At 56.0% G+C, this 55,580-nt stretch carries 57 protein-coding genes, 1 tRNA gene and 2 pseudogenes (2 of these 60 running past the window's edge); 29 read left to right on the top strand and 31 right to left on the bottom strand.

All coding sequences use genetic code 11. The features are described from left to right. The 6 genes in view from AC2FLB_RS05975 to AC2FLB_RS05950 are tightly spaced (at most 1 nt apart) and all read right to left on the bottom strand, a layout consistent with a single transcriptional unit that may run on beyond the window. On the bottom strand, window positions 1-545 hold the 5' portion of the coding sequence (locus tag AC2FLB_RS05975) for a hypothetical protein (protein ID WP_496706418.1). The gene continues 148 nt to the left of window position 1, outside the view; only the first 545 of its 693 coding nucleotides appear in the window; the start codon lies at window positions 543-545; its stop codon lies beyond the left edge, outside the window. 1 nt (window position 546) lies between these two features. After that, window positions 547-1,224 (bottom strand): hypothetical protein, encoded by a 678-nt coding sequence (locus AC2FLB_RS05970; RefSeq protein WP_142634693.1) that lies wholly within the window; start codon window positions 1,222-1,224, stop codon window positions 547-549. Then, entirely contained in the window at window positions 1,224-1,667 is a 444-nt protein-coding gene (locus tag AC2FLB_RS05965) for an ATP synthase subunit C (RefSeq protein ID WP_281972343.1), read from the bottom strand. The genes AC2FLB_RS05970 and AC2FLB_RS05965 overlap by 1 nt, the downstream gene beginning before the upstream one ends. Then, window positions 1,664-3,460, bottom strand: coding sequence for a V-type ATP synthase subunit I (locus AC2FLB_RS05960; RefSeq protein ID WP_496708833.1), 1,797 nt, complete (start codon window positions 3,458-3,460; stop codon window positions 1,664-1,666). The genes AC2FLB_RS05965 and AC2FLB_RS05960 overlap by 4 nt, the downstream gene beginning before the upstream one ends. Beyond that, window positions 3,457-4,062, bottom strand: a complete 606-nt coding sequence (locus AC2FLB_RS05955; RefSeq protein WP_496708832.1) for a V-type ATP synthase subunit D — start codon at window positions 4,060-4,062, stop codon at window positions 3,457-3,459. Before AC2FLB_RS05955 ends, AC2FLB_RS05960 begins: the two co-directional genes overlap by 4 nt. Then, the gene (locus tag AC2FLB_RS05950) at window positions 4,040-5,401 is read right to left on the bottom strand and encodes a V-type ATP synthase subunit B (protein ID WP_496708831.1); all 1,362 of its coding nucleotides are present in this window, start codon (window positions 5,399-5,401) and stop codon (window positions 4,040-4,042) included. Before AC2FLB_RS05950 ends, AC2FLB_RS05955 begins: the two co-directional genes overlap by 23 nt. A 319-nt stretch (window positions 5,402-5,720) precedes the next feature. On the opposite strand from AC2FLB_RS05950, the gene AC2FLB_RS05945 reads away from it, so the two are divergent. The 8 genes from AC2FLB_RS05945 (at window position 5,721) to AC2FLB_RS05910 (ending at window position 13,262) form a co-directional block, all read left to right on the top strand. Next, complete coding sequence (locus tag AC2FLB_RS05945) at window positions 5,721-7,460, top strand: ABC transporter substrate-binding protein (RefSeq protein ID WP_271946219.1); 1,740 nt, start codon at window positions 5,721-5,723, stop codon at window positions 7,458-7,460. A 62-nt stretch (window positions 7,461-7,522) separates the two neighbouring features. After that, the gene (locus AC2FLB_RS05940) at window positions 7,523-8,572 is read left to right on the top strand and encodes an ABC transporter ATP-binding protein (protein ID WP_496690812.1); all 1,050 of its coding nucleotides are present in this window, start codon (window positions 7,523-7,525) and stop codon (window positions 8,570-8,572) included. Between the two features lies 1 nt (window position 8,573). Then, window positions 8,574-9,650 carry an ABC transporter ATP-binding protein gene (locus AC2FLB_RS05935; protein ID WP_496702196.1) on the top strand — a complete coding sequence of 359 codons (1,077 nt, stop codon included), beginning with the start codon at window positions 8,574-8,576 and terminating at the stop codon, window positions 9,648-9,650. After that, a complete protein-coding gene (locus AC2FLB_RS05930; RefSeq protein ID WP_142634709.1) occupies window positions 9,647-10,510 on the top strand; it encodes a carbohydrate ABC transporter permease in 864 nt (287 codons plus the stop codon). The genes AC2FLB_RS05935 and AC2FLB_RS05930 overlap by 4 nt, the downstream gene beginning before the upstream one ends. Further along, window positions 10,507-11,304, top strand: a complete 798-nt coding sequence (locus tag AC2FLB_RS05925) for a carbohydrate ABC transporter permease (protein WP_142634711.1) — start codon at window positions 10,507-10,509, stop codon at window positions 11,302-11,304. The genes AC2FLB_RS05930 and AC2FLB_RS05925 overlap by 4 nt, the downstream gene beginning before the upstream one ends. 8 nt (window positions 11,305-11,312) lie before the next feature. Then, window positions 11,313-11,717: a DUF2160 domain-containing protein gene (locus AC2FLB_RS05920; protein ID WP_142634713.1), complete on the top strand. Its 405-nt coding sequence runs from the start codon at window positions 11,313-11,315 to the stop codon at window positions 11,715-11,717. A gap of 65 nt (window positions 11,718-11,782) precedes the next feature. Further along, window positions 11,783-12,178 carry a BlaI/MecI/CopY family transcriptional regulator gene (locus AC2FLB_RS05915; protein WP_142634715.1) on the top strand — a complete coding sequence of 132 codons (396 nt, stop codon included), beginning with the start codon at window positions 11,783-11,785 and terminating at the stop codon, window positions 12,176-12,178. Beyond that, window positions 12,165-13,262, top strand: coding sequence for a M56 family metallopeptidase (locus tag AC2FLB_RS05910; protein WP_496708830.1), 1,098 nt, complete (start codon window positions 12,165-12,167; stop codon window positions 13,260-13,262). The genes AC2FLB_RS05915 and AC2FLB_RS05910 overlap by 14 nt, the downstream gene beginning before the upstream one ends. Before the next feature lie 217 nt (window positions 13,263-13,479). Here AC2FLB_RS05910 and AC2FLB_RS05905 read toward each other — a convergent pair. The 5 genes and pseudogenes from AC2FLB_RS05905 to AC2FLB_RS05885 all read right to left on the bottom strand — a co-directional run bounded on the left by AC2FLB_RS05905 (window position 13,480) and on the right by AC2FLB_RS05885 (window position 17,770). Beyond that, a pseudogene (locus tag AC2FLB_RS05905) lies at window positions 13,480-14,016 on the bottom strand (DDE-type integrase/transposase/recombinase). 105 nt (window positions 14,017-14,121) lie between these two features. Further along, a complete protein-coding gene (locus tag AC2FLB_RS05900) occupies window positions 14,122-15,123 on the bottom strand; it encodes a hypothetical protein (protein ID WP_496708829.1) in 1,002 nt (333 codons plus the stop codon). A gap of 70 nt (window positions 15,124-15,193) precedes the next feature. After that, window positions 15,194-15,505, bottom strand: a complete 312-nt coding sequence (locus tag AC2FLB_RS05895) for a MocE family 2Fe-2S type ferredoxin (protein WP_271946204.1) — start codon at window positions 15,503-15,505, stop codon at window positions 15,194-15,196. Further along, entirely contained in the window at window positions 15,505-16,665 is a 1,161-nt protein-coding gene (locus AC2FLB_RS05890) for a fatty acid desaturase family protein (RefSeq protein ID WP_496708828.1), read from the bottom strand. The genes AC2FLB_RS05895 and AC2FLB_RS05890 overlap by 1 nt, the downstream gene beginning before the upstream one ends. A gap of 76 nt (window positions 16,666-16,741) precedes the next feature. Beyond that, a complete protein-coding gene (locus AC2FLB_RS05885; protein ID WP_496708827.1) occupies window positions 16,742-17,770 on the bottom strand; it encodes a LacI family DNA-binding transcriptional regulator in 1,029 nt (342 codons plus the stop codon). 176 nt (window positions 17,771-17,946) lie between these two features. On the opposite strand from AC2FLB_RS05885, the gene AC2FLB_RS05880 reads away from it, so the two are divergent. The 9 genes from AC2FLB_RS05880 to AC2FLB_RS05840 all read left to right on the top strand — a co-directional run bounded on the left by AC2FLB_RS05880 (window position 17,947) and on the right by AC2FLB_RS05840 (window position 27,557). Then, complete coding sequence (locus tag AC2FLB_RS05880; RefSeq protein WP_496690818.1) at window positions 17,947-18,675, top strand: SDR family NAD(P)-dependent oxidoreductase; 729 nt, start codon at window positions 17,947-17,949, stop codon at window positions 18,673-18,675. Window positions 18,676-18,687: 12 nt separating this feature from the next. Next, entirely contained in the window at window positions 18,688-19,842 is a 1,155-nt protein-coding gene (locus tag AC2FLB_RS05875) for a Gfo/Idh/MocA family protein (RefSeq protein WP_496708826.1), read from the top strand. 10 nt (window positions 19,843-19,852) lie between these two features. Then, complete coding sequence (locus tag AC2FLB_RS05870; RefSeq protein WP_496690820.1) at window positions 19,853-20,767, top strand: sugar phosphate isomerase/epimerase family protein; 915 nt, start codon at window positions 19,853-19,855, stop codon at window positions 20,765-20,767. A gap of 45 nt (window positions 20,768-20,812) precedes the next feature. Next, window positions 20,813-21,850 (top strand): ABC transporter substrate-binding protein, encoded by a 1,038-nt coding sequence (locus AC2FLB_RS05865; protein ID WP_496690821.1) that lies wholly within the window; start codon window positions 20,813-20,815, stop codon window positions 21,848-21,850. 73 nt (window positions 21,851-21,923) lie between these two features. Beyond that, the gene (locus AC2FLB_RS05860) at window positions 21,924-23,408 is read left to right on the top strand and encodes a sugar ABC transporter ATP-binding protein (RefSeq protein ID WP_496694927.1); all 1,485 of its coding nucleotides are present in this window, start codon (window positions 21,924-21,926) and stop codon (window positions 23,406-23,408) included. Between the two features lie 74 nt (window positions 23,409-23,482). Next, the gene (locus tag AC2FLB_RS05855) at window positions 23,483-24,346 is read left to right on the top strand and encodes an ABC transporter permease (RefSeq protein ID WP_496708825.1); all 864 of its coding nucleotides are present in this window, start codon (window positions 23,483-23,485) and stop codon (window positions 24,344-24,346) included. Beyond that, window positions 24,343-25,350 (top strand): ABC transporter permease, encoded by a 1,008-nt coding sequence (locus AC2FLB_RS05850; protein ID WP_496690824.1) that lies wholly within the window; start codon window positions 24,343-24,345, stop codon window positions 25,348-25,350. Before AC2FLB_RS05855 ends, AC2FLB_RS05850 begins: the two co-directional genes overlap by 4 nt. 12 nt (window positions 25,351-25,362) lie before the next feature. Continuing rightward, the gene (locus AC2FLB_RS05845; protein WP_496690825.1) at window positions 25,363-26,439 is read left to right on the top strand and encodes a Gfo/Idh/MocA family protein; all 1,077 of its coding nucleotides are present in this window, start codon (window positions 25,363-25,365) and stop codon (window positions 26,437-26,439) included. Next, the gene (locus AC2FLB_RS05840; RefSeq protein WP_496708824.1) at window positions 26,436-27,557 is read left to right on the top strand and encodes a Gfo/Idh/MocA family protein; all 1,122 of its coding nucleotides are present in this window, start codon (window positions 26,436-26,438) and stop codon (window positions 27,555-27,557) included. The genes AC2FLB_RS05845 and AC2FLB_RS05840 overlap by 4 nt, the downstream gene beginning before the upstream one ends. On the opposite strand, the pseudogene AC2FLB_RS05835 reads toward AC2FLB_RS05840, so the two are convergent. Then, window positions 27,548-27,849: pseudogene (locus AC2FLB_RS05835) on the bottom strand (transposase); the annotation flags it as partial. The gene AC2FLB_RS05840 and the pseudogene AC2FLB_RS05835 overlap by 10 nt on opposite strands. 438 nt (window positions 27,850-28,287) lie before the next feature. Here AC2FLB_RS05835 and AC2FLB_RS05830 point away from each other — a divergent pair. Beyond that, window positions 28,288-28,509: a hypothetical protein gene (locus AC2FLB_RS05830; protein ID WP_496708823.1), complete on the top strand. Its 222-nt coding sequence runs from the start codon at window positions 28,288-28,290 to the stop codon at window positions 28,507-28,509. A gap of 354 nt (window positions 28,510-28,863) precedes the next feature. On the opposite strand, the gene AC2FLB_RS05825 is transcribed toward AC2FLB_RS05830, so the two are convergent. Further along, window positions 28,864-28,953 (bottom strand) — tRNA-Ser (locus tag AC2FLB_RS05825). Window positions 28,954-29,157: 204 nt separating this feature from the next. Between AC2FLB_RS05825 and AC2FLB_RS05820 the strand changes: the two genes are divergently transcribed. The 8 genes from AC2FLB_RS05820 (at window position 29,158) to AC2FLB_RS05785 (ending at window position 36,640) form a co-directional block, all read left to right on the top strand. Next, the gene (locus AC2FLB_RS05820) at window positions 29,158-30,342 is read left to right on the top strand and encodes an SPOR domain-containing protein (protein WP_282021414.1); all 1,185 of its coding nucleotides are present in this window, start codon (window positions 29,158-29,160) and stop codon (window positions 30,340-30,342) included. A gap of 19 nt (window positions 30,343-30,361) precedes the next feature. Further along, window positions 30,362-31,528 (top strand): D-alanyl-D-alanine carboxypeptidase family protein, encoded by a 1,167-nt coding sequence (locus AC2FLB_RS05815; RefSeq protein WP_496708822.1) that lies wholly within the window; start codon window positions 30,362-30,364, stop codon window positions 31,526-31,528. Continuing rightward, complete coding sequence (tmk, locus tag AC2FLB_RS05810; RefSeq protein ID WP_496702183.1) at window positions 31,525-32,148, top strand: dTMP kinase; 624 nt, start codon at window positions 31,525-31,527, stop codon at window positions 32,146-32,148. The genes AC2FLB_RS05815 and tmk overlap by 4 nt, the downstream gene beginning before the upstream one ends. A gap of 10 nt (window positions 32,149-32,158) precedes the next feature. Beyond that, window positions 32,159-33,280, top strand: a complete 1,122-nt coding sequence (locus AC2FLB_RS05805; RefSeq protein ID WP_496708821.1) for a DNA polymerase III subunit delta' — start codon at window positions 32,159-32,161, stop codon at window positions 33,278-33,280. Next, the gene (locus AC2FLB_RS05800) at window positions 33,277-34,083 is read left to right on the top strand and encodes a TatD family hydrolase (protein ID WP_281994858.1); all 807 of its coding nucleotides are present in this window, start codon (window positions 33,277-33,279) and stop codon (window positions 34,081-34,083) included. The genes AC2FLB_RS05805 and AC2FLB_RS05800 overlap by 4 nt, the downstream gene beginning before the upstream one ends. Next, the gene (locus AC2FLB_RS05795; protein ID WP_496702179.1) at window positions 34,080-34,877 is read left to right on the top strand and encodes an MBL fold metallo-hydrolase; all 798 of its coding nucleotides are present in this window, start codon (window positions 34,080-34,082) and stop codon (window positions 34,875-34,877) included. The genes AC2FLB_RS05800 and AC2FLB_RS05795 overlap by 4 nt, the downstream gene beginning before the upstream one ends. A 62-nt stretch (window positions 34,878-34,939) precedes the next feature. Continuing rightward, the gene (locus tag AC2FLB_RS05790) at window positions 34,940-35,872 is read left to right on the top strand and encodes an AEC family transporter (protein ID WP_142634838.1); all 933 of its coding nucleotides are present in this window, start codon (window positions 34,940-34,942) and stop codon (window positions 35,870-35,872) included. 69 nt (window positions 35,873-35,941) lie between these two features. Continuing rightward, window positions 35,942-36,640: a CbiX/SirB N-terminal domain-containing protein gene (locus AC2FLB_RS05785; RefSeq protein ID WP_496708820.1), complete on the top strand. Its 699-nt coding sequence runs from the start codon at window positions 35,942-35,944 to the stop codon at window positions 36,638-36,640. A gap of 45 nt (window positions 36,641-36,685) precedes the next feature. On the opposite strand, the gene AC2FLB_RS05780 is transcribed toward AC2FLB_RS05785, so the two are convergent. The 5 genes from AC2FLB_RS05780 to AC2FLB_RS05760 all read right to left on the bottom strand — a co-directional run bounded on the left by AC2FLB_RS05780 (window position 36,686) and on the right by AC2FLB_RS05760 (window position 41,070). Further along, window positions 36,686-37,681, bottom strand: coding sequence for a diguanylate cyclase domain-containing protein (locus AC2FLB_RS05780; RefSeq protein WP_496708819.1), 996 nt, complete (start codon window positions 37,679-37,681; stop codon window positions 36,686-36,688). Then, a complete protein-coding gene (locus tag AC2FLB_RS05775; RefSeq protein ID WP_496690833.1) occupies window positions 37,678-38,265 on the bottom strand; it encodes a heme NO-binding domain-containing protein in 588 nt (195 codons plus the stop codon). Before AC2FLB_RS05775 ends, AC2FLB_RS05780 begins: the two co-directional genes overlap by 4 nt. A 121-nt stretch (window positions 38,266-38,386) precedes the next feature. Continuing rightward, window positions 38,387-39,946 carry a trimethylamine methyltransferase family protein gene (locus AC2FLB_RS05770; protein WP_496708818.1) on the bottom strand — a complete coding sequence of 520 codons (1,560 nt, stop codon included), beginning with the start codon at window positions 39,944-39,946 and terminating at the stop codon, window positions 38,387-38,389. Window positions 39,947-40,064: 118 nt separating this feature from the next. Then, window positions 40,065-40,760 carry an HAD family hydrolase gene (locus AC2FLB_RS05765; protein ID WP_496690835.1) on the bottom strand — a complete coding sequence of 232 codons (696 nt, stop codon included), beginning with the start codon at window positions 40,758-40,760 and terminating at the stop codon, window positions 40,065-40,067. Window positions 40,761-40,785: 25 nt separating this feature from the next. Beyond that, window positions 40,786-41,070, bottom strand: a complete 285-nt coding sequence (locus tag AC2FLB_RS05760; protein ID WP_142634849.1) for a DUF3572 domain-containing protein — start codon at window positions 41,068-41,070, stop codon at window positions 40,786-40,788. An 87-nt stretch (window positions 41,071-41,157) separates the two neighbouring features. Here AC2FLB_RS05760 and AC2FLB_RS05755 point away from each other — a divergent pair, with 87 nt between their 5' ends. Further along, window positions 41,158-42,558, top strand: coding sequence for a diguanylate cyclase (locus tag AC2FLB_RS05755; RefSeq protein ID WP_496708817.1), 1,401 nt, complete (start codon window positions 41,158-41,160; stop codon window positions 42,556-42,558). A 5-nt stretch (window positions 42,559-42,563) separates the two neighbouring features. Here AC2FLB_RS05755 and AC2FLB_RS05750 read toward each other — a convergent pair whose 3' ends face one another. The 4 genes from AC2FLB_RS05750 to AC2FLB_RS05735 are packed head-to-tail and all read right to left on the bottom strand — an operon-like array spanning window position 42,564 to window position 44,456. Next, window positions 42,564-43,037, bottom strand: coding sequence for a periplasmic heavy metal sensor (locus AC2FLB_RS05750; RefSeq protein WP_496690837.1), 474 nt, complete (start codon window positions 43,035-43,037; stop codon window positions 42,564-42,566). After that, window positions 43,034-43,381: a hypothetical protein gene (locus AC2FLB_RS05745; protein WP_281994865.1), complete on the bottom strand. Its 348-nt coding sequence runs from the start codon at window positions 43,379-43,381 to the stop codon at window positions 43,034-43,036. Before AC2FLB_RS05745 ends, AC2FLB_RS05750 begins: the two co-directional genes overlap by 4 nt. After that, the gene (locus AC2FLB_RS05740; protein ID WP_281994866.1) at window positions 43,368-43,982 is read right to left on the bottom strand and encodes an RNA polymerase sigma factor; all 615 of its coding nucleotides are present in this window, start codon (window positions 43,980-43,982) and stop codon (window positions 43,368-43,370) included. Before AC2FLB_RS05740 ends, AC2FLB_RS05745 begins: the two co-directional genes overlap by 14 nt. A 6-nt stretch (window positions 43,983-43,988) precedes the next feature. Next, window positions 43,989-44,456, bottom strand: a complete 468-nt coding sequence (locus AC2FLB_RS05735) for an EF-hand domain-containing protein (protein ID WP_142634858.1) — start codon at window positions 44,454-44,456, stop codon at window positions 43,989-43,991. 222 nt (window positions 44,457-44,678) lie between these two features. On the opposite strand from AC2FLB_RS05735, the gene AC2FLB_RS05730 reads away from it, so the two are divergent. Next, complete coding sequence (locus AC2FLB_RS05730; protein ID WP_496708816.1) at window positions 44,679-45,077, top strand: DUF983 domain-containing protein; 399 nt, start codon at window positions 44,679-44,681, stop codon at window positions 45,075-45,077. A 25-nt stretch (window positions 45,078-45,102) separates the two neighbouring features. Beyond that, complete coding sequence (locus AC2FLB_RS05725) at window positions 45,103-45,807, top strand: NUDIX hydrolase (protein WP_496708815.1); 705 nt, start codon at window positions 45,103-45,105, stop codon at window positions 45,805-45,807. Window positions 45,808-45,813: 6 nt separating this feature from the next. On the opposite strand, the gene AC2FLB_RS05720 is transcribed toward AC2FLB_RS05725, so the two are convergent. From AC2FLB_RS05720 to AC2FLB_RS05680, 9 genes are all read right to left on the bottom strand, one after another. Then, entirely contained in the window at window positions 45,814-47,481 is a 1,668-nt protein-coding gene (locus AC2FLB_RS05720) for a ribonuclease J (RefSeq protein ID WP_496708814.1), read from the bottom strand. Next, window positions 47,478-48,257 carry a type III pantothenate kinase gene (locus tag AC2FLB_RS05715; protein ID WP_271950166.1) on the bottom strand — a complete coding sequence of 260 codons (780 nt, stop codon included), beginning with the start codon at window positions 48,255-48,257 and terminating at the stop codon, window positions 47,478-47,480. The genes AC2FLB_RS05720 and AC2FLB_RS05715 overlap by 4 nt, the downstream gene beginning before the upstream one ends. An 11-nt stretch (window positions 48,258-48,268) precedes the next feature. Then, window positions 48,269-49,018, bottom strand: coding sequence for a biotin--[acetyl-CoA-carboxylase] ligase (locus AC2FLB_RS05710; protein WP_496702160.1), 750 nt, complete (start codon window positions 49,016-49,018; stop codon window positions 48,269-48,271). Between the two features lie 36 nt (window positions 49,019-49,054). Next, the gene (nuoN, locus tag AC2FLB_RS05705; protein WP_496689762.1) at window positions 49,055-50,497 is read right to left on the bottom strand and encodes an NADH-quinone oxidoreductase subunit NuoN; all 1,443 of its coding nucleotides are present in this window, start codon (window positions 50,495-50,497) and stop codon (window positions 49,055-49,057) included. 15 nt (window positions 50,498-50,512) lie between these two features. Continuing rightward, on the bottom strand, window positions 50,513-52,057 hold the full coding sequence (locus tag AC2FLB_RS05700) for an NADH-quinone oxidoreductase subunit M (protein WP_496708813.1): 1,545 nt from the start codon (window positions 52,055-52,057) through the stop codon (window positions 50,513-50,515). Further along, the gene (gene nuoL / locus AC2FLB_RS05695) at window positions 52,057-54,207 is read right to left on the bottom strand and encodes an NADH-quinone oxidoreductase subunit L (RefSeq protein WP_496708812.1); all 2,151 of its coding nucleotides are present in this window, start codon (window positions 54,205-54,207) and stop codon (window positions 52,057-52,059) included. Before nuoL ends, AC2FLB_RS05700 begins: the two co-directional genes overlap by 1 nt. A gap of 6 nt (window positions 54,208-54,213) precedes the next feature. Next, window positions 54,214-54,519, bottom strand: a complete 306-nt coding sequence (gene nuoK, locus AC2FLB_RS05690; protein WP_050602759.1) for an NADH-quinone oxidoreductase subunit NuoK — start codon at window positions 54,517-54,519, stop codon at window positions 54,214-54,216. Further along, window positions 54,516-54,998, bottom strand: a complete 483-nt coding sequence (locus tag AC2FLB_RS05685) for a hypothetical protein (protein ID WP_496690844.1) — start codon at window positions 54,996-54,998, stop codon at window positions 54,516-54,518. The genes nuoK and AC2FLB_RS05685 overlap by 4 nt, the downstream gene beginning before the upstream one ends. A gap of 86 nt (window positions 54,999-55,084) precedes the next feature. Then, a protein-coding gene (locus tag AC2FLB_RS05680) for an NADH-quinone oxidoreductase subunit J (protein WP_496708811.1) crosses the window boundary here: on the bottom strand, window positions 55,085-55,580 show its 3' portion. 107 nt of this gene lie beyond the right edge of the window; the window shows 496 of its 603 coding nt (coding positions 108-603); its start codon lies beyond the right edge, outside the window; it ends in the stop codon at window positions 55,085-55,087.

The following is a 55,580-nucleotide window of genomic DNA, read 5'->3' as shown; positions in this document are numbered from 1 at the left end:
TCGAAATCGAACAGATGGCGCGCGGCGTAGCGTTTCAGTTGCTTATGGCTGACCGACAAAAGCAACCGTTCAAGCCCCAGGGGGTCATCGACATCCAGCAAGTGTTTGGCTTCTTTGATCCAGGGCATTGGGGTTTCCAGCCGAAAGGCAGGGTCGCCCCAGTTGGCTGGAATGTGTCGGCTCCAGCGTCCAATGCCATAGACGCCACTAGGTGCAGCACCCCCCTGTTTGCGCAGGCGCAGCGCGGCAACCGCCGTCCTCAAATCCATCCGTTCCATGAACAGCTTGCGCAAGGTCGGTTGTGAAATGTGCCGGAGCGCTTCTTTGCATCGCTCAATGGTCTGTGCATCCGTGGTGTTCATATCATAGTTGTTCCAGTTCAGAGCGTGTTCCATTACCTCCAGAACCCGCGCATCCGCTGGTGTCAGCGCCCGCAAGCGCCGGTCCAGCCTGAGCCGCGACAGTGGAGGTTGTTTGGCGATGAACAACCGTTCCGAGCCCGGCAGGCTGCTGATCAGCGCGATATAGGCGTCAGGGTCCGACATGTTACCGGATCACACCTTCCAAAACAGCACGAAAGCGCGGCTGCAAATGTTCCATTAACAACGAGGCGACGGCCTTATCGGTCAGATCCAGAACAACCCCCTGTTCATCAGCCCGGATGCGGATGCCATTCTGGGTGTCATCCGCGCTGTGCAGCTCAACCTGTTCCTTCAGCATTTCAGCCGTCAGTCCCAGAACGTAACGCGTCAGCTTTCCCGACTGAATATCATCGGCGTTCTGTTTGATGTCATCCTGAGTGGCGACCCTGGGGGGCAGTATGACCTGCGCGGGCCCTTCCAGTCTGGCGTCTGACGCGGCGCGACCGACGACCTCAAGGATCATTTGTTTCAGCAGTTCAGGATCAGTCATTTCTTGGGTGACCAGCCGTTCAACATCCTTGCGAAATCGATCTGTCAGACCGGCCTTCATTGTAAGCACCGCATCACGCATCGCTGTGTTCAGCGCCTCTTCTCCGGCTGTGCGATAATTATCCGCCTCGGCACGGGCCTTTTTCCGATACTCATCTACGTCGCGCTTGGCATCGGCAAGAATTTTGGCCGCCTCGGCTTTGGCATCAGCGCGCAGCTTGTCTGCATCGGCCTGACCGGCAGCCACACCATCGCTGCGCAGCTTGTCGATCAGCGCATCCACCCCATGCGAAATCATCCCGTCCTGTGCCATCAGCTAATCCCCGCGCTGATGACCAAAGCAAAGACAAAGGCAAATACGCCAAAGCCCTCGATGATTGCAGCCGGCGCAAGTGCCAGGCCAAAAATCTCGGGCTTTTCCTTGGTTGCGTTAATCGCTGCAGCACAGGCCCTTCCCTGCCAGATGCCGCAATACATCAGGGCGATGCCCGACAGGATACCGATCCCGAACAGCCCGCCTGCATTTTCAGGCGTCACATCGCGGTTCAGCGTGAACATGATGACGATGCCGTAGATCACCATCGTCGATGGAAAGGCCGACACGCCGATAAACCGGCCATACCCGCCTTCGGTTTCCGTCATCGCTCCGATACTGGCCTGTCCAGCAATGGAACAGCCAATCGCGCTTGCTGCGGCGCCCAGCGCCATGGGGGCATAGATTCCCAACCAGCCCAATGTAAGTACAAGCTCATTCATTCCTGAACCTCCTTGCGGGCGAACGGGCGAAAGACGATGCCTTCATCCGGCAGACCCCATTTAAAGAATTCGATGTAATTGAGACGTAATCCGTGAACGACGCCGCTCATCATGGCGAGCGCGAAATTGAGGATGTGCCCGGCGATCAGGATCAACACTCCGAACAGAAGGCCCAGCCCTTTCAGGGACTGCATCACCGAGACCGCCAGATCGTTGAACGTGATCGCCAGCGAAGCCGAGGCCAGCCCCAGCGCAAACAGGCGCATATAGCTAAGCACATCGCCAAAGGCCCCCATCGCCCCGGCCAACCCCTGCACGCCCTCTATCAGGCGCCACAGCCAGTCAGAGGGTTTGGCAATCTCGCGCTCGCTGGTGAACAGAAGGATCGCCAAGGCCCCAGCGATCATGATCGCGGCCCCCGGTGCAGTTGGTCCGCCTTTCATATAGCTCAGCCACAGTATAAACCCGCCGATCAACACCGCGATCCAGCCAAGATTGGCAACGGAACTGCGCCGCCCCCAAGACGCGCGTGCTGCAAGCGCATTCGCCAATATCAGGTGCAGAACACCGACCACGATTGAAATCATCATCATCGAGTCGAAATTGTTCAGGTCCAACAGCTTGAGTTTCCCCCAGATCGTGCCCGAGGCCGGGGAAGCGCCAAAATAGCTTCCAACCAAAATCCCGTACAGGACCGTCGCGCCCGAGATGATCAAACCATAAAGCCGCCACGATCTTTTCGCCGGTGTATTGTCGAGACGTTTCCAGAAGGCCAACAGCCCCAGCAGGATAACCAGGCCATAGCCGGCATCCGCAACGATCATCGCAAAGAAGATCGCGAACGAGACGGACACGATTATGCTGGGGTCCCATTCTCGGTACCCAGGAACCTGATAGAACAGGGCAAGGTCTACTGCTGCACTGCGATTTTCCGGCTGCTCAAGCAGCGTCGGAGGCATCTCGTTCGGGCCCGGGTCTTCGATCAAAACAGCGGCGTTCTGCGAATTGGCCATGTCCAGGACAGCCTCGACCTGATCGCTGGGCACCCAACCCTGCAGGGCAAACACTTCGCCTTCGTCGCGGACCTTTTGCGTGGCATGAGCCAGTTCTGCTGCGCTTTCGGCGGCGGCAAGATTACGCCGCATCAACGTCAGAAAACGGGTCTGCCCGATACGCTCGGCTTCCAGCGCCTCAATGGCGATTTCGGCCTCTTCCAGCTGAGCTTCAAGCTCGTGAATGGGCAACGAACCCGTATGGGTGCGCGGCACTGGAAGGATGTCGTCTTCGGGATCTTCCGGGGCGATCAGAACGGCGTAGAGAAACCGGTGATCCTCTTGCAGGATGGCCCAGGGCAACTGAAGCTCCGCCAGTGCCTCACGGTGCTTTAGCGGCAGTTGATAGAACCAAAGCCGGTTGCCTGCCAACACATCACTCGGCGGAAAATCCAGATCTCCCCACGGGCGCACCTGAGCGATCCGGTGGGCCAAAAAATCCCGGTGGTCGGTCATATCCCGTATGCGCTGCATCAAGTCCAGGACTTCACCGACGAACTGGTCCATATCAAAACCAGAATCGCGCCGAACCTGACGGCGCGTTTCCGACGATTCTTTCAAGAACCGCAATGCTTTATACGCATCTCGGGCTCCACGCTCGTTGATCCGCTCTGGCTCTGCCGGCGGCGGTGCCAAAGGTAAAACATGCATGCATCCCAATGTCTGCAGCGCGCCCAGAGTGTCCCCCTTGTTCGCGGCGCGGCCGACCAAAGACAGTTTTTTCAGCCTTGCAACACTCATCCCGCAACCTCCTTCGCATGTTTGCGTTTGGAGATTTTCGAGCGCACAACGGATTGCATCTGTTCATCGCTCAGATAGATGCGGATTTTCTTGATGTTGGCTCTGGCGCGCGGGATCAACACCTTCTCGAACAGATTGACGCGCTGCGTGATCGTGGCGACTGATTTGTCAAAAATCCTGACCCTTTCTTCGGCCACTTTCACGCGCAATCGGGCTTCGATCATGTCATGCAACAGACGCGCCACGGCATCCACCCAATGTGGCTTGGCCAAAAGGGAATACGGACGTACCGCGACCTCGATTCGGTCCAGATCGGGCATGGTAACGCCAACCACGTTGACCTTCTTCAGCCGGTAATCCTTTAGTTCGACCAACCCTTCCAGGTCGACACCTTGTTGCGCCAGCATGGGCAGCTTTTCCCCGACCTGCTGTGCCAAGCGCGCCACCTCCTCCTGCAGGTGCTGCACATTTTTACGTGCCTTGGCCCGTTCAGCCATCAGTTGCTGACGCTTCAGGTCCAGAGACGGCAAGAACCGCTCATAGCTTTTCAGCTGCGTCTGCTCGCGTGCAAGCGACGATTTATTCAGCTGCAACCGCGCCATGTGCATCCTTTGGGAAGTATTTGTCGATCAGATCCTGCTTCATCAGCAACTGCTCGGGGGCAAAGCATTCAGCTAGTGTCTTCCATCCCAGATCTAGCGCATCCTCCAGCGGGATCGAGACGTTGATGTCCATAAAGCGTTTGCGGAACAAGGCGCCGAATTTCAGCAACTGGGTGTCATAATCCGATAGGTCAAACGCCATGGCCTGTTTCTGCGCGGCATCTCGGCTTTCGGAATAGAACCGGATCATCGTGTTCATGATCTGGCCGTGGTCTTCGCGCGTGGTCTTGCCGATTACATTCTGCTTGAGGCGTGACAAACTGCCGAACGGGTCGATCACCCCGGAATGCAGGTAAAACTGGCCTTCAGTGATATACCCGGTGTTGTCCGGCACCGGATGCGTCACGTCATTCCCGGGCATGGTTGTGACAGTCAGCACAGTAACCGATCCACCCTTGGCATAGTCGCAAGCTTTCTCATACCGTCGTGCCAGTTGCGAGTAGAGATCGCCCATATATCCACGCTGCGATGGGACGCGTTCCTGACTGATCCCAACCTCTTTCATCGCATCGGCATAGGCGGTCATATCCGTCAGCAGGACCAGAACACGCTTGCCCTCTTCCACAGCGAATTTCTCGGCAACGGCCAGCGCCATATCCGGCACCAGCAGGCGTTCGACCAACGGGTCCATGGCCTGATTGACGAACATCACGGTCCGCGAGAACACGCCCGCATCCTCGAACGAGGTTCTGAACGTGTGGAAGTCGTCAAAAATCAGCCCTAGCCCGCCAAACACAACAATATCCGCATCCGCCTGAATGCCGATGCGGCTGAGAAACGCGTTGAACGGCTCGCCGGATACCGAAAATATTGGGATCTTCTGGCTTTCGACCAGCGTATTGAACACGTCGATCATCGGCACATCCGTGCGAATCATCTTGTTGGGAACCGACCGCTCAACCGGATTCACCGTTGGTCCCCCAATGTCGATGCGCGGTTCGGCAGACAAGTCCGGACCGCCGTCAATCGCCTCGCCTGCGCCGTCAAACACCCGGCCCAGAATATTGGCCGAATACGGGGTTTGCATCGGATGACCAAGGAACGTTGCTGTCGCCTCGGTCGAAATCCCTTTGGTACCCGAGAACACTTGCAAGGTTATCACATCGCGGTCGATGAAGATGACTTGCGCCAGCGTTCTGTGCCCATCGACAGTTTCGATCACGGCCAGATCGTTGAAACGCACCGTCGCGTCAGCGGACCCGTCACTCGGAACTTTTATCTTTAGCGTATCCCCCACGATCTCGAGAACGCGGGTAAATTTCAGAAGACTTCGGGACATTTCTGATCCTCATAGCCTGAAAACTTGATTGAACTCAAATCGTGCAGCAAACGGTCACACAAGTCTGCTTTTCAAATCGACCCGCATCACAGCGTCTGCCGAAAAACCATGCGCGCGACCCTGCATTCAAGGGGTCTGCGAACTGAAATTAATGGGCAAATGGTGCTTTAAAACATGATATAAATCAATTCATTTTCAGAAATTTATCCCGGCTATCACCTCAATTACTAAAAATTTAGTTTGACACGCAGGAGGCAAATCGCTGATGCTGATCGTCATCCGGTCTGCGCCGGATCACATTATCTTTGGGAGGAAACAGATGCGGAGACATCTACTTTCCGCAGTGGCGGCGGCTGCCGTCATTGCGGGGCACGGTCCCGTTTGGGCCGACGAAGCCGCAGCACAACGTTGGATCGACGACGAATTCCAGCCATCAACCCTGTCGAAAGACGAACAGATGGCCGAGATGCAATGGTTCATCGAAGCTGCACAGCCTTACAATGGCATGGAAATCAACGTCCTGTCCGAAGGCATCCCTACGCACTCTTACGAATCTGAGGTTCTGACCAAGGCGTTCGAAGAAATTACCGGCATCAAGGTCAATCACCAGATTCTGGGTGAAGGCGAAGTAGTTCAAGCCGTTCAAACCCAGCTGCAAACAGGTCGGAATCTGTATGACGGCTACGTGAACGACAGTGACCTGATCGGCACCCACTCGCGTCTGCAGTTGGCGTATCCGCTGACCGACATGATGGGTGGCGACTGGGCGGGCACGACCTCCCCGACGCTGGATCTGGATGACTTCATGGGCATTCAGTTCACCACCGGTCCGGATGGCAAGCTGTATCAGCTGCCTGATCAGCAGTTTGCGAACCTCTACTGGTTCCGCAAGGACTGGTTCGACGATGAGGCAAACAAAGCCGCGTTCAAAGAGAAGTACGGCTATGATCTGGGCGTTCCGGTCAACTGGTCCGCTTACGAAGACATCGCCGATTTCTTTACCAACGATGTGAAAGAAGTCGACGGTACCGCGATCTATGGCCACATGGATTACGGCAAGCGCGCACCTGACCTGGGTTGGCGTATGACCGACGCGTGGCTGTCGATGGCTGGTGCTGGCGACAAGGGTGAGCCGAACGGCATCCCCGTTGACGAATGGGGCATCCGCATGGAAGCGGGCACCTGTAACCCTGTTGGCGCATCTGTGTCGCGCGGTGGTGCTGCAAACGGTCCGGCTGCGGTCTATGCGATCCGCAAATGGGACGAATGGCTGCGCAACTATGCGCCTCCAGGTGCCGCGTCTTATGACTTCTACCAGTCGCTGCCGGCGCTTAGCCAAGGCAACGTGGCCCAGCAAATCTTCTGGTACACCGCCTTTACCGCCGACATGGTGAAGCCGAAGTCCGAAGGCAACAACACCGTCGACGACGAAGGCACACCGCTTTGGCGGATGGCGCCGAGCCCGCATGGCCCCTATTGGGAAGATGGTCAGAAGGTTGGGTATCAGGACGTGGGATCCTGGACTTTCCTGAAGTCGACCCCTGCGGATCGTGCTCAGGCGGCTTGGCTGTATGCCCAGTTCGTGACATCCAAGACGGTCGACGTGAAGAAGTCCCATGTGGGTCTGACTTTCATTCGCGACAGCTCGGTCAACCACGAGTCGTTCACCGAACGCGCGCCCAAGCTGGGTGGTCTGGTCGAGTTCTATCGCTCACCTGACCGCGTGGCATGGTCGCCGACCGGCATCAACGTGCCGGATTATCCAAAGCTGGCCCAGATCTGGTGGCAGCAGATCGGTGACGTGAACTCGGGTGCCTTCACTCCGCAAGAAGCGATGGATCGTCTGGCCGAAGAGATGGACATCACAATGGGCCGGATGCAGGCCGCGGATGAAAGCGCCGGTGTCTACGGCGGTTGTGGTCCGCGCTTGAACGAGCCGCAGGATGCGTCCTTCTGGCTGGAAAAGCCGGGTTCGCCAAAAGCCAAGCTGGAGAACGAAAAGCCGCAAGGCCAGACCGTCAACTATGACGAACTGGTTCAGCGCTGGCAGTCCCAGTAAGCGTAAACTCGTAGGCCGGGCTCAGACCCGGCCTACCCCCAAATACCCCCAGAGAACACCAGATGATCGAACTTCAAGACGCGACCAAACGGGTCGGCAACGTCATCCATATCAAACCCACGAATCTGACGCTGCAAACAGGCCATTTCAATGTGTTACTGGGTGCCACCGGTTCCGGGAAAACATCACTGATCAAGATGATGGCTGGACTGGATCCGATCGCCACAGGCAAAGTCCTGATGGACGGTCAGGACGTGACTCGGCTGAATACGCAGAAGCGTAAGATCAGTCTGGTGCACCAGTTTTTCGTCAATTACCCCCATATGAGCGTTTTCGACAACATTGCCTCGCCCCTGCGCGTGGCAGGCATGGCGAAAAGCGAAATCGAAGGCCGCGTGGAAGAGGCCGCTGATCTGCTGCAACTGCGTCCGATGCTGCAGCGCCGCCCGCACGAGCTGTCGGGTGGGCAACAACAACGCACCGCTTTGGCCCGCGCGATTGCCAAGGAAAGCCGGGCCGTGTTCCTTGATGAACCCCTTGCCAATCTGGACTACAAACTGCGCGAAGAGCTACGCGAGCAACTTCCTGATCTTTTTGCCGGACGCGGGGCCGTTGTGGTCTATGCGACATCAGAACCGGAAGAAGCATTGCTGCTCGGTGGTCATACCGCTCTGATGGCAGACGGCCGGGTCACCCAATTTGGGCCAACCGCTGATATCTACCGCAATCCGGAAAACATCGCTGCCGCACGTGTGTTCTCGGATCCGCCCATCAACGTCGCGCATATCACCGTCTCGGGTGCGCAGGCGCAACTTGCAGGGGGCGGTGGATGGGCCGTCACCGGCATCGCAGACGGTGAATACACAGTAGCGGTACGCCCGCATCGCGTGACGCCATTCCGCACATCGGACGCAGATGTAGAGCTGACCGGGCGTGTGATCGTGACCGAGCTATCCGGATCTGACTCCAGTGCGCATTTCCAACATGGGAACGACGCATGGGTCTCATTGGCGGCGGGCGTACATCCCTATCAGGTTGGCGAAGACCATAGTTTCTATATGAATCCGGCCCATTGCCGGTATTTCGGCCAAGACGGCAAAAGGGTGGCCTGACATGGCACAGATCAAGCTTTCAAACCTTCGACACAGCTATATGCCATCGCCGCAAGGCCCCGAAGATTATGCGCTGAAGGAAATCGACGTCACTTGGCGCGATGGTGGGGCCTATGCGCTGCTGGGGCCATCGGGCTGCGGCAAGTCTACACTGCTGAACATCATCTCGGGCCTGCTGACACCCTCTGAGGGGCAGATCCTGTTTGATGACCGCGACGTGACCGCCCTGCCCCCTGATCAGCGCAACATTGCGCAGGTTTTTCAGTTTCCAGTGATCTACGACACGATGACCGTAGGCGAGAACCTAGCCTTTCCTCTGAAAAACCGGGGCGTTGACGCGGCAACCATTAAGCGGCGTGTTGATGAGATTGCCGAAATGCTGGATGTCACGGATATGCTGGGCACCAAAGCCTCTGGCCTGAGCCCGGACAACAAGCAAAAAATCTCGATGGGGCGCGGACTAGTGCGCGATGACGTGAATGCGGTGATGTTTGATGAGCCGCTGACCGTGATCGACCCGCATCTGAAATGGAAACTGCGGTCCAAGTTGAAAGAGCTGCACCAGCGCGTAAAAGCCACAATGATCTACGTCACCCACGACCAGACCGAGGCGTTGACTTTTGCTGATGAAGTCGTGGTCATGCAGGATGGAGAAGTGGTTCAGATCGGTACGCCGGTTGAACTGTTCGAGCGGCCTCAGCATACATTCGTTGGTCACTTTATCGGCTCGCCCGGCATGAATGTGTTGCCCTGCGATACCAAGGGCGATCGCGCTATTTTCGAAGGGCATGAGGTGGCCTTGGAAGGTCCGACCCATGGTGAAGGTGGTCGCACCGATCTGGGAATACGCCCGGAATATGTAGGCTTCGGCCAATCCGGCATACCGGCACATGTCACCAAAGTGGCCGATATCGGGCGCCATTACGTGGTCAGTGCCATGGTTGGGAACACGCCGATCAAGGCCGTCACCGAACACAATGCCCCCGAACAAGGCTCGATGGTCTTTCTGCAATTCAAACCCGAGCAGTCCCGCGTCTATCGCGACGGCTGGATCGCAACGCAGGAGCGGGCCCAATGAGAACAATAAACCAAAGAGCATGGTTCTTTGTCCTGCCGGTTCTGGCACTGGTCGCGTTCAACGCGCTGGTGCCAATGATGACAGTGGTCAACTACTCGGTGCAGGAGACCTTCGGCAATAACCAGTTCTTCTGGGAAGGGCTGGGATGGTTCGAACAAATCCTGCGCTCCGACCGTTTTCAGGCCGCTTTGGGGCGACAGTTCCTGTTTACCTTCATGATCCTGATCATCGAGGTGCCGCTGGGCATCATTGTCGCCCTGTCGATGCCGCGCAAAGGCTTTTGGGTGCCGGTCTGTCTGGTGCTGATGGCTCTGCCGATGCTCATCCCCTGGAACGTAGTCGGCTCGATGTGGAACATCTTTACCCTGCCAAAAATCGGCCTGCTGGGGTATTTTCTGAATGACGTGCTGGGCATCAATTATGACATGACACAGCAACCATTGTCGGCCTGGATCACTGTCATCATCATGGATGTCTGGCACTGGACTTCGCTGGTGGTTCTACTGTGCTACGCGGGCCTGGTTTCGATCCCGGACGCCTATTATCAGGCGGCCAAGATCGACGGTGCAAGCCCGTGGTCAGTGTTCCGGTATATCCAGTTACCCAAGATGAAGACGGTTCTGACAATCGCCATCCTGCTGCGGTTCATGGACAGTTTCAACATCTACACCGAACCCTTCGTTTTGACTGGCGGGGGTCCCGGAAACTCGACCACCTTACTGTCGATTGATCTTGTAAAGATCGCGCTGGGACAGTTCGACCTTGGCCCTGCGGCTGCGATGAGCTTGATCTATTTCGCCATCACACTGCTGGTCTCATGGGTCTTCTACACTCTGATGACAAAGGATGACGCCGAATGAAAAAGCGCTCCCTCATCCCGATCCTCTATATCGCGTTCCTGATGTTGCCGATCTATTGGCTGGTGGCGATGTCCTTCAAGACCACGAACGAGATCCTGTCGGGCTTTTCTCTGTTCCCGCAGACCTTTACGCTGGAAAATTACATCACGATCTTCACAGACCCGACGTGGTATTGGGGCTACATCAACTCGATCACCTATGTGACGCTGAACACGGTACTTTCCGTCTGTGTCGCCCTGCCAGCGGCCTATGCGTTCTCACGCTATCGGTTCCTAGGGGACAAGCAGTTGTTCTTCTGGCTGCTGACCAACCGGATGGCACCGGCTGCGGTGTTCGCCTTACCGTTCTTTCAGCTCTATTCGTCAATCCAGTTGTTTGACACCTATCTGGCGGTGGCGCTGGCGCATACGCTGTTTAACGTGCCGCTAGCGGTGTGGATTTTGGAAGGGTTCATGCGTGGCATCCCGAAGGAGTTGGACGAAACCGCTTATGTGGACGGGTATTCCTTTCCGCGCTTTTTCGTCACGATATTCCTGCCAAATATCAAAGCGGGCGTAGGCGTCGCGGCATTCTTCTGCTTCATGTTCTCATGGGTCGAAATGCTGTTGGCCAAGACTCTGACAGCGGTCGAGGCCAAACCCATCGCGGCCGTAATGACCCGAACCGCGTCCAGCGCCGGGTACGAATTGGGCCTGCTGGCCGCCGCCGGGACGCTGACCATCATCCCCGGCGCCATCGTCATCTGGTTTGTCCGCAACTACATCGCGCGTGGTTTCGCGATGGGGCGTGTATGAGGTTCGATATGCGTAAACTGCTTTTGATCCCCTTTCTGATCCCCGGTTCGGCCTTGGCGCAAGCACAGGCCGGGTGGGGAAGTGTGGGTCAGCCCGAAGAAAAAGAGTTTTCCTGGACTGCGCCCTTGTGGCCGGATTTCTGGATGGCGTGGACACCGGCGACCCTGGCCGTATTTGTCGGCATCTTTTCAGCCATCGCGCTGATCGGTCTGCTGGAAGGGTTCAAATACCGCGACGGGATTGAACGGCGCGGCGTTCTGGGCTTGACCACCACATTGGGCGACCGTCTGTTCATCACATTGCTTGGGGCAGCTTACATTTTTCTGGCCTGGTTAGGGCTAGTCGGGCAACCGGTCTGGACACCGCTGTTCCTGTCCATCGGCTGGGGCGTTTTCGTGTTCTGGAAAGTTTAAGCTTTGCGAAACCATCAAAGGATGCTTGTCTGTCAGGCACAGGTAAAATGACGGCACTGGGATCAATGCGAAAGAAAAAGACGACAAACCTGCTGACCGAGGTCGAACTGGAGTTCATGAACGAACTCTGGGCTCTGGGTCAGGGCTCGGTGCGTGATGTACTGGACCGGCTGCCACCAGATCGGAACCTGGCCTATACGTCAGGGGCCACAATCCTTCGCATTCTTGACGAAAAAGGCTTTGTAGAAAGTCGCAAAAACGGCAAGACCTTAAGTTATACGCCGCTTCTGGAAAAGGATAGGTATCAGGCGCGTTCACTGCAGAACCTGTCACGAACCCTGTTCGATGACACACCAGCCACGCTGGTTGCACGGTTGGTAGATGACGCCGGTCTGAGCGAGGCAGATCTTGAGGATATTCGGGCACTGGTAGAGAGGAGACTGCAAAATGACAGCGGTTAAACCGGTTCTCGACGCATTTCTCGAACTGAATCTGGTTCTTGCCCTAGCGGCTATTGTATGGATCGCGGCAAGATACGTGGTTTCAATGACGCAGATGCGACACGGGTTTGTTGCACAGCTACGCGCATTGAAAATTCTGTGTCTTTGCGTCCTGCTCAGCCCCCTTTTGGCAATCGGGGCTGGTTTGGTCATGGCGATGTATTCCGTTGAAGGCGGGGTCGCCATTGGGGATCTTGCGGTTGCCGCCTATCTGCGTGGCGATATCGCCATGCCCGCCACCCAGTTCGAGGCCCTGCTCAATACCCGGCAAAGGTGGATCGAACAGACCCTTTCAGGCGAAAACCCGATTATGTCGGCAATCTTGGTGGTAATGGCGCTCTATTCTGCGGTCTGCATCCTGCGCATTATCCGTGACGGGTTGGCAATCCGAGGCATTGTTCGCTCCAGCTACCTGTGGCGAAGCTCGGAAAAGGTCGATATCCGCCTGTCCGACCGGGTCACAGTCCCCTTCGCCGTTCGCGGTTTGTGGCGCAGGCATGTGGTATTGCCCAGCCATCTGCTCAACACCCCCAGCGATATGCGGTTTGCCCTTGCACACGAGCTGCAACATGTCAGGGCTGCCGATGTTGAATGGGAACTGGGGTTCGAGCTTTTGCGGCCGTTCCTGTTCTGGAACCCGGCATATCTGATTCTCAAGTTTCAATTCGATCGGCTGCGCGAGCTGGCCTGTGATCAATCCGTCGTTTCGCGCCGTGGAATCAACGCGGTCGAATACACCTCCTGCCTGCTGAACTATTGCTCCAATACAGTAATGCGCGGCAGCCCGCGTGTATTGAATGTGGCTTTGGTTAAAGGGGGCAAGGCCAAACGCGTCTTGCGTCAACGTGTGATTGCCCTGGCAGATGCCCCTGCAATCCAACCCACAATGCCTCCTCTGTTCTTTGCCTTAAGCGCAGCTTTTGCTGTGACATTGGCGTTAGGCGCTGCGTCATTGCAGCCTGTAGACGACTGGAGCCATGACAGGTTGATGTTGTCGACCGTTGTGAACCTTGAACGGTTGGAAGCCCGCAATCAGGGCAACTGACCCTTATTCGTGGGAAATATTCTCGAAGGATCTGCAGCGCGACGCACATTCTTGCAGCGAAGCCAATCCGCGTTTGCAGAAGAAAGAAATAGCAGGTTGCTTGGTGAAATAGGCTGAGTGGCGGTGCTGTCAGGCAAATTCGAACCAGTCTCAGTCTAGCTCAGAAAGCTGAAAATTAGGCGAAACTAAACTGGCTCCACGCCGAAAGAGCGGCAGTTCAACTGAGCTTGAACTTGTCGCGTGAGTAAAGCTGCCGTTCATGATTGAAGTGACTATGGACGGAAGTGTCGTCTGCGGCAAAATTTTGCAAACATCACATTTGCCGGAGGCAGAGCATCGCACGTTCTTTTCGCCGACGGAAGATGTGAATACTCAGCAAGATTGTTCTTCCTACGGCCAGTTTCTTGTCCTAACGCATTCCCTATGACTTTCATCGCCGCGTCGTAAGAGTGCAATTTGTCAGTGACGACGAAACCTGGCTGGCCGTATCGTTTCATCGCTTTCTTCGAGGGCCGCAACACGATCCCGGCGGTTCGTGACATAGCTTTCCAAGACCTCGCCTTCATGGTCGGCTGCCCGTCACAGGTAATATTGCTTGCCGTTGATCTTCAATAATAACCTTTTTGAGATGCCGCTAACAGTTCGCGGAACATCGCATCCGATTTATGTGTTTTCGGCTAATTTCTGCAGCACAGATAGGGCCAAACCTATTCAACCAGAATCGAACGTACACGATCACTGCTAGACGAATGATCTCAGGGTTGGTTTTGAAGCAGCAAAAAAGTGAGCGTTTTTGTCATCAAGCGAAGCTACGAAACTGCCCTGCCTGTCTCAAACCAATTTCCCCTACACCACCCGTTCAAATGTTCAGGGCTTGCGGATCGAATGGCACAAGAATCTCCTGATTTTCTGTACCTCGGATCAAAAGTTGGTTTCCCAGAGTTTCAACTGCAATCACCCTGGCTCCACTACGCCAACGAAGCGCCCCGATGACATGTGTAACCTCAACTTGGCGATCGGGGTTTAGATGAATGACGCCGTGATCGTTCGGGAAACTGTTTTCGACCTTTCCCAGGATGGGCGAAGCGGCCCCCTCCTCAACCCCAAGGCAGGCGAAGTGGCGGCTCGACCAAGGAGCATAATATCGACCACCGTTCGAATGCCACAACATCGTCATCGGCAAAGCCTGAGCCGATTTAAGCGACAGGAACATGTCGCCCTCCACGGGGCGAGTTACCGCGGTCCAACCCAATTTCTCATCAGGCGAATCCAATCCAACAACAAAGTCTTCACTCTGTGGAGACCATGGGTAGTTTGACAGATTCACTTCGCGGTCTTTCCCGGGAAAAGACGCCAACGTTTGGCTTTCAGCCGGATATCTAAGCGCTGAATAGCCTAAGGCCGGATCAACTTCCTGTTCAACCTTAGGCGTTCTCCAACACTGCTTTCGAGAGGTTTGAATGATCCCACCATTGGGCAAGGATACATTTGCGTGATTTGCAACCGGCATCGTGCCGTCGCCACCAATGAAAGTGTGACGCTGGTAGACGAATGGATGCTCAGGATGCAGTGTAATCTCTTTTTGCAGCCTAGCTCCATAGACCGTTCTGTCGAGCTCAGCGCGCAAATAGCTGTCGGTCTTTTCTTCTAGTCTCCAACGAGAGTTAGCTGGCCACCCATGCAGCGGCGATGTCCCCTCAGTTGACCCGAATGGGGCGCAGAAGAAATCACCGCCGAGTTTTTCCAAATGAGGTGCTATACCTTCGGGCATAACTTCGTCTGTGCCGACCCAAGGTGCGCGATGTAGTGGTGAAATTTCAGCGTTACCGTCGTACACACTGAAACTCTCGATCAACCCCAACTGCAAATCGAATGAAAGCCGGATGCCTGTTGCGGACAGCTCGATCACAAACCACTCCTAGCCCAAAAAATCATTCCACCAATACCATGACGCGACCATTTCCTACTCTGGTTTCGTAGGTGCGAAGATCTTCGCATACGGGTGCCCTCAAAGCTTTGCCAGTGCGATAGTCGAATAGCCCATTATGCTTGGGGCACTCTATCTCATTGTCCATCACCAGACCGTCCGATAAGTGCACTTGTTCGTGTGTACAGAGGCCGTCGGTGCAATAGAACTCATTGTCCAAACTGCGAACAATCAAGTAGGTTCTACCGTCGTGGTCCCAACGAATGAGATCTTCTTCCTCAACATCGTCTACGGCGCATGCGTCAACCCAAGGCATTACGTTCCTCCTCGATCACCGATTTCTAACCCCGTGTTTCTCTCTGGAACTGCCAAGTGAAAATGTTCCCGATATGGGCGGGCCGTCGGAGGGAGAGACTTTCGTATGGCGTAACTCGGGTCAACACGCTGCTTCATGACGGAACCCATCATTTCTTTGTAGCCGTCCCAAATCGAAGTATTCGGCGGCGGCAGATCATCCTTGATCAGATCATGAAGCACTGGAAGAGAGTAATACGGAACCATCGGGAACATGTGATGCTCAATATGGTAATTCATGTTCCAGTAAACCCAACGGCTTATCGGGTTCATATAAAGTGTACGTGAATTTAAACGGTGATCAAGAACGTTCTCCGCAAGCCCTCCATGCTGAAGCAACCCCGTCATTACAAAATGCCAACACCCATAGACCCGAGGACCTCCGATTAAGAGTATGGGGATCAGGGATTTCCATGCGGCCCCGGAGACAAGCAAAACAAATGAAATCAACAAGACGGCAACGTAGATTGCAATGTGAATCCGCGCCCAAAGGACCGCTTTGGGCCATTGGCTTTCCGGAATGTAATCCCGCTCTTCTTGCGACAAGTTTTCCATCGCATTTCGCGTCAGAACTTTGAGCGAGGTCCACGTTTCAACAATCCCCACAAACGCAAGCGCTTTCAGGACGAGGCTGATCGGGTGCATCCACGCTATTTCCGGATCGCGGCCAACAATGAGTGTATCGGTGTGATGCCGCGCGTGGCTCCAGCGCCAGTTGACCGGGTTTCGCATAATCTGGAAGGACGCGATGTGGTACACGACGTCGTTCATCCAGCGGGTTCGAAACGCCGTTCCGTGTCCGCATTCGTGCCAACGGCTGTCGCAGGCCGAACCATACACGACACCGTATGCAAACCAGAAAGGCACGCAAAGCCAGCTACCCCAGAAGTACAGCCCGCTAGCCGCAAATACAAAGTGCAAAGCGATCCAGATCACTGTGTCACGAATGGCCGGCGCATCCCTGCGCTTCATAAGCGATTTCAGCTTCTTACGAGGAACATCGCTGTGGTACCACTCTGCGGCCGACAGACCGTTTTCTATCGCTTGACGCGTATTCGCACCAGTCAGGGAATAATCCCGAACAGTGAGTTCAGAGCCAATGGGTATGGTCGACTTACTCATTTCCCCTTTCTCCATCGCTCACAGCGCCACCCGCTTCTTCGTTGACTATAGCAAAGGCGCCTGAATTTTGACTTCGCTAATTGGGCGGCGCAGAGCTCGCCCGTGTTACAAGCTCTACGGGGAGCGCTGATTTCATTGGAAGCGCTTTGCCAGTGTTCGCCAACTGGCCCAGCAAAACCTCTGCCGCACGGCGTCCCAGTTGGTGTCGGTCCTGTCGGATTGTTGTCAGAGCCGGAACATAAGATCCTGACATTTCGATATCGTCGAAACCAACAACCGAAATGTCACCGGGCACCTTCAACCCACCCGCGACCAGCCCAGAAATCAACCCAAAGGCAACCATATCCGCAGCGCAGAACACCGCTGTTGGGCGCTCATCCATCGCAAGTATTCGTCTGGCGGCCTCATGTCCGGATTCCAGCGAGAAGTCTCCCCTGATAATCCACTCGGGCCGCGCTGGAAGCCCCAAGCGTGTCCGTTCTTCGACCACGCCCTTACGCCGAGCGGTCGTCAGAACATTCCCGTCGGGACCGGTAACATGCGCGATTTTTTTGTGGCCCAAATCATGCAGGTGCCTGATCGCCAATCGCGCACCTTCGGCGTTGTCGCTGGAAATCACCGGAAAGGCCTCGCCTTCCACCCATTCACACAAAAATACTATGCGGTCGCCGGCGCCGTATGTGACGCATTGCTGAAGTGCGGTCGAAGGAATGCCACCATCCAAAGAGATTGCGCCATCTATCCGGCCGTCTCGAAAGTACCCGGCAAGAGTTTCTTCCTGCAGCGGATTACTTTCGGTATCGGCAATCAGAACTGCATAGTCCGAGCCCGCAAACCCCTCGCTGATACCGGCAAGTATGCCCGAATAGAAAGGTTTGCCGAGGTTGGGAACAAGGATCAGTACGGCCCCCGCCCTTTTCATCCGCAGGTTTCGGGCTGCCTGATTAACGCGATATCCCGTCTCGCGAATAGCTTCCAAAACAGCAACACGTGTTGATTTTGACACCAGATCGGGATTGGACAGAGCTCGACTGACAGTGGCTGTCGACACCTGCGAAACACGTGCGACGTCCTGTATTGTGGCGGGTTTGGGTATCTTGCTCATTGCTTGGCAGTCGATTTCTGGCTTGACTCGAATCTCATGTGATGCCGATTATGTAATCGATTACACAATTTGGAAAGTAGGTATTTTCCAAATGTAATCGTTTGCAGTAACGATTTCTCCAAACGAGGGAACCTGATGGCATCCGAATTCAAACGCAACAAAAGCCGGGTTCTTTGATGGTTTCGAAGGTGACATTCGACTTTGCCGGGGCAAAGGTCCTGGTGATCGGTGCCAGCCGAGCCGGCATTGGTGCCGCTATTGCAAGAGAATTCCAGGACTCGGGTGCCACAGTGGAGATTACCGGTGTGGAACCGCAATGCGTCGAAGAGGACGCCGCCCGGTTTGACTACATTCAACTGGATGTAACCAACACCGAGGAAGTCTACAATTTTGCAGGTGAGCGGGACCATATTGACGTCTTGGTAAACTGTGCGGCGGTGACTCGACGCGGTGAAGAAATGGCACCTGAGTTCTTTTCCCACGTGCTGGACGTAAATCTGACCGGGTCTTTTCGCTGCGCCGAAGCGCTGCACCCTGCCCTTTCGGTCGCGAAAGGGCGCGTCATAAATGTGGCCTCCATGTATGCGCGCTTTGGTTCACCGCTCAACCCAGCCTATGGCGCGTCAAAAGCCGGCGTGGAACAACTAACAAAATCACTGGCGATTGCGTGGGCCAAAGACGGTATTCGGGTGAACGCGATCGCGCCCGGGTTCATCGTGACCGAGCAATCGGCGAAAGCCCGAAAAGACGCCAGTTTCTCAACAGCTGTAGAAGCACGCACACCCTTGGCACGCTGGGGTCACCCAGAAGATATCGCTGGAACAGCCTTGTTTCTCGCATCCGATGCGGCAGCCTTTGTGACCGGTACCTGCGTGATCGTGGACGGAGGGTATTCGGTTGTTTGACAGGAGCGCACGATGAGTGACTTCGCAAAAATCCGCGCTGCGGTGATCGGGACCGGCTTCATAGGAACAGTGCACGTTCAGGCGCTTCGGCGTCTGGGCGTGGACGTAAGAGGTGTTCTTGGGTCATCGCCAGAGCGCGGAAGGGAACGAGCGCGGGCAATGAGCGTAGCCCGGGCTTATGACTCTCTGGAGGATCTGTTGGCGGATGAAAACATCGATATAGTGCACGTAACGACCCCTAACCACGCACACTATCCGCAAGTGAAATCGATCCTAGCTGCGGGCAAACACGTCATCTGCGAGAAACCACTTGCCATGACGTCCGTAGAAAGCGCCGAGATGGTCGACCTAGCCAAGGCTTCTGGCAAGGTTGCAGCGGTTTGTTACAACATTCGCTTTTATCCGCTGAACCAACAAGCCCACGGCATGGTAATGGCCGGGGATCTGGGTGATATCCGTTTTGTTACCGGGCACTACCATCAGGACTGGCTTGCCAAGCCCAACGACTGGAATTGGCGGTTGGAAAGCGAAATGGGTGGTGTGTTGCGTTCGGTCGGTGACATTGGAACGCACTGGGTTGACCTGACGAGCTTTGTCACTGGCTTGAAAGCGGCATCGGTCATGGCGGAACTGGCTACTTTTATCCCGGAACGCCAGAAACCTCTCGGCTCGGTTGAGACGTTTGCCAGCGGAACCGGCGAAACCGAAAATGTGCATATCGATACCGATGATGCTGCTATGATCCTAATCCGTTACGAAAACGGAGCACGCGGCGTGATGAGCACATCCCAAGTGAATATGGGGCGAAAGAACTCATTGCAATGGGACATCGCCGGAGCAAATGCCAGTGCGGCTTGGGACAGTGAAACTCCTGATCATCTGTTCATTGGGCATCGTGACGCGCCCAACCAAACCCTGATGCGTGACTTCACCTTGATGAACGGTCCGGGGATCGCAGCCGCCACCTTGCCGCCCGGGCATGTCGAAGGGTTCGCAGATTCATTCTTCAACTTTTTCCGGGCGGTCTATGCCGACGTCATCGCGGGCGGGCGGCAACAAGGCAGCACATGGGCCACATTTGAGGACGGCCACTACGAGATGCAGTTCTGCGAAGCCGTCGTCAAGTCGGCGAGTGAGAGCCGCTGGGTCGATTTGAGCGAGATTTGAGGGCGATGACATGAAACTGGGCTTACTGACTGCACCATTCGAAAACTCTCAATTGACTGAGGTGGCGGCCTGGGCCGGTTCCAATGGGTTTTCGGCGATGGAGGTCGCCTGCTGGCCATCGTCAGGTGGCGAACAACGGCGCTATGCGGGAACCAGCCACATCAACGTAGATGGCCTTTCCGCGGATCAGGGCAATGAAATTGTCGGGCAACTCGGCGATCAGGGGATCGAGATTTCGGGTCTGGGGTACTATCCCAACCCGCTCCACGCCGATGAAGAGCATCGGGTTGAAGTTATTGGACATCTTAACAAAGTAATCACCGCCGCCGGTGTTATGGGCATCAAAGTTGTCAACACATTCGTCGGCGGAGATCGCACTCTGCATCTAGACGCGAACTGGGAGCGTGCCACCGAAATTTTCGATCCGATCGTGAGGCATGCACAAAACTCTGGTGTGCGTCTGTGCTTTGAGAACTGCCCGATGATCTTCAGCTATGACGAATGGCCCGGGGGTCACAACATTGCTTACTCGCCAAGAATCTGGCGGCGGATTTTTGAAGAATGGGGCGATGCGGTTGGCATGAACTTCGATCCTTCACATCTGATCTGGCAGTTCATCGATCAGACACGGTTCATCAAGGAGTTCGGTCCTCACATGGCTCATGTCCATGCCAAAGACGTGATGGTTGATGAGGACGGGCTTTATGAGAACGGTGTGATGTCTACCGGCATGGGATGGCAAATCCCACGGCTATGCGGGCTGGGCGATGTGGACTGGTCCGGTTTCTTTTCCGGCCTGTATCGCGCCGGATACGACGGTCCGATCATTATCGAACATGAAGACAGATTGTTCGAAGGGACTGACGAAAAGGTCAAGCGGGGTTTTCTGCTGGCCCGGGATGTCCTGTCACCATTCATCAAGTGAAGAAATTATCAAATTTGAAATGACTAAAACTGGGAGGAAACTAAAATGAAGAACCTACTTTATGGTGTTGCTGCTCTTGCAGTTTCAGCGTCTCTTTCAACTGTGGCGTTGGCTGACGGGCACAAGCAATACACAATCGGAGTGTCCAACACCGTTCAAGGTAATGGTTGGCGCGAACAGATGATCTGCGCCATGCGTGCGCAAGCTCTGGTCGAAGCCGATGTGACGAACCTAATCGTTGCGCATCGCAACACCGATTCAGCCGGGCAACTGGAAGACATCAACAACCTCATTGAAGCGGGTGTAGACGCCATCGTGCTGAACCCATCCAACCCCGATGCTTTAAACTCGGCACTGGAAAAGGCGATATCTCAGGACATCGTAGTTGTTGCCGTGGATGCCGGCGTTTCGGCTGAAGGCGCCTACATTCTTTCGAACAATCAAGAAGAATACGCCTATCTTGGCGCCAAGTGGTTGTTTGAACAGCTTGGTGGCAAAGGTGACGTTGTCTATATGCGTGGCATTGCTGGGGTTTCGGCGGATACTGACCGCGACAACGGCTTTAAACGCGCGTTGGCAGAACACCCCGATGTCAATGTGGTGCACGAGGTTTTCACCGGCTGGCAGCAAGATCAGGGCAAGCAACAGATCTTTGATTACCTGGCCACCGGCATCCCGTTTGACGGTGTCTGGACCAGCGGCATCGACAATGTAATCGTCGACGCTTTCACTGAATCCGGCGCTCCCCTGGTTCCGATCGTTGGCGCAGACAACGCAGGATTTGTTCAATATCTGACCGAGGTTGAGGGATTGAACGGCGCGGCAGTGACAAATCCTGGCTCAGTCGGCGGCGCAGGCATTGCTTTGGCTGTCGACATTCTGAACGGCAAGGCACCTGAGAACAAAACCGTTCTTGTAGATCCTGTGCTTTGGGAGAATGCGACGGACGCAGGCCGTGAAACGATCACAGCGGCTCAGAATCCTAACCTTGACCCAGAGTGGCCCGTATCAGTGACCGTTCCCGGCTGGACCGATTACACGATGGAACAAATCATCGACTGTAAGGGACCCGGCGAGGGCTGATCCGAATTGACTGGCCTTCCGCCTTTAGCTGGGCGGAAGGCAAATCCAACCCACTCGGCATTCAAGGACTTCCATGAGCAGCACACCACTTCTCGACGCGTCTGACGTGGCCAAAAGTTTTGGCGCCGTACGGGCGTTGACCAATGCGCACCTCACGGTTGCCGAAGGCGAGATCGTTGCCTTGATGGGCGCAAATGGCGCTGGCAAGTCCACTTTCGTCAAGATCATTACTGGTGCCCTTAAACCCGACGCTGGTCAGGTATTGATCAGAGGCAAACAAGCGTTTGTCGGAAGCCCCGCCGAGGCGCGCCGTTCCGGTTTGGTGCCGGTTTATCAAGAACCCTCACTCATTCCTGATCTCGACGTATCCGACAATCTTCGGCTGACAGACACACCTGTCGATCAGTTTCAAAACTGGGTTACAGAACTTGGCATCGAAGGCCTGAAACTATCGGCAATGATTGGCGACCTGCCACTTGCTACGCTGCGCATCCTCGATCTGGCACGCGCGCTGGCAGTTGAACCAGATGTCCTCTTGCTGGACGAAATGACCGCGGCGCTGCCGACGGATCTGGTTGAACGCGTATTGAAGACCGTAAGGCGCAAAGCAAATGACGGGATGGGTGTGATCTATGTTTCTCACCGTTTCACCGAGATTTCGGAACTGTGCGATCGGGCCACTGTGTTGCGGGATGGCATGTCTGTCGGAGATCTCGACATTGAACCCGGCGTAGAAGAACGCGTGGTCGAATTGATGCTGGGTCAGAAGATTGACATTGGAACACGTCAGATCCTTCGAGCAAATGAACCACAGGCTAAGACACCGCGCCTAGGCATTAAGTCACTGGCTTTTGAGCCCAGTTTCTCGGATGTTTCGTTCGACTTATTCCCCGGCGAGGTCCTAGGGGTGGTCGCGCTTGAGGGTCAGGGGCAGGATGAACTGTTTGAGGTTCTGGCGGGCTTTGATCGCCCGTCTTCAGGATCGATGGAAGTTGATGGAAAGCCCGTAAACTTCGCCCACCCCGCCGACGCCATTGCCGTCGGGATAACTTTCGTTCCGGGCGATCGTTCAGACGCTCTGCTGGCGCAAAGGTCAGTTAAAGAAAACATCGCTCTGCCATTTTCAGCCCGGCTCAAGAACTGGGGACCAATAAAATTGCGGCATGAGCGCGATCGGGTCGCTTATGCGGTTGAGAAACTTCAGATCGACACACGCGCGCAAGGCGAGGTGCAAAGGCTTTCAGGTGGCAACCAACAGAAAGTCACCATTGGTCGCTGGCTCGCGACAGGTGTCGAAACCCTGCTTCTATTCGATCCGACCCGTGGCATCGATGTGCGCACAAAACGCCAGATTTACCCGCTTGTCCGTGAGTTGGCAGATCAAGGAGCGGCGGTTCTATTCTATACGTCCGAGTTGGAAGAAATCCCACTTGCCTGTGACCGCGCGGTCGTAATCTTCAACGGTCGCGTGGTTGACGTGATAGATGCGGCCGACGCGGATGAACAAACACTGATGCGTGCGGCCTATGGCCTGACCGAGACGGAGGGCGCGGCGTGAGCGTGGCCATCCGAAGACACGCATGGGTCATGGGGTTAGCGGTTCTTCTTATGATCCTTTTGACCATCACAAAATTGATACAACCAACTTTCGGTGCGTCAGGACTGGAGAGTATTGCCCGCGCCGCCCTGCCCTTTGCTTTCGCAACCGCCGGTATGGCCATCGTCGTAATCGTCGGCGGTATCGACCTGTCTGTTGCGTCTATGATGGCGGTCTGTGCTGTGACTGCAGCCGTTCTGATGGAGCGCATGGCCGGTGCACCGGCCTTGTTTATCGTGTTGGGGGTCGGGTTTTTGATGGGGTTGATCAATGGTTTTTTGATCGTTGTAACGCGCGTGCCCGATATCGTTGTGACACTCGCCATGCTGTTTGTGTGGGAAGGCGTCGCGCTGTTGATCCTTGAGACACCGGGCGGCGCGACCGCAGATTGGCTGGAACAGGCAATACGCGGTCAGTTTCTATTCGACGGGCTGCCTAAGGCATTGCTTGTCATTGCCTTGGGCATCGCTGTTGTCTGGTTGCCAATCCGGCGCTCCAAACTCGGGCTCTCGATTTACGCCACCGGATCAGACGAGCTTGCCGCCTTCCGCTCTGGTGTTTCAGTGGGAAGAACAAAGATAGCGGCCTATGCGCTATGCGGGTTGTTTTGCGCCATGGGCGGTCTAAGCCTCGCTGCGCTAACAGGGATTGGAGAGCCGGTTCCGGGGCCATATCTTATGGCCTCGGTCGCGGCCGTGGTTCTGGGCGGCGTCGTACTGGGCGGAGGCAAAGGCAGTCTGCTTGGGCCGATCATCGCGGTGTTCATTTTGCGGATCATTCGAACGATCCTGACATTGATGGCCGTCGATCCAAACGTGACCACAATTATCGAAGGCACAATTATGGTTCTCGTCGTTATGTTGGGCACGGCGGCTTCACTAAAGGGATCCCGCCGATGAGCATGGACACCATAGATCCACCGATGGTCCGCTTTGGCCGTTATCTGCGCGACAACCCGATCATCCCGCTATTGGTCTTCCTTGTCCTGATGATCGCTGTGCTGGAAGTATTGCGGCCAGGTATCGTTACCCCGGTCCGAGCAGGTCGGGATGGGCTGATTTCAACCTTTTGGGTTGGCAACCTGATCAAGTTCGCAATTCCATTGGCGATGCTTGCGGCTTGTCAGGTGCTGACAATGCTAACCGCAGGAATTGATCTCTCGGTCGGGGTAGTTGCCACCGTGTCAGCCTTCGTTTGCGCAACACTTAGTGCGATTTGGGGCGTGACACCTGCAGTATTGATCGCGCTGTCAGCTGGCCTAGTTGTGGGCGTTGTAAATGGCATCGGTGTGGGATTGGTCCGGGTCCATCCATTGATCATGACACTGGGATCGGGGTTAATCGCCACCGGATGTCTGCAGGTCTATCAACGCCTCGTTATCAATGCTGGCACCGAAATTCCCGCCTTCCTTGCCTGGCTCGGAACCGGCCGCACCGCTGGAATGCCGAACGGCCTTTTTGTATTCATCCCGTTTGCGCTCTTTATCCTGTGGCTGATGCGCTACACAGGATTTGGTCGGCTGCTGTTCGCCCTAGGCTCCAATGAGCAGGCCGCTAAGCTGTCCGGGGTCCGAGCATGGCAGGTCTATCTGGGGCTCTACGTGCTTTCAAGTTTGATCGCTGCGCTGGCTGGCTTGCTCTATCTCGGCATGATCCGTCAAACTTCGCTGAGCCTTGCCAACCCCTTATTGTTACCCTCTGTCGCTGCGGCGGTGATTGGCGGCACATCAATCTTCGGAGGTCGTGGCAGTTTCGCAGGTGCGATTGTGGGCGCACTTATTCTGCGTGTGCTGGATACTATGCTAACATTGATGCAAATGCCGGAAGGTGCGCGCACGGCCCTGTTTGGGCTGATCATTCTTGCAGTTACCGCACTCTACGTCAGGATCACCGGCACGCGCTAAAGGGAGTTTCCAATGGCCAAATTCCGGATCGTCGGCATCAGTTTCGATCACATGCATATGGGTGACTTGCTTCGGATGGTGCACGATCACCCTGACGCTGAAATCGCCGGTATATTCGATCCTGATTGGGACAAGATGAAGGCAGCGGCAACGGCATTCAGCGTTCCCGAAGATCGGATCTTTACCGACTTCGACACATGCATGGCTGCGGGACCCTACGACATGGCAATTCTTTGTGTGGCAACGGCTCAGCATGCGGAATATACCGAACGTCTGGCCTCTTACGACCTGCATGTTTTTGTCGAAAAGCCCTTTGCCGCATCTTCTGATGATGCGCGCCGTATGATGGCTGCAATGGATAGGACCGACAAACAGTTGATCATCAACTGGCCATTACGATGGGTCGAAAGCCACGTCACGGCCAAACGGTTGATTGATGAGGGGATGATCGGCAACCTGCGCGAAGTGCATTTCTACGACGGAAATCGCGGCCCCCTATACCATCTGGCCGACAAGGTCGAAGTCACCCCGGACGAGGTTGAGCGTCAGAAACCGAACTCATGGTGGTATAAGCGGGCATCGGGCGGTGGGTCGCTGTTGGATTACCTTGGCTACGGTGCGACGCTTGGAACCTGGTATTTAGGTGGAAAGGAGCCGATCGAGGTGACATGCACAGTCGATGAGACACCGGGGATTGAGGTCGATCAACACGCCATTGCCGTTTGCCGTTATGAAACCGGGCTCTCAAAAATGGAAACGCGCTGGGGCACCTTCACCGACCCGTGGACAACGCAACCTCAACCAACTTGCGGATTCGTCTTTGTGGGCACAGACGGCACCATTTCATCGCCCGATTATGCCGATCACATAACGGTTCAAACCCGCACACGACCTGACCGGCACGAGATACCAGTGACTCCGCTACCGTTAGGTGAACGAAATGCGATTGAGTACGTCCTTGACTGTATATCCAGAGAAATCCCGGTCAAAGGGCCACTGGATCCAGCACTTTGCCTGACAGCGCAACGGATCGTCGATACAGCGCTCCGCTCGGCATATGAAAAACGAACACTTCGGTTACTCGCATGACCTCAGACAGTGCCAATACAGACCAGTACGCACTAAAATCTGCTCATCTGCACGAAATCGATGCGCCGGATCTGCAGTATCTTCCACCAATGCCTCGACGCTATGAACCCCGGATCGGGGTTATTGGTACGGGTGGGATTTCTGCAAGCCATCTTGATGCCTACCGAACAGCAGGCTGGGACGTCGCCGCAATCTGGAACCGTACGCGCGCAAAGGCTGAAGAGAAAGCTGCTGTTTACTGCCCCTCTGCCCGCATCGAAGATGACTGGGAGGCGCTTCTTGCCGATAGCGAGATCGACGTTGTCGATGTCACGCTGCACCCCGAACATCGTGTGCCAATTATCAAAGCTGCCTTGCAAGCGGGCAAACACGTGCTCAGCCAGAAGCCTTTTGTTACCGACCTTGATCTGGGTGATGACCTTGTGAAGCTGGCAGATGATCAGGGCGTTAAACTAGCGGTAAACCAGAACGGTCGTTGGGCCCCGCACCTGTCCTGGATGCGTGAGGCGGTTTCAGCCGGATTTATCGGTAATGTTCTGTCAGCCCATATCTCGATTCACTGGGATCACAGTTGGACGGCAGGTACCCCGTTTGACGAGGTCGACCACCTGATACTCTACGATTTCGGCGTGCATTGGTTCGACTTTCTTGCGTCTCTTGTTGGGGACCGGGCAGAAAGCGTTTTTGCAACCACTACATCTGCACGCGGCCAGTCCAACAAAGTGCCTCTGATGTCGCAGGCTCTGGTTCGTTTGGACCAAGGCCAAGCAAGCCTGGTTTTTGACGGGGGCGTTCCCTATGGGCCTCGCGATACAACATACGTTGCAGGTACGACCGGTAGCCTGACATCAGTTGGACCGGATCTGTCGACGCAATCTGTGACACTTGAGACAGCGCATGGCATTGCGCGGCCTGCACTCGAAGGACAATGGTTCAACGACGGGTTTCGTGGCGCCATGGGGGAGCTTCTTTGTTCAATTGAAGACGACCGAGAGCCCTCAACATCTGCAAGAACCAACCTAAAATCATTGGCCATCGTTCTCGCCGCGGTTGCTTCGTCTAAACGCAAAAGGGAGGTCGAGATAGGAAGCATTAGGCTCAGGACACATAGCGAATAGATGACCAAAGCGGCGAGAGCGATTTCTGAGAGGAAGACTTTGGGACACCTGTCGAACCGCGTCGCCAGTCCTTCAATCTGCCAAACATGATCTCAATCCGATTGCGGCGTTTGTAGCGGCACTTGTCGTATCGGACAGTTGTCTTGCGCTGTTTGCGGCCTGGGATGCACGCGCGTATCCCTTTGTCTTTCAACGCTTCTCTAAACCAATCGGCATCATATCCGCGCTCACCCAGCAACCATTCGACATTTGGCGGGCTGCTGACCAATGCCCTCGCGCTAATGTAGTTGCTGAACTAACCGGCAGTGACAGACAGATCCCAGGGGTTTCATTCGCCATTGTGCTTTAACCAATAGCGCAAAAGGGCTCATCTGTCACAAACCGCATGCAACTTTGTGTTCATGCCGCCCTTGGTGCGCCCGGTCAGACATGTGCACCGCTCATTTTGAACGCGATGAATCACGCAGCCAAACGGAAATCAATGGGCCTAAATTAATGTTGTCGCGTGACGTCTTCCACTGAAGCAGAATATACTCCAGCATTGTCCGCGCAGTCTCCAGACCGGTTGCTGAGCAAAAGATTGGTGATGTCCTCAGCCGCGTTCTGAGCATGAGCTTGAACGGCAGTAAATCCTGTAAGAAGCGCGCTGAATGTCAAAACACTCAATCGCATGGTTCGATCTCCTTAGGGTTTTCAGAAATCCAAAAAATATGTTGCTCGATGGGAGTTGATGTCAGTCATCCTATCCTCAAAACGCGACGCGGTCCCCTCCCTTCAAGCCCAGGATTTCTCTCGCTTCATCGGGAGTTGCGACCTGACTGCCTTTCTCTCACCGAAGATTCAGGTCGCGATTCTCGACGGCACCCGGCCGCCCGAACTCACACTCAAGCGTCTGGTCAGCGTTACCCACGCACTTGATTGGGCCGAACAGGAATGTCTGTTCGACTTTTGACACCTCAAGAACCGGCCTCCCTGATACAGGGTTCGCCCTCCTTGATCCGTGGGAACAATTCCCTGCTCCACCTTTTAGGGAATTTGCAACATAAGCCTCTGAAAAGAATAAATTTCTGAGAGGAGAAACTCTGGGTTCCAGACCCATCTCACGAAAATTCCCAGTAAATTGCCGGGTATCAGGGAAATCCCTCCCAAAGCGACCCCGCCAAAATGCGCCACTGAGACTGAGGCCTGAATTGCGTTCTGAGTGTACGGTTTGCTCCGTCTCTGATTGAAAGCGCATGCGCCAACTCGCGGGAATTGCGGCGCAATTCCGGATCAGAAAACACAACTGAAGTGAGACAGGTATGAGTGGCGGGGAGACAGGGATTCGAACCCTGGGGACGCTCTCACGCCCAACGGTTTTCAAGACCGCCGCATTCGACCACTCTGCCACCTCCCCGCGTGGGGCCGGGTCTAAGGCTATCTTTAAACGGTGGCAAGACCAAATAGGGAAATCTTGCCGAAGCCTGTGCAGCAGACTTTCCATGGCCGAACGTGCAGGCTATGCTTTGCGTGAAAGACCGTGACAGGCTGGCAGTTCAGAACCAGCGATCGGCGGCGGGGTACGATGAAAGAGGCCCCTTACAGGCAAGGGATTGCAAATATGGATCGAGCGACCACGACACGCGCAAAACCGCGGGCACTGGCGGTTCTGGTAATAACAGTTGCTGCTCTGTCAGGGTGCGACGAGGCCCTGACATCGGGTGGAACATCCACCGAGCAGGCGGACGAAAGCGTGCAGGACGACGGCAAATTAGAGCTGTTTCCCAAAACGACAGGGAACGCGCGTGATGATGTTGAAGCTCCTGATGTCTTCAAGGTCACCGAAGCCGGTTTGTGGGATGGGCGCCCCTCGTTGGGCGGAATCTGGGTCGCGCACCCGGACGTTACACAGCCTGAACGTGTTCGGATAACGAATACAAAGAACAACAAATCCGTAACCGGCGCACTTTTCCGCCGCGAACGCAACTTGCCGGGCCCTGCGCTGCAACTGTCTTCGACTGCCGCCGCGAAACTGGGTATCCTCGCAGGCGCACCGACTCGGGTTGAAGTTGTTGCCCTGCGGCGCAAGCCTGCCGAGAAAGTAGAAGAAAAAGCTCCTGAGCCCGAAGAGGTCGCTGAACCCGAAGAGACCCCAACGGCTGAGGCGGTTGAACCTCAGGACAAGAAAACCGATAGCCAGACCACAGCAGATGTGTCCGAAGACGTTGATAAACCAGCCAAGCGTAAATGGTGGCAAAAGAAGGCTCCAGTTGCTGCAGCTGGTGCTGCGACAGCTTCAGCCGTGGCTGAAACCGCAGAAAAGACCGATGAGGTGGCAACAGAGATTATCGAGGCGGCGCCTGAGCCAGCACCAACCGCAAATCTGACCGATCCCACTGTCACGCCGCCAACCGAGGCTGCACCGAAGCGGAAATGGTGGCAAAAGAAGCCTGCCGACGAAATCACCGAAACACCTCTGGACCCGATTGAGGGCGCTGCAGCGGCCATCGAAGAGGCCGCCCCTACCCCGGCAGCAACCGCAGCCAGCACTGAGGCAACCTCCGTTTCATCGCTTTCAAAACCGTTTATTCAGGTGGGCACCTTCACAGTTGAAGAAAATGCCGAAGGTGCTGCCGAGAAAATTCGGCGAAACGGGTTGCCTGCGAAAGTTCAAAAACTCGAAGCCAATGGCAAAACTGTTTGGAGGGTGATCGTTGGTCCTGCTTTGACGCGGGCGGAACGAAACGCAATGCAAAGCGACGTCAAAGATCTGGGCTTTTCTGACGCCTATACCGTGAAGAATTAAGCAAAAGGAGGTCCCCCTCGTGCTGTCCTCATTTCGATCATCTGTACTGACCCTCGGTTTGGCTATGTTTGCCCTGCCCGCACAAGCTTTCGATACGCAAGCCCGTGCTGCCTATGTCATGGACCAAACGACAGGAACCGTTCTTTTGTCCAAAGACGCAGACCAGCCGTTGCCGCCCGCGTCCATGTCCAAACTCATGACCCTGTTTGTAGCATTCGAAGCGCTGCGGGACGGTCGCCTGGAACTGAATGAGGAACTTCCGGTTTCCGAACATGCGACCAGCTATAAGGGCTCAAGTATGTTCCTGAACACGCAGGACCGTGTCCGGGTCGAAGACCTGCTGCGCGGGATCATAGTCCTGTCAGGAAATGACGCATGTGTTGTTATCGCCGAAGCCCTCAGCCCGGACGGAACCGAAGCTGGGTTTGCCCGGTTCATGACCCAACGCGCGCAACAGCTGGGCATGAATAATTCGAACTTTGCGAATTCGAACGGATGGCCAGCCGCAGGCCACATGATGTCTGTGCATGACCTCGCCATTCTGGCCGACCATCTGATTAGCGACTTTCCCGAATATTACCCTCTGTTCGCCGAGGAAGAGTTCGAATTCGACAACCGGGTGCCGTCAAATTCGCGTAACCGGAATCCCTTACTGAAACTTGGGATTGGTGCGGATGGGCTAAAGACTGGCCACACGCAAGAAGCGGGCTATGGCCTTGTAGGATCGGCACAGCAGGGGGATCGCAGGGTCATTTTCGTTTTGTCGGGGCTCGACAGCGTCGCCCGCCGCGCAGAGGAGGCTGAGGCCGTCGTTAACTGGTCGTTTCGCAATTTTGTCGAGAGGCAGCTTGCCGAAGCAGAAAAACCGATAGGACAAGCCGATATCTGGATAGGCACTTCGAAAACGGTTGATCTTGTCCCGCAAGAGGATTTGACACTGCTGCTGCCTGTTCTCGGGGATAAGAATGTTGAGGCAGAAATCGTCTATGACGGTCCGCTTGAGGCCCCCATCGCCAAAGGACAGGAAATCGCTGAGCTTGTCATCAAGCCCGATGGCCTGCCCGAGATACGCAGACCCCTGGTTGCAGCGGAAAGCGTCGAAAAGGGCGGCTTCTTCGTGCGGATTTTGACAGTTGGCGGCATTGTCGCGAAAGATATCATTGGTAACCCGTTGGGCGCGATGTGACGGCAGGCGGGTTATTTCTTACCTTCGAAGGCATCGACGGATCAGGCAAATCCTCGCAAGCGCGTATGCTGGCCGAGCATTTGCGCGGGCTCGGGCATGATGTCGTTCTCACGCGTGAACCTGGCGGCTCTGACGGGGCCGAGGAAATCCGCAGGCTGGTGCTTGAAGGCGATCCCGATCGCTGGTCAGCTGAGACGGAAATCCTGCTGTTCACCGCTGCACGCCGCGACCATCTGGAACGCACCATCGAACCCGCTCTGGCGGCGGGCAAGATCGTGATCTGTGACCGGTTTGCCGATAGCACCCGCATGTATCAGGGCCTGTCGCGCGGCGACTTGCGGGGATTGGTCGATCAGTTGCATAGGCTGATGATCAAACGTGAACCGGACCTGACCGTGTTGATCGACATGGACCCTGAAACCGGCCTGTCTCGGGCCAAGGGGCGACAGGGCACCGAAGAACGGTTCGAGGATTTCGGCATTCACCTACAACAGAAGATGCGGGCCGGTTTTCTTGAACTGGCGGATGAATTTTCCGACCGGTTTCGCCTGGTCGATGGCAATAGGGACATGGACAGCGTTGCCCGCGATGTGACAGATATCGTCATGCAAGCCTTGTGACGGACGATTGATGAACAACGACATCCCGATCCCGGATCAGGCACCCGGTGCCCTTCATCCGCGCGAAACACCACATCTGTTTGGGCAGGCAGAGGCCGAGCAGGCCTTTCTTAGCGCTTATGCTTCAGATCGCCTGCACCATGGCTGGCTGCTGACCGGCCCCCGAGGTGTGGGCAAGGCGACGCTGGCCTGGCGGATCGCGCGGTTTCTGTTGGCGACCCCGGCTGTCGAAGAGGACGGGCTGTTTGGCGCGCCACCTCCCCCTGAAACGCTTGAGATTCCACCAGATCACCCGGTTGTTCATCGAATTCTGGCTGGTGCCGAGCCTGGCCTGGCCGCCATCAAACGATCCGTGAACGATCAGGGCAGGTTGCGAAATGAAATCGTTGTGGACGACATTCGCAAACTTGGGAAGTTCTTCGGCCTGTCCTCGGCCGATGGGGGCCGCCGTGTCGTCATCGTAGATTCTGCGGATGAAATGAACATCAGCGCCGCCAACGCATTGCTGAAAATGCTCGAAGAACCGCCTGCGCGGACAACGCTGCTGTTGATATCGCATCAACCGTCCCGCCTTTTGCCCACGATCCGATCCCGGTGCCGTACCTTGCGCCTTTCGCCGCTGAACGCGGAAGATATGAACGCCGCACTGACCCAGACCGGGGTTGAGCTGACTGGAAACCCCGATCATCTGGCCGCTCTGGCCAGCGGGTCCGTTGGGGACGCCGTCCGCCTGATAAATCTGAGCGGACTCGAAATATATGCCGAGCTCATCGCGATCCTGGGCACCCTGCCCCGGCTGGACAGACAACGCGCTCTGGCTCTGGCCGAGGCTGCCGCACAGCGCGGAGCAGCCGAACGGTTCGAGTTGCTGTTGACGCTGATCGACATTGCCTTGTCACGTCTTGCTGTGACCGGTGCGACTGGTGCTCCGCCATCGCCAGAGGCCGCGCCAAACGAAGGTGATATCCTGTCCCGTTTGTCCAGATCGCCGGAGCAGGCACGCCTTTGGGCGGAAACCGCAGCCCAGATCACCGCCCGCGCCCGCCACGGGCAGGTGGTGAACCTTGACCCTGCCGCTCTGGTCCTAGATACGGTGTTCAAGATACAGGAAACCGCCGGTCAGAACAGATGAGCGACACCCCCCAAATCACCGACAGCCATTGCCATCTGGACTTCCCCGATTTTGAAGGACAGTTGGACCTGATCGTCGCAAATGCGGCCGAATCCGGTGTGACCCGGATGGTGACGATCTGCACCAGGTTGAGGAACGAACCCACTGTGCGCGCCATAGCTGAGGCTCACGCGCCGGTATTCTACGCGGCAGGCACGCACCCGATGAGTGCAGCCGATGAACCGATGGCAACTGTGGACGAGCTGGTGGCACTGTCACAGCACCCCAAGTTTGTTGGTATCGGTGAAACCGGGCTGGATTATCACTATACCGCCGACAGTGCGCAGGTTCAGCAGCAATCCCTGCGCGTTCATATCGAGGCCGCTCAGCGTACCGGACTGCCTTTGATCATTCATGCGCGCGCGGCGGACGAAGACATGGCCCGCATTCTGGCCGAAGAATACGGCAATGCCCCCTATTCATGTGTGATGCATTGTTTTTCGTCTTCGGCCGAACTGGCACAGTCCGCCCTGGATCTTGGGTTTTACCTGTCCATGTCGGGCATCGCCGCTTTTCCCAAAAGCCAGGAATTGCGCGATATTTTCGCAAATGCGCCAGTAGACCGCATCCTGGTTGAAACCGACGCGCCCTATCTGGCGCCGCCCCCGTTTCGCGGCAAACGGAATGAACCGGCCTATACCGCCCACACCGCCCGCAAAGGCGCCGAGGTCTTTGGCATGGGCTATGCCGATTTCGCGGCGCAGACCCAGGCCAATTTCGAAAGACTCTTCACCAAGGTCGCCTCTTACAAGGCGGCGGCATGACCACGCTGCGCTGCACCATTTTGGGCTGCGGCTCGTCAGGTGGAGTGCCACGTCTTGGCGGTCACTGGGGCGACTGCGACCCCGAAAACCCCAGGAACATCCGCCGCCGCTGCTCGATGCTGGTCGAACGTAACGGGCCCGAAGGCACCACCTCTGTTCTGATCGACACAACCCCGGATATGCGCAGCCAGCTGCTGGACACCGGCACCGGGCGGTTGGACGGGGTGGTCTATACCCATTCCCATGCCGACCACGTCCACGGCATTGACGACTTGCGCATGATTGTCTTCAACATGCGCGAACGGGTGCCGGTCTGGGCTGATGGCGACACCCAGAATGATCTTTTGGGCCGATTTGGCTATGCCTTCATCCAACCTGAAAACTCACCCTACCCGCCGATCCTCAACCTCAAGACAATCGACGGCCCGTTCGAGATCACTGGCCCCGGAGGCCCTATCCCGTTCCACCCCTTCAAGGTGAACCACGGATCAATCGACGCGCTTGGTTTCAAAATGGGCAATCTGGCCTACCTGCCGGACGTGGCAGAGATATATGACGATGCCTGGACCACATTAGAGGGTCTGGACTGTCTGGTGATCGACGCGCTGCGCCGGTCCCCGCACCCGACCCATGCGCATCTGGAAAAGACCCTTGGCTGGATCGACCTGTTGCAACCAAAAACCGCGGTTCTGACCAACATGCATATCGATCTTGACTATGCCACAGTCGACGCAGAAACCGCAGACAACATCACCCCTGCTTATGACGGCATGGTGATACATCAGGCTCTGTAGGGCCCTGGCCGAGATCATACAGATATCCTTTCCCGCGCGAATAACTGTTGCGGAACGCTGACATGCTGCAAAATCTCATTGAAGTCATCCTTCCAGTTTTTCTTGTTATTGGAGCCGGTTACGTCTCCACTCTTCTTGGATACTTCAAGGAAAACCACATTGATGGCCTGATGAAGTTCACTCAGGGTTTTGCAATCCCCTGCCTTCTGTTTCTTGCGATTTCACATCTCGACCTCAGTGTCAGTTTTGATCCCAAGCTGTTGATCAGCTTTTACTCTGCTGCTGCGCTTTGCTTTTGTGCCGGCCTGTTCGGCGCGCGACTGATCTTCAACCGCGAATGGGAAGATTGCGTCGCAATCGGTTTTTGCTGCCTGTTCTCCAATTCCGTCCTGCTGGGATTGCCGATTACTGAACGGGCTTATGGCCCTGAAAGCCTTACGGGCAATTATGCCGTCATCGCCTTTCACTCGCCGTTTTGTTACGGCCTAGGCATCACGGTAATGGAGGTGATCCGGAACCGAGGCCACGGAGGATCGCGAATGGTTCGCTCGGTCCTGACCGCGATGTTTCGCAACGCTCTGATTGTCGGGATCTCACTGGGTTTCATCGTAAATCTGTCCGGGCTCGGCGTGCCAGCCGTTGTGGATGATGCCCTTGGCCTGGTGACCCGCGCGGCCCTTCCCGGCGCGCTGTTCGCGCTTGGGGGCGTTCTGGTTAAATACAGACCCGAAGGTGACCTAAGGGCGATCGCCTTTGTCTGCGGCGTTTCTCTGCTGCTGCACCCGAGCCTTTTCTGGCTTTTCGGATCCACCCTTGGACTGCCACAGGATCTATTCCGGTCCGGAGTGATGACAGCCGCCATGGCCCCTGGTTTCAACGCCTATATCTTTGCAAACATCTATGGCCGCGCCAAACGGGTTGCTGCATCCTCTGTTCTGTTGGGTACGGCAGTATCTATCCTGAGCGTCTGGTTTTGGCTGACCCTATTGGGCTGACGGTGCGGCAGGCGGATTGACTTTTACACGACGCGGCGCACCTATCGCTAAAGCGGACAGGACAGATTTATGACACACGCCCTTATCGTTACCCATGGCCAACCTTCTGACCCAGAACCAGCCGAAGCGGTCTTGGCGGCTTATGCAGCCGATGTAAATGCCCTGTGTGCCGGTGTTTCGGTTCATTCTGCAACGCTGGCAGCCCCTGGGGCACTTGACAGCGCACTGGACAAGATTCCCGGCGACGCCGTCATCTATCCCCTATTCATGGCCAAAGGGTGGTTTGTCACAGATGTGCTGCCGAAACGTATTGGTGACCGCCGAAACCCTATTCTGGATCCCTTGGGCGCGGACCCGAAATTGCCCCATTTGGTCGCGCAAACCCTTGAGGGAACGCTGCAGGACAAAGACTGGCGGTCACAAGAAACGGACCTTGTGATCGCTGCGCATGGATCGGGCCGCAGCAGAAACCCTTCCGCCGTTGCAACGGCATTCGGCGACGCTTTGTTGCAACTGATACCACTTGGATCCCTGCGCCTTGGGTTTGTCGAAGAGGCCCCTTCGATTTCTGTGGCCGCCGCAGGAACCGGCGCCCAAACCCTGTGTTTGCCATTTTTTGCCTGCACGGGTGGCCATGTTCTTGAGGATGTGCCGCAAGAATTAAGCAAGGCCAAGTTCAAGGGACAGGTTTTACCGGTTGTGGGTGAACTGCCACTGGTGCAGCAACACATAGCGTCCGTTCTCAAAGCTTTTTCTCCATCGAAGTAGAGTCGTCTGACCACATACACTTTGCCGGTTCCTTTAGGGGGAAACCTATCTGTGTGAGTGATCCACAAGCTGCGAATATAGACAGTGGCGAGACCGGCCATTTCGCTTGGCCGCATACAGGGCAAGGTCTGCCGCATGCAAAATCTCAGCGGGTTTAAGCGATGGAAACTGGGTCGAAAGCGCCGTGCCTATACTGGCTGAAACCTGGCACGACACGTTGTCGAACATCATCGGTTCCCGCAGCCGTTCGATCAGCCTGCTGGCGATTGCAGAGAGAACACTCTCGTCCGTCAATCCTTTGTATATAATTACAAATTCGTCCCCGCCGACACGCGCCACTGTATCGTCTCCGCGGGTTTCCTCACCCATGATCCGCGCCGCCTGTTGCAACACATAGTCGCCTGCGGCATGCCCGAATTGGTCATTGACCGATTTGAAAAAATCAAGATCCAGATGCATCAGCGCGAATGGAGATTTGGACGAGATCATGTGATCCAATAGAACATCCATCGCCCGGCGATTTTTCAGCCCCGTCAGTGTATCTGTAAATGCCTTTTGTTCGGCGGCAAGCATCGCCCCTTGAAGGCGCAGGTTCAGAGATCTGGACGCCTCCATCGCTGCCGATTTCGCCTCGACCAGATACAATAATTCGATCGCCAGATCAGTGCCCGAGAAATCCGCACTGGTCAGGGCATAATCCCGGACCGCATCCAAAATCGATATTCCGAAAGACAGATTGATGACCGCCCCCTTACCTTTGGGCAGCGGAGCGATAAGGCCCTTCAATGCTGTGCGCGGGGTGTCATGGAACCTGAGCTGTAACTTGGTGCCGGCCTGGGACATCAAGCCTGAAACCGTGGTAACCGCCCTAGGGCGAAGCAGCTCAAAGATTTCCAGAAAGCTCTGACCTTCCATCGGCTTTTCAGGGCGCAGCTTTTGCAAGGTTGATCCGACGCGGGTCACTTTCCCATCCTCGTTCACCAGCAAAAACATCGGGCACAGGGTTTGCAAAAGCTCTGCCAGATTATTCGCGTTCATCATGCTTTTCGCGCCCCTAAATCAAAATGCCGACCTTCTGAAAAAGCGCTTTCTACCAGAACGATTGAGATAAACTCGATCTCACCCTGCTGGCCCTCATGCGACAACATGGCTAGAGCCCCGTAATCATCAGCCATCGCGCGCAATACGCCAACCATGACGCTTGAAAACCCAGGCAGACCTGGATGGCAGGACAATCTGTATTCCGTCGGTGAAAGCTCGTGCAATTCAAGCGCCGGAAGATTCAGATCCGATACGGCCAATCTGACCCGGTCAGACAGATCATCAAGCGAATGGAGAAATTCCAGATAGCTGACACCGCCAAATCGCAACAGACGGCGCAGGTCTTCCATGTTGGGATGAGACACAAGGTACGTTCCCAGATCTTCAAGAACGTCACTGCGTGAACGTTTCAGGACCGTGCATACCTCATCCAATACCTGCTCGGTAATATCATCGTCGTAAACAAGCATGGCCTCGAACTCGGCAAAGCCCAGTTCGGCTGAATCCATCACGCGCATCCAGCACGGCTGCCCGTAGGTCACCGCAACAAAGGATTGAATCGCCCGGTTGATCAGACCATGCATGAGAGACCTCAAATTGGTTTCTCACGCAGTGTGCTCTGAAATTTGTTAACAAACACCCAACACGCGGGCGTCACCGCATAGAATTCACGCAAGTATCGAAGTGGAAGTGACTGAGATTACGCTAGAAATCTGTCGGCGCTCCGCCTTCGGTTTTGCGTCGTGCGACAAAGTCAGCAAGCTCTTCCCGGATGCCCTCATCCATTGCCGGAGCTTCAAAGCTGGTGATGATTTCCTTGAACATGTGATGCGCGCGCTCAGCGGTCCAGACGCCTCCTGCGACTTCCCAACCCTCATAGTTCTTCCAGTCACTCAGAAACGGCTGATAAAACGCTGTGGTATAGCGATCCTGAGTGTGCTGAATGCCAAAGAAATGCCCGTCATTGCCGACTGACCGGATCGCATCCAGAGCAATCTCGTCAGGGCCGGTTGCCGTCAATTCCGGCTGCATATACCGCTGAATTTGCTGCAATATCTCGCAATCCATAATGAACTTTTCAGGGCTTGCGATCAGGCCACCCTCAAGCCAACCTGCAGCGTGATAGACCATGTTGGTGCCCGATTGCACCGCCGCCCATAATGAGTTCGAGGTTTCCCATACAGATTGGCCATCCGGAACGTTTGCCGCGCAGACACCCGAAGACCGCAGGGGCAGGTCATAAAATCGGGCCATCTGGCCGGTCATCTGTGTCGCCCGCATGTATTCCGGCGTTCCAAAAGCCGGAGCACCAGATTTCATATCAACATTCGAGGTGAACGTACCGATGACACAAGGAATCCCTGGTCTCACATATTGGAACAATGCAATCGCGCACAGCGCCTCGGCCAGGGATTGCGCTACTGCACCGGCCATTGTGACGGGGGCCATCGCCCCGGCCAAGGTGAACGGCGTCACAACAATCGCCTGCCCGCGCCGCGCCAACCTCAGGCAACCGTCGATCATGGGCTGATCGTGCTTCAACGGCGAGGTCGAGTTGATGTTAGTATACATCCTCGGTTTGGCTTCGAATTCTTCATGGCTCAGCCCCCCTGCGATCCGCACCATTTCCATGACGTCTTCGACGCGTTCCTTGCCCAGCGAATAGGCATGCATCGCCTTATCGGTCAGAGTCAGCTTGTCGTACAGAACATCCAGATGCCGGACGCTGGCATGTATATCCACTGGCTCGACCGGGTATCCGCCGGCAAAATGGATACAGTTGAAATACTGCGTCAACTTCAACAGGTTCCGGCACATCTCGCGATTTCCCGGTACCTTGGTGCCAATCTCCATATCCCAGTAGTTCGGCGGGGACGAAACATTTCCGAACAGCAGGTTTTTTCCCCCGATCTCGATTGCGCGGTCGGGATTACGCGGTGTGATGGTAAAGGTGGATGGGGCTTTACGCACCATTTCCATGACAAAGTCCCGGCCCATTCGAACGTTGTCGCCGTTGATCGTACATCCGGCCTCACGCAGGATTCCGATTGCCTCTTCGTTGTAGAACTCGATCCCGATCTCTTCGAGAATCCGCATTGCGCCCTCGTGGATCGCCGCGACGCCGATCTCGTCCAACGGTTCGGTTGGTTTGTCGGTGTTGATCGGAGGGCCCCACGGCATCTGATCAATAACCGCTGCGCCCCGTCTCTCGGCGGCACCGGCCCGTCCTCCGCTGCGACCTCTGCGTGCTTTCTTGTCGGCCATTGGACACTCCTCGGAACTTGGCTTTCTAGAAGCAAGCCCCGAACGCGTACTGTTGGCCGCTCTGTCTGCGACAGGCTATGTCGGTTTCGACGTCTGAACCGCCGAATTCACAGCCCGATCACGCCTTTTCGTACAACCAAGCAGGTATATGTCCGATGTTTGGCAAGACGACATCCGCCATCGCTTCGAGCGTTTCTGCACGCGCCATACCCGTCAGAACCCCGATCGTCTTCATACCTGCTGCCCGTCCGGCCTGCAGATCGTGCAGGCTGTCGCCCACCATTGCTATGTTTTCTGGGTTTACCCCCACATGCTGCGCAAAGGCGAAGAGTTGCCCCGGGCCTGGCTTGAATCCGTGTCCACTGTCATAACCGGCGACAAAATCGAAATGTTCGCGGATCCCTGCAGACGAAAGATGTTCGGATGCGGGCATCTCTCCGTCATTGGTCGCAACACCCAGTTTCAGCCCAGCCTCGCGCAGCCCATCAAGGAACGGGATAAGCGGAACGGCCTGGGCTTGCGGAGATGAGGCTGACTCGGCATTCAACAGATCCACCAACTCTTCGCGCGGCATTTCCGGGAGGTGCGGCTCTAGAACCTCGGCGATTTCTTCGACGGTGCCCGCAATGACAACACTGTCCTCAGAATAGGCAACCTGTTCGAGGTCAAAGCCGATCACCTGCCCAAGCTCGGCCGCACGGGCATGATCTCCGTTCGTCACTCGCAGTAAAAAATTGCGCCCAAACGTGCCCCAGGTTTCCGCGAAATCAAACAAGGTACCGTCTTTGTCGAACAGGATGGCTTGGATTGGCATTGTGAAACTCCTGCCCGGTAGGCTTTCAGGTCCAATGAACTTCCGCGCCGCCAGACAACAAGGCGCGGGCCTGGCCCGGCTGATCATACGGCACAGAATTGACGTCACAAAACTCGACTACCCACGAATCGTCAAGCATTAGAAAATCCAGAACTGAGCCCAGAAACTCCGGCTCTGCCGCCCTGTCTTTGATGTCCTGCACCGAAGCCCCCGTCGAACCCAGAAATACAGGCAGCAGGTCATCATTGCCAACAAGCCAGGCAAGGGCATTCAGCGCCAGCGTTTCGGCGGATTGAGCGGAAATTGGCATAAAGAAGCCCCTGATCTGATATTGGAAAGGGTTTGTTAACCAGAGTCATAAACACTTTAGCAACGCATGCAATCAACGGTGACTGATATGTCGGTGCAAGGAACGATCCTTGTCCTGGACGGGACCTCAACCAATCGAATTATGCTGAAAGTACAGCTAACCGCGGCCTGGTATCACGTCGCACAGGGGGAAAATCTGCGGGGTCTTGATGGGCTGCTGAAACGTGTGCGCCCCGATTTAATTTTAACCGCGCAGTCATTGCCGGATGGAACAGCGGCTGATGTCAAGAAAGTGGTAATGGCCGACCCGGATCTGGCGGATATTCCCATTGTCGCTATCGCGCCGCAAAACGACAAATCCGCAAGGTTGAGGGCATTGTCAGATGGGTTGGACGATGTATTGGCGCACCCGTTCAAGGACACGTTGTTGCTAGCTCGGGTTCGCAGCTTGTTACGGGCACGTGCCGATACGCAGGAATTGCAAGACAATAGCGGATCGCCATGTTTGGGATTTGCCGAAGCGACAAGCACCTTTGCCGCGCCACCCAAAGCTGCGCGCGCCGCCCTACTGACGCAATCCCCTAAAACCGGGGCGCTTTGGCAGAAGGCGCTGTCCGAACATGCGCATCACAGTCTGTCAATTCACACGATATCAAACCTTCACCGCCTGCTTTCTGGCCCCATCCCGGACGCGATTATTGTCGAAATTGATGGCGAATCTTCAGGCCTGAGTATTCTGGCGGATTTGAAATCGCGCGGGGCAACGCGGCACACAGTGCTGATCGGCATCTTGAGAAAGGATGACGCGTCTCTGGCTGCCGAAGCGCTGGATCGTGGCGCGGATACCATCTGTATGGCGGGGTTCTGCCCCCGTGAAACTCTGTTGCGGCTTGATAACCAGCTTGCCCGCAAAAGCCGAATTGACCAGATGCGGGATTCTTTGCGGCGTGGCATCGCGGAATCCTGGGTGGATCCACTGACCGGCCTGCATAACCGCCGCTATGCAATGCGAGCATTGAAGCAAATCGCCCGGCAGTCTGCGCAGACCGGGCGCGGTTTTACCGTGATGGTGGCCGATCTGGACCATTTCAAATCAATCAACGACAAGTTTGGCCATGCCGGAGGCGATCAGGTCTTGATCGAAACAGCCAAGCGCATGCGCAATTCCATTGATTCTGACGGCTTTGTGGCCCGGATCGGGGGCGAAGAATTCTTGATCGGTCTGCCTGAAACTACAGGGCGGCGGGCATTGGGGATCGCACGAACCGTCTGCAACGACATCTGCCAGTGTCCATTCGACCTATCCGAGGCCGCCGAACCAATCGCAGTGACAATCAGCATCGGCCTCATTACAGCTGATGACAACACGTTTCGGCAGGGCATCCCACCCGCACCATTGGACAACATGATAAAATCTGCGGATACGGCCCTGTATGCTGCGAAAAAGGCGGGACGCAATCAGGTCATGGTCCAGAATCACGCAGCCTGATCGGGTCAGTCGCGCTTTCTGCCCGCTTTCGATTTTCGGTGCACCACATCTTCCAGACGATCAGCGTATTCGACGCGTTCTTTCGGGCTCATGGCTGACACACGGATCAGCCACTGTTCCTGCAAAGCAGACTGCATCTCTGACATCACCTGCGCCTGCTGGCCCAACAAAGTCTCTACAGCGTCAGCCGCGAAGGGTTCGGCGCGAAGTGCGTCGCCAAGGGCTTGAAAATCCGCCGTCCGATGATCGACACCTTGGCGGTGCAGGCCCGAAAGCTCGGCCCGCATCGCCTGGCGTTCATGCTTGGGAAGCGCGCGATAAAGCGCCGATCCAAATCCCGGAGGGGTTTTGACGTGGTCATTGTTTCTGACGCGCAGCGCCGTGCCAACAACCGCACCGATGACTAGCAGATTGATAGCAAGGGACACGATCAGCAGGACAGGCATCCACCGGCGTTTAGGTTTTGACTGTTCGCTCATTCGCCTTCCTCCAGGAAGATTGTATTCAGATCCATATCCGCAACCTCAAATCCAGAGGATTGCGAATAAAGCAACGTCGCCGGATCGGGCAAAAAGGCCGGGGCAGTCAATCCAATCCAGATGCCAGCAATGCCCGCGGCCGCCAGACCTCCCATCCCCTGCCAGCCAAAGAAACTATCCAATGCCTGTGCCCAGAACCCTTGGGGTGATTTCTGAAGCCTTTGCAAACGAACGGTTTCCGCATCGGCCAGAATACGAAGGGCGAGTGCATCGGGTAACGGCTCATTTTCTTGACGAGCACGTAAAAACAGGTGATTCAGGTCGCTATTTTCATCCATCGGCATATCCCAACTCGTCTCTTCTTGCGGCTAACTGCTGTGCCAGTGCCCGCTTTCCCCGAGCTGTCAGACTCTCTACAGCTTCGACGGAAATATCCATGATTCCCGCGATTTCGGGATTGGGCAACTCTTCGATATGGCGCAAGACAACAGCCTGACGTTGCCGATCCGGAAGTTGCGCCAACGCGAACTGCAGTGCGTCCAACCTAGCGGCATCCTGAAGGTGTTCGGTTGCACTGATCGCATCGCTTTCAGGTTCGGCAACATCAGAAAGACTGTCCGCCGATTTCTTCCGCCGAATATCGACACACAGGTTCAGAGTGACCCGGTAAAGCCAAGTCGACACCTTTGCCTGTCCAGCAACCCAATCCGGCGCCATCTTCCATAGGCGCATCATGGCTTCCTGTGTGACATCTTCGGCTTCGGCCCGGTCGTTCAACAGCCTGAGCGCCACCGAAAAACTGCGCGGCCCAAGCCGATCGGTCAAAATGCGTGCCGCATCAGCGTCACCCTCGGCGAACCGCCGCAACAATGCATCGTCTCCGGGGTCGCCCGCAGCCTGACTTTGGCTGCGAGCCCCCGTTGATGAGGTACTCAGGTCCCGCATCCTTCATTAGCTGTCGTCGGTGCCAGCCTTGTCACGTTTTTTGTGATGCCAGCCCATCCGGTTTTTCGCATCGGCAAATTCCTGTTCCGAGATCGTGCCATTTTTGTCCGCGTCGATGCGGTCAAACATCTTGCCAGCACGGCGCGGCTTGGGCAACTCATCATCGGATAAGAGGCCATCCTGATTGGCGTCGTGCTTTTCGAACATTTGATTCACACGCTCATTCGCCTTCTTCTGGCTAGCCGCTTGCATCTCGTCGACGCTCAGCATGCCGTCGCCATTGGTGTCGGCATTGGTGAAACGCTGTTGCCTATAGGTTTGCATTTCTTCCTGTGTTACCTGACCATCATTGTTCAGGTCCAGCTCTTGAAAGGTCACGTCCTCTCGGCCTTTCGGACCGACAGCCAAGGCGGTTGTGCCTGTCAATGCAATGGCCGATACCAGAATGGCCGGGATAAGTTTCGCGCTTTTCATATCGTTTTCCTTTGTTTCTCGCGACCGGTTTGTCGCTGCTCACATAGGTTAAAACGGTGCAGTTTTCGGTTTCCGTCGCCCAATTTGAATTTTTTCTGTTGCTCACTGCCATCGACCACATAATTTCCGGACATCTCATCGCGGCACAAAGCGACGCACCCCCCTTTTCTGTGGGGCAAAACAAGCGCAATATCAGGGCAATCTGAATGCGCGAGTTTCAAAATGACAGATCAAACGATCGACACAATATCCGAGAACGACCGTCCAACCCGGCCTGCGCTAGTCAAAGGCTTCCGCTGCCGCTGCCCAAAATGCGGTGAAGGCAAGCTGTTGCACAGCTACCTGAAGGTGAATGACAGCTGCAGCAGCTGTGGTCAGGAACTGTTTCATCACCGTGCGGATGACGGTCCAGCCTATCTGACGATCCTGTTGGTCGGTCACCTGCTGGCGCCCGCTTTGCACATCTCTTATGTCCAGTGGCGCCCTGACCCGCTGAACATGTTCCTGATTTTTGCATTCGGATGTACAGCCTTGACACTGTTCCTGCTACCGCGAATGAAAGGGGCCGTTGTCGCCTATCAGTGGGCACGACGGATGCATGGGTTCGAAACGGACCGATGACTGGAATGATTGGGTCGGCCCTGAGATGAGTACAGACAAAACGGCTATACGGGACGCTGCAACAGTTATCGTGTTGCGGGACCGGATGACGAACCCTTCCATTTTGATGGGTCAAAGGGGCGCAAAAGCCGTTTTTATGCCGAACAAATTCGTGTTTCCAGGTGGCGCGGTAGACGCAGAGGACGCTCTGGTCCCGCTATCGGCTGACATGTCCCAGCTCTGCCGCGATCGGCTTGCTGAACAGTCTCCGCCCGGGCTGCAGAATGCTTTGGCGGCCGCCGCAATCCGCGAGCTCTGGGAGGAAACCGGCCTGGTGCTTGGAGTTCCCGGCGCTTGGAAAGGTGAGGTGCCGATTGACTGGCAAAGCTATGCAGAGGCAGGATTTCTGCCCTCTGCACAGGCATTGCAGTTTGTTTTTCGCGCCGTCACCCCGCCCGGCCGTACGCGCCGGTTCGATGCACGATTCTTTTTGGTAGATGCAGACGCCCTGCAAGGCGATCTGGATGACTTTGGCCGCGCATCGGATGAGCTGTCGCACCTGCAATGGGTTCCGCTTAACAAGGCGCGCGAGCTTGATCTTCCCTTCATAACCGAAGTTGTTCTGGCCGAAGTGGCGGCCCGGGTCACACGACCCGAGCCGCCCGAAAGCGTTCCGTTCTTCCTCAACAAAGAAGAACAAAGCCTGTTTTTGCAGATCAAAGGCTATCCGATGTCCGAACAGGACGTCTAGCCGGACCTATTTCATCCGGCTGATGACCGTCGTCACCTCGGGCTTTTTACCGATCTCGGTCTTTGCAGTCTGGCGCACGATCCGGCGCAGAGCCTCTTCGAGCTTGTCATCGTCGCGCCGGGTTTTGGCATCCGCCCGCATGAGGAATTGGTTCAAGTCCTCCTCCAGAACTTCGACCAATGCCGCGCGCGATGTTCCGGTCTCGGCCAAGCCCATCGTATCGCACCAAGGTTCACCCAACGGTTCGTCTTCTTCGTCTAAAATAACCGTCACGGTTACATGCCCGTTCAAGGCCATGCGAATGCGGTCGCGGACAACTCCATCCAAGGCTCCGACCTTTACGGATCCATCCAGATAAGTTCGGCCTGTCTCGACGTAGTCGACGACCTTGGGGGCATTGCCGCTGAGATCCAGCATCGTGCCATTGACTGCCACAACCCCGGTACGACTACCCGCTTCGGCCAGTTTAGCATGTTCGCGCAGATGTCGGTGTTCACCATGCATGGGAATAACCATCTGTGGGTTGACTATGGCGTGCACTTTTTCCAGATCAGGCCGGTTGGCATGGCCAGAGACGTGATACAGACCCGAGCTGTCATCCACCACATCAACGCCTTTTTCGCTGAGCTGGTTCATGATGAAGATCACGCCCTTCTCATTGCCCGGGATCGTCTTCGACGAGAACAGGAACAGATCGCCTTCCTTCAACTCGATCCCGCGGTATTTACCACGCGCAAGCTGAGCACTGGCCGCACGGCGTTCGCCCTGGCTGCCGGTTACGATCAGCATCAGGTTCTGGCGCGGGATATCTATGGCCTCTTCGGCGCTGATAACCTTGGGAAAATCCGTGAGAATACCGGTTTCCGTCGCGGCCTCGATCATGCGCCGCATCGCGCGGCCCAACAGAACGACCGAGCGCCCGGCGCGCTGGCCAGCCTCAGCCAGCGTTTTCACCCGCGCGACATTCGAGGCAAAAGTCGTCGCAACCACCATGGATTTGGCGTTTTCAACCAGCTTGGTGATCTCGGGTCCGACTTCGGATTCCGAGCGGCCAGCATGCGTTGAAAACACGTTCGTGCTGTCGCAGACCAATGCTTTCACGCCGTCCTTGGCAACCTCGGCCCACAGGTCCTGATCAAACGGTTCGCCGACCACAGGGTTGGCATCGAGCTTGAAATCCCCTGTATGCACGATCCGCCCCGCAGGCGAGTCGATAACAAGTGCTGCACTTTCGGGGATCGAGTGGGAGACCGGCAAAAACCCGACCGTGAACGGACCAACCGTCACCTGCTCAGGCCAGGCCGAAAGGGTCTGAACCGCGTCTGTCGGATGGGCTTTCTCTTCCATCTTGCGACGTGCGAGATTTGCGGTGAAGGCGCGTGCATAGATCGGGGCGCCCAAGTCGTCATAGCAATGCGCCACAGCGCCGACGTGATCTTCGTGCGCATGGGTGACAAAAACCGCCTCAAGCCGGTCGGCACGTTCTTTCAGCCAGTTGATATCGGCATGGATCAGGTCGACACCGGGTGTTGTGTCCATATCCGGAAAGGTCACGCCAAGATCGACAAGGATCAGCCGTTCCTTCCCCGGTTTGCCATAGCCATAGACATAGGCATTCATGCCAATTTCGCCCGCCCCGCCCAGGGGCAGATAGATCAGTCGTTCACTGCTCATGTTGAGCCATTTTCCTTGTTATAGCGATGGATCACGGTCAGTCCGTGCATCGTCAAATCGTCTTCTATAGCGTCAAACCCAACATCTGCCTGATCGAACAGAGGCGCAAGCCCCCCGGTTCCCACGACTTTCATCGGCATGCCATATTCCGCCTTTATCCGGGCAATCAGCCCTTCGATCAGACCGGAATAGCCCCAATACACGCCAGATTGAATGCAGCCAACCGTATTTGTTCCAATCACTTTTTCGGGACGTGTGATGTCGATATGCGGCAACGCGGCGGCCCCCTGGTGCAACGCCTCAAGGCTCAGGTTTACACCTGGAGCGATGATGCCGCCGACATATGCTCCATCCGAAGACACCACGTCAAAGTTGGTGGCCGTTCCAAAATCGACAACAACCACATCGCCGCCATGCCGTTCAAATGCCCCGGCAGCATTGGCCAGGCGATCCGGGCCAGGGACCGTACCCTCGTCTATGCGCGGGCTGACAGGCAGCAGACACTCCGGCTTGCCCACGACCAATGGGCGACAGCCAAAGAACCGGTCCGCAAAGACGCGCAGATTGAAGACCACACGCGGCACGGTCGAGGCGATAATCACATCGGTGATATCAGCTTGGATCTCATAATGTTTGACCAGCGTAGAGTACCAGGTGAAATAGGCATCCGCCGTACGGGCATGGTGCGTAGACGTGCGCAGCGTGCAGACGAATTCCTCACCGTCCCAGATCGAGAAAACGGTATTGGTGTTGCCGCAGTCGATGGCTAGAAGCATTGGTGCCCCTTTCAGAAAAATACGTCTGCCGCAGGTATGCTGACGCGGCCCTTCGCGGTGTTTAGGACAAGGTTACCGCCTGCGTCCACCGTTTCGAAGGTCCCGACCGTCTCAGTGGTGACAGTACGCGCGGTGATGACCTCGCCCAGCTTAGCTGCGCGGGACAACCAAGCAGCGCGGATGGGTTCGAACCCGTAGGTTACAAACTGGGCCTCAAAACGCGCATAGGCCGATGCAAGCTCGGTCAAAAAATCTTCGGTGGTGACATCTGCCCCTGTCTCGGACAACAGCGAAACCGGCCTTAGCGCACCTGGTTCGACTTTATCTGCAGTCGGTGCCTGCGAGAGATTGACGCCGATGCCGATTGCCAAATGCGAGACGTCCCGCCCCTGCCCGGTACTTTCCAGCAGTATCCCCGCAAGCTTGCCACCGTTCAGCAACACATCATTGGGCCATTTTAGCGACAAACCCGATATGCGTCCGGTGACCGCCACACATGCATCAAACAGGGCCAAGGCGGCGACAAAACTGCGCAGAGCGGCCTGTTCCGGGCGTCCTGCGGGCCGCATCAGCAGCGTTGCGGCAAGATTTCCCTCGGGGTTGGTCCAGACCCGTCCGCGCCGACCGCGCGCCTGTGTCTGGCGGTGCGCCAGTATCCAGACCGGACCCTGAGCCATCGGCGCGATCCGGGCGGCTTCGTTCAGAGTGCTATCGACCTCTTGCAATACATGCAGGCCATATCCATCCGGCCAATCACTCATGTCACAAGAACAATAGGCCGCGGGCAATGGTCGAAATCAGTTAACAAGCGTCGCCGCTGCAGCTGCCGCTGCGCCCTCAATCCCAAACTGATAGAATACGCCAACCAACATCAATGCAGCTGACCCCATCAGAGCAACCCATAGAACCGGAGACGAATTTGCGTCGATCGGGTCGTCATTCTCGGCACCGAAGTACATATAGTATACGATCCGTAGGTAATAGAATGCACCGATCACCGAGGCGATGGCAGACATGATAACCAGACCGGTCAGGCCAGCCTCAATACCCGCTTGCCAGACGCCGAATTTCGCAAAGAACCCAAGCATCGGTGGAACACCGGCAAGGCTGAACATCAGGATCAGCACGGCCAGAGCCTTACCCGGATCGCGTTTGGAATACTGGCGCAAGGCGTCAATGTCGGTAACAGGTTTACCGTCCCGTTCCATCATCAGGATAAAGGCGAAAGTTCCGACATTCATGGTCACGTAAATCGCCAGATACATCAGCATCGCCTTAATACCCAGCTCGGTCCCAGCCGCCAGTCCGATCAGCGCATACCCCATATGGGCAATCGACGAAAACGCCATCAGCCGTTTAATGTCGCGTTGTCCGATGGCAGCCACGGCCCCCAGCAGCATAGACAGAACAGACAAGAGTACGATCACCTGCTGCCAGTCCTTTACGACACCTCCAAATGCGTCGTGCAACACGCGGGCAAACAGGGCCATGGCGGCCACTTTGGGCGCCGTGGCGAAGAAGGCAGTGACTGGTGTGGGCGATCCTTCATAGACATCCGGCGTCCACATGTGGAACGGAACAGCCGAAACCTTGAACGCGAGCCCCGAGATCAGGAAGATCAACCCAAACAGCAACCCGAGGGTCACATCGCCGTGGTGAACGGTCTGAATGATGCCCGAGAACAACGTGGTACCCGTAAAGCCGTAGACAAGCGAAGCCCCATACAGCAGTAAGCCCGAGCTAAGCGCGCCCAGAACGAAATATTTCAGGCCAGCCTCGGTGGATTTGGCGCTGTCACGACGCAGCGCAGCCACAACGTAAAGTGCCAGCGACTGCAGCTCGAGCCCCATATACAGAGACATCAGGTCACCCGCGCTGACCATCATCATCATGCCGACAGCGGCAAGCGCCACCAGCAAAGGGTATTCGAAACGCAACAACCCGCGGCGGGTCATATAGTCCTGGCTCATCATCAAAACGGCTGCGGCAGATAGCAGGATCGCCACTTTGGCAAAGCGCGCAAATCCGTCATCAACGAACATGCCGTTAAACGCGATGTTCGTCCCGTCGCCATTGGTGGCGATCCAGAACGCCAGCAGCGCCATCAGCCCTGCTGTCACCCAGACCAATGTCGGCGCAAGCCCGTCCTTGGTGGTGTAAACAGCCGCAAGCAATGCCGCCATCGCATATAGTGCCAAAACGATCTCTGGCAGGATAATTGTCAGATCAGCCTGGATCATGTCTCCAAAGCCTCCTTAATGCGAGGCGGCTGTCTGGGTCGCGGTCTCAGCCGCGGCCAGAGCCGTATCATAGTTCGAAATCAGCGCGGCAGTCGAGTTGCCAATCACATCTGTTACCAGCGATGGATACACACCCAGCAGGATCGTCATGACGATCAGGGGGGCAAATATCAACCGCTCGCGCGAGCTCATATCAGTCATCGCCTTGAGGCTTTCTTTGATAAGATCGCCAAATACGACCCGACGATACAGCCACAAAGCATATCCCGCCGAGAAGATAACACCAGTCGCGGCCACAGCAGTCACCCAGGTATTGACTTGGAATGCGCCCATCAGGGTCAGGAACTCTCCGACGAAACCACTGGTGCCCGGCAGACCGACATTGGCCATGGTGAACAGCATGAAGACCAGCGCATAGGCGGGCATCCGGATCACCAGACCGCCATAGGCCTCGATATCGCGGGTGTGCATCCGGTCATAGATCACGCCGACACACAGGAAGAGCGCTGCCGAGATGAACCCGTGGCTGAGCATCTGGAAGATGGCTCCGTCGACACCCTGCTGGTTTGCCGCAAAGATGCCCATGGTGACAAAGCCCATATGTGCGACCGAGGAATAAGCGATCAGCTTTTTCATATCCTCCTGCACCAGAGCAACCAGCGAGGTATAGACCACCGCGATGGCCGACATCCAAAGCACCAGATCAGTCATCACCGCCGAACCAACCGGGAACATCGGCAGGCTGAACCGCAGGAAGCCATAGCCACCCATCTTCAGCAGGATCGCCGCCAGCACGACCGACCCTGCGGTCGGCGCCTGCACGTGTGCATCCGGCAGCCAGGTGTGGACCGGCCACATCGGCATCTTCACCGCAAATGAGGCAAAGAACGCCAGGAACATCAGCGTCTGCATACCGCCTACGATATGGATGCCCAGAACGGTAAAGCTGTCGGACGAGAAATGATGCGCCATCAGCGCTTCGATATCCGTCGTGCCTGCATCCGCATACATCGAAACCATAGCCACCAGCATCAGCACAGAGCCAAGGAACGTGTAGAGGAAGAACTTGAAGCTGGCATAGATGCGCTCCTTACCACCCCAGATGCCGATGATCAGGAACATCGGGATCAGACCCGCTTCGAAGAACAGGTAGAACAGCACCAGGTCCAGCGCCATGAACACGCCAAGCATCAGCGTTTCCAGCAGCAGGAAAGCAATCATGTATTCCTTGACGCGGTCTGTCACATTCCAGCTGGCCAGAATTGTCAGCGGCATAATGAAAGTGGTCAGCAACACGAACAGGACGCTGATGCCATCCACACCCATCTTGTATTTCAGACCCATCAGCCACTGGCCCTCTTCCACCATCTGGAAGCCGGTGTTTTCAGGATCAAAGCCAGTATAGATGCCAATCGAGACCAGGAAGGTCACCGTCGTCGCAACCATGGCCACCCATTTGGCATTGCGTTGCGCGGCTGCGTCGTCGCCCTGCAGAAACAGCGCCAGAATGGCGGCCGCCGCTGCGGGGATGAAGGTGACGATCGAGAGGATATTGTCCATTAGTGTGCGCCTCCGCCGATCGACATCCAGGTGACCAGGGCAGCAATTCCCAGGACCATCCAGAAGGCATAGGTAAATATGTAACCAGTCTGCGCCTTGCCTGCGAGGCGGGTGAAGAATGGCACGATGCCCATCGCTACCCCGTTCAGGAAACCGTCAATCGTGTTGCCGTCGCCGCGTTTCCACAGGAACCGCCCAAGTGCCAAGGCAGGTTTGACGAAGATCGCGTCATAGATCTCATCAAAGTACCATTTGTTCAGCAGGAACAGATAAAGCGGACGCTGGTTTGCTGCCAAGCGCGCGGGCAACGTCGTATTCACGATATAAAACCAATAGGCCACGATGAAACCAAGCAGCATCGCAACGAAGGGTGAGACCTTGACCCATTTCGGAACAGCATGCGCATCGTCCAGCACATGATTGTCCGGTGCGATGTAGAGCGCGCCTTCTCCGGGCGTTCCAACAAAGGCATAATGGTGATCGCCGCCCTGCGCGTCCTTCTCACCATGGCTGTCCTCCGCGTGACCAGCATCCGCATGCGTATCGTCGCCGTGATCATCTTCGGCATGGGTATCGTCCCCATGCGCGCCCTCTGCCGCGTGGCCATCCACCGAAGCCTCTGCAACCGGAATGCCATAGAACTGGCCGACCTTGTCGGTGTGGCCAAAAAAGTTGCCATACCAGATCATCCCGGCGAAAACCGCACCCAGCGACAGAACGCCCAGCGGAACCAGCATGACCAACGGGCTTTCATGCGCGTGCTCATGCGTGTGTTTGTCGCCACGCTCTTCGCCATAGAAGGTCAGGAAGATCAGCCGCCAGCTGTAGAATGAGGTAAAGGCCGCCGCGATCACCAGCATCCAGAACGCATAACCCGTTCCGCCGGCAAAGGCGCTTTCGATGATTGCATCTTTGGACAGGAACCCGGCAAACCCGATATGGGTCAACGGAATGCCAACACCCGTAATGGCCAGCGTCCCGATCATCATCGCCCAGAACGTATAGGGGATTTTCTTCCGCAGCCCGCCGTATTCCGTCATCTCCTGCTCGTGATGCATCGCGTGGATCACAGAACCCGCCCCAAGGAACAACAGCGCCTTGAAAAACGCGTGTGTCAGCAGGTGGAACATCGCAGCCGAGTACATTCCGACGCCAGCCGCCACGAACATGTACCCCAGCTGAGAACAGGTCGAATACGCAATGACACGCTTGATGTCGGTCTGAACCAGACCCACAGTCGCAGCAAAAAACGCGGTCGAAGCGCCGAGGAAGGTGATGAACCCGGTGGCACCCGGCGCAAACTCCATCAGCGGCGACATGCGGCAGATCAGGAATACACCCGCAGTCACCATGGTCGCGGCGTGGATCAGGGCTGATACAGGCGTCGGACCTTCCATCGCATCCGGCAACCAGGTGTGCAGGAACAACTGTGCCGATTTGCCCATCGCACCGATGAACAGCAGAACGCAGATCACCTCGATCGCGGTCCATTCACCCCACAGGAAGTGCAGCTTCTCTTCGGCCAATGCCGGGGCAGAGGCGAAGATGTCCGAGAAATTGATGCTGTCGGTCAGCAGGAATAGCGCAAAGATTCCAAGCGCAAAGCCAAAGTCCCCAACCCGGTTGACGATAAACGCCTTCATCGCCGCCGCATTGGCGCTTGGCTTGCGGTAATAGAACCCGATCAGCAGATAGGACGCGACGCCCACACCTTCCCAGCCAAAGAACATCTGAACCAGATTATCCGCCGTCACCAGCATCAGCATGGCAAAGGTAAAGAAGGACAGATATGCAAAGAAGCGTGGCTTATAGCTTTCGCCTTCGCGCCATTGTGGATCGTGATCCATGTAGCCAAAGGAATACAGGTGCACCAGCGCCGAGACGGTCGTCACCACAATCAGCATGATCGCGGTCAACCGGTCCAGACGAATGGCCCAGCTTGTCGAGAGCGAGCCGCTTTCGATCCAGCGCATGATCTCGATCTGCTGGGTGTGGCCGTCGAACGTCAGGAAGACGATCCACGACAGCAGACAGGCCAGAAACAGCAGGCCCGTGGCGGTCCACATGGCGGCTTTCTCGCCAATGAACTTCCAGCCGAACCCGCACAGGATCGCGCCCACCAGCGGGGCAAAGAGGATGGTGGTTTCCATGTGCCCTTACCCCTTCATCATATTGACATCTTCAACCGCGATCGAGCCGCGGTTGCGGAAGAAACAGACCAGAATGGCCAGCCCGATCGCCGCCTCGGCCGCCGCCACGGTCAACACAAACAGCGTAAACACTTGCCCGACCAGATCGCCCAGGAAGCTGGAGAACGCCACAAGGTTGATATTCACCGCCAGCAGCATCAGTTCGATGCTCATCAGCAGGATGATGACGTTCTTGCGGTTCAGGAAGAGACCGAAGATGCCGATGACGAACAGCGTCGCCGCGACCGTAAGATAGTGTTCAAGTCCGATCATAGCTTCGCTCCTGGCGAGTCTGGGTAGTAGAGTTTGCAGCCGCAGTAGGGGTTGATGCGATTTTTCTTTTTGGCCCTGCTCAAAAAGCCGTCGATAGTTGTCCAGTGGTCATAACCAGCCTGTTTGGATAATTTCACCAAGTCTTGGACAGTCGTCCCAGACGCCAAACGCAGTTTCCCGTGAGGTGGGTACAGAAGATCTGCCGAAAAATTACCCACAGAAACCCGATATTCTGAGCCCGGAGGAGCACACACGCCACGGATTTGGATGAGCTCTTTGGAATTGCAATCCACGACCAGCACACTTTCGCTGCGAACACATTCCCCGGTAAGGGTCCAACGCTGGCCTACCCGACCACTACCAATATCCGTTGCAGCGTTCCCTGAAAAAAAGGAGCTCCAACCGTCGCCAGCTTCAGAGAAGCTACAATCCTCTTTAACTTCGGCGGGCTTGTCGAAGTGATGAAGCGGCTTGCTCATACTGCAACTACCGATAGGGCACTCTGCCATGGCCGATCCTGACGAAATCGTAAGCCATGCTGATAGCCCTATGATCGCGTAAATTCTCACAGCCCCTGCCCCGGTTTCACGTCTTTCAACTCCATCGCCTTGGCCGGGTCGCGCATCATTTGGCCGATGATGTCCTGACGCTTGATGTCCTGACGGTGGCGCAGGGTCAGAACGATGGCGCCGATCATGGCGACCAGCAGGATCAGGCCCGCCAGCTGGAACAGAAGGAAGTATTGATCGTACAGGATGACGCCCAGTGCCTCGGTGTTGTGGCGATCCACTGGCACCGGCTGGGCCAGATTGGCCGCCACACCCCGCGCGCTGTCCCAGGCCCCGAAGGCCATGACGAACTGCATCAGGATAACCAGACCGATCAGCAGGGCCAGCGGCATATAGCGCGCCATCTCGGCCTTGAGCTCAGCAAAGTCCACGTCCAGCATCATCACGACGAACAAGAACAAAACCGCGACCGCGCCGACATAGACGATGATCAGCAGCATCGCCACGAACTCAGCCCCCAGCAGCACAAACAGTCCTGCCGCGGACAGGAAG

It is taken from the genome of Ruegeria sp. CDSA236 (assembly GCF_059611285.1).
This window is presented reverse-complemented; position numbering and strand designations above follow the sequence as displayed.

What these genes read in the sequence shown, in the direction of transcription:
- AC2FLB_RS05765 (WP_496690835.1), bottom strand. Translation starts at nt 40,760, where the DNA reads ATGCCAATCCAAGCCATCCTGTTCGACAAAGACGGTACCTTGTTTGAT.
- AC2FLB_RS05955 (WP_496708832.1), bottom strand. Translation starts at nt 4,062, where the DNA reads ATGGCGCGGTTGCAGCTGAATAAATCGTCGCTTGCACGCGAGCAGACG.
- AC2FLB_RS05840 (WP_496708824.1), top strand. Translation starts at nt 26,436, where the DNA reads ATGACCTCAGACAGTGCCAATACAGACCAGTACGCACTAAAATCTGCT.
- AC2FLB_RS05925 (WP_142634711.1), top strand. Translation starts at nt 10,507, where the DNA reads ATGAAAAAGCGCTCCCTCATCCCGATCCTCTATATCGCGTTCCTGATG.
- AC2FLB_RS05960 (WP_496708833.1), bottom strand. Translation starts at nt 3,460, where the DNA reads ATGAGTGTTGCAAGGCTGAAAAAACTGTCTTTGGTCGGCCGCGCCGCG.
- nuoL (WP_496708812.1), bottom strand. Translation starts at nt 54,207, where the DNA reads ATGGAAACCACCATCCTCTTTGCCCCGCTGGTGGGCGCGATCCTGTGC.
- AC2FLB_RS05710 (WP_496702160.1), bottom strand. Translation starts at nt 49,018, where the DNA reads ATGAGTGATTGGCCGGATGGATATGGCCTGCATGTATTGCAAGAGGTC.
- AC2FLB_RS05700 (WP_496708813.1), bottom strand. Translation starts at nt 52,057, where the DNA reads ATGGACAATATCCTCTCGATCGTCACCTTCATCCCCGCAGCGGCGGCC.
- AC2FLB_RS05800 (WP_281994858.1), top strand. Translation starts at nt 33,277, where the DNA reads ATGAGCGACACCCCCCAAATCACCGACAGCCATTGCCATCTGGACTTC.
- AC2FLB_RS05935 (WP_496702196.1), top strand. Translation starts at nt 8,574, where the DNA reads ATGGCACAGATCAAGCTTTCAAACCTTCGACACAGCTATATGCCATCG.
- AC2FLB_RS05940 (WP_496690812.1), top strand. Translation starts at nt 7,523, where the DNA reads ATGATCGAACTTCAAGACGCGACCAAACGGGTCGGCAACGTCATCCAT.
- AC2FLB_RS05745 (WP_281994865.1), bottom strand. Translation starts at nt 43,381, where the DNA reads ATGCCGATGGATGAAAATAGCGACCTGAATCACCTGTTTTTACGTGCT.
- AC2FLB_RS05780 (WP_496708819.1), bottom strand. Translation starts at nt 37,681, where the DNA reads ATGATGAACGCGAATAATCTGGCAGAGCTTTTGCAAACCCTGTGCCCG.
- AC2FLB_RS05850 (WP_496690824.1), top strand. Translation starts at nt 24,343, where the DNA reads ATGAGCATGGACACCATAGATCCACCGATGGTCCGCTTTGGCCGTTAT.
- AC2FLB_RS05725 (WP_496708815.1), top strand. Translation starts at nt 45,103, where the DNA reads ATGAGTACAGACAAAACGGCTATACGGGACGCTGCAACAGTTATCGTG.
- AC2FLB_RS05945 (WP_271946219.1), top strand. Translation starts at nt 5,721, where the DNA reads ATGCGGAGACATCTACTTTCCGCAGTGGCGGCGGCTGCCGTCATTGCG.
- AC2FLB_RS05805 (WP_496708821.1), top strand. Translation starts at nt 32,159, where the DNA reads ATGAACAACGACATCCCGATCCCGGATCAGGCACCCGGTGCCCTTCAT.
- AC2FLB_RS05820 (WP_282021414.1), top strand. Translation starts at nt 29,158, where the DNA reads ATGGATCGAGCGACCACGACACGCGCAAAACCGCGGGCACTGGCGGTT.
- AC2FLB_RS05760 (WP_142634849.1), bottom strand. Translation starts at nt 41,070, where the DNA reads ATGCCAATTTCCGCTCAATCCGCCGAAACGCTGGCGCTGAATGCCCTT.
- AC2FLB_RS05920 (WP_142634713.1), top strand. Translation starts at nt 11,313, where the DNA reads ATGCGTAAACTGCTTTTGATCCCCTTTCTGATCCCCGGTTCGGCCTTG.
- AC2FLB_RS05770 (WP_496708818.1), bottom strand. Translation starts at nt 39,946, where the DNA reads ATGGCCGACAAGAAAGCACGCAGAGGTCGCAGCGGAGGACGGGCCGGT.
- AC2FLB_RS05750 (WP_496690837.1), bottom strand. Translation starts at nt 43,037, where the DNA reads ATGAGCGAACAGTCAAAACCTAAACGCCGGTGGATGCCTGTCCTGCTG.
- AC2FLB_RS05885 (WP_496708827.1), bottom strand. Translation starts at nt 17,770, where the DNA reads ATGAGCAAGATACCCAAACCCGCCACAATACAGGACGTCGCACGTGTT.
- AC2FLB_RS05880 (WP_496690818.1), top strand. Translation starts at nt 17,947, where the DNA reads ATGGTTTCGAAGGTGACATTCGACTTTGCCGGGGCAAAGGTCCTGGTG.
- nuoK (WP_050602759.1), bottom strand. Translation starts at nt 54,519, where the DNA reads ATGATCGGACTTGAACACTATCTTACGGTCGCGGCGACGCTGTTCGTC.
- AC2FLB_RS05830 (WP_496708823.1), top strand. Translation starts at nt 28,288, where the DNA reads ATGTCAGTCATCCTATCCTCAAAACGCGACGCGGTCCCCTCCCTTCAA.
- AC2FLB_RS05895 (WP_271946204.1), bottom strand. Translation starts at nt 15,505, where the DNA reads ATGCCTTGGGTTGACGCATGCGCCGTAGACGATGTTGAGGAAGAAGAT.
- AC2FLB_RS05865 (WP_496690821.1), top strand. Translation starts at nt 20,813, where the DNA reads ATGAAGAACCTACTTTATGGTGTTGCTGCTCTTGCAGTTTCAGCGTCT.
- AC2FLB_RS05870 (WP_496690820.1), top strand. Translation starts at nt 19,853, where the DNA reads ATGAAACTGGGCTTACTGACTGCACCATTCGAAAACTCTCAATTGACT.
- nuoN (WP_496689762.1), bottom strand. Translation starts at nt 50,497, where the DNA reads ATGATCCAGGCTGATCTGACAATTATCCTGCCAGAGATCGTTTTGGCA.
- AC2FLB_RS05875 (WP_496708826.1), top strand. Translation starts at nt 18,688, where the DNA reads ATGAGTGACTTCGCAAAAATCCGCGCTGCGGTGATCGGGACCGGCTTC.
- AC2FLB_RS05720 (WP_496708814.1), bottom strand. Translation starts at nt 47,481, where the DNA reads ATGAGCAGTGAACGACTGATCTATCTGCCCCTGGGCGGGGCGGGCGAA.
- AC2FLB_RS05785 (WP_496708820.1), top strand. Translation starts at nt 35,942, where the DNA reads ATGACACACGCCCTTATCGTTACCCATGGCCAACCTTCTGACCCAGAA.
- AC2FLB_RS05845 (WP_496690825.1), top strand. Translation starts at nt 25,363, where the DNA reads ATGGCCAAATTCCGGATCGTCGGCATCAGTTTCGATCACATGCATATG.
- AC2FLB_RS05910 (WP_496708830.1), top strand. Translation starts at nt 12,165, where the DNA reads ATGACAGCGGTTAAACCGGTTCTCGACGCATTTCTCGAACTGAATCTG.
- AC2FLB_RS05735 (WP_142634858.1), bottom strand. Translation starts at nt 44,456, where the DNA reads ATGAAAAGCGCGAAACTTATCCCGGCCATTCTGGTATCGGCCATTGCA.
- AC2FLB_RS05730 (WP_496708816.1), top strand. Translation starts at nt 44,679, where the DNA reads ATGACAGATCAAACGATCGACACAATATCCGAGAACGACCGTCCAACC.
- AC2FLB_RS05685 (WP_496690844.1), bottom strand. Translation starts at nt 54,998, where the DNA reads ATGAGCAAGCCGCTTCATCACTTCGACAAGCCCGCCGAAGTTAAAGAG.
- AC2FLB_RS05890 (WP_496708828.1), bottom strand. Translation starts at nt 16,665, where the DNA reads ATGAGTAAGTCGACCATACCCATTGGCTCTGAACTCACTGTTCGGGAT.
- AC2FLB_RS05795 (WP_496702179.1), top strand. Translation starts at nt 34,080, where the DNA reads ATGACCACGCTGCGCTGCACCATTTTGGGCTGCGGCTCGTCAGGTGGA.
- AC2FLB_RS05790 (WP_142634838.1), top strand. Translation starts at nt 34,940, where the DNA reads ATGCTGCAAAATCTCATTGAAGTCATCCTTCCAGTTTTTCTTGTTATT.
- AC2FLB_RS05715 (WP_271950166.1), bottom strand. Translation starts at nt 48,257, where the DNA reads ATGCTTCTAGCCATCGACTGCGGCAACACCAATACCGTTTTCTCGATC.
- AC2FLB_RS05740 (WP_281994866.1), bottom strand. Translation starts at nt 43,982, where the DNA reads ATGCGGGACCTGAGTACCTCATCAACGGGGGCTCGCAGCCAAAGTCAG.
- AC2FLB_RS05755 (WP_496708817.1), top strand. Translation starts at nt 41,158, where the DNA reads ATGTCGGTGCAAGGAACGATCCTTGTCCTGGACGGGACCTCAACCAAT.
- AC2FLB_RS05775 (WP_496690833.1), bottom strand. Translation starts at nt 38,265, where the DNA reads ATGCATGGTCTGATCAACCGGGCGATTCAATCCTTTGTTGCGGTGACC.
- AC2FLB_RS05860 (WP_496694927.1), top strand. Translation starts at nt 21,924, where the DNA reads ATGAGCAGCACACCACTTCTCGACGCGTCTGACGTGGCCAAAAGTTTT.
- AC2FLB_RS05915 (WP_142634715.1), top strand. Translation starts at nt 11,783, where the DNA reads ATGCGAAAGAAAAAGACGACAAACCTGCTGACCGAGGTCGAACTGGAG.
- AC2FLB_RS05930 (WP_142634709.1), top strand. Translation starts at nt 9,647, where the DNA reads ATGAGAACAATAAACCAAAGAGCATGGTTCTTTGTCCTGCCGGTTCTG.
- AC2FLB_RS05965 (WP_281972343.1), bottom strand. Translation starts at nt 1,667, where the DNA reads ATGAATGAGCTTGTACTTACATTGGGCTGGTTGGGAATCTATGCCCCC.
- AC2FLB_RS05970 (WP_142634693.1), bottom strand. Translation starts at nt 1,224, where the DNA reads ATGGCACAGGACGGGATGATTTCGCATGGGGTGGATGCGCTGATCGAC.
- AC2FLB_RS05950 (WP_496708831.1), bottom strand. Translation starts at nt 5,401, where the DNA reads ATGTCCCGAAGTCTTCTGAAATTTACCCGCGTTCTCGAGATCGTGGGG.